At 56.2% G+C, this 56,692-nt stretch carries 58 protein-coding genes, 1 tRNA gene and 1 pseudogene (2 of these 60 cut by a window edge); 20 read left to right on the top strand and 40 right to left on the bottom strand.

The window, feature by feature from the left end; genetic code table 11:
• The 4 genes from BQ8290_RS12670 to greA all read left to right on the top strand — a co-directional run.
• Positions 1 to 215: the end of a hypothetical protein gene (locus BQ8290_RS12670; protein WP_108790863.1), read on the top strand. Its footprint begins 313 nt before the window's first position; 215 of the gene's 528 nt are visible here — the last part of the coding sequence; the start codon falls outside the window, past its left edge; its stop codon occupies positions 213 to 215.
• A gap of 146 nt (positions 216 to 361) precedes the next feature.
• Positions 362 to 772, top strand: a complete 411-nt coding sequence (locus BQ8290_RS12665) for a hypothetical protein (RefSeq protein ID WP_337661396.1) — start codon at positions 362 to 364, stop codon at positions 770 to 772.
• Positions 772 to 4,095, top strand: a complete 3,324-nt coding sequence (gene carB, locus BQ8290_RS12660; RefSeq protein ID WP_108790859.1) for a carbamoyl-phosphate synthase large subunit — start codon at positions 772 to 774, stop codon at positions 4,093 to 4,095. Before BQ8290_RS12665 ends, carB begins: the two co-directional genes overlap by 1 nt.
• Positions 4,096 to 4,175: 80 nt before the next feature.
• The gene (greA, locus tag BQ8290_RS12655; RefSeq protein WP_337661395.1) at positions 4,176 to 4,682 is read left to right on the top strand and encodes a transcription elongation factor GreA; all 507 of its coding nucleotides are present in this window, start codon (positions 4,176 to 4,178) and stop codon (positions 4,680 to 4,682) included.
• A gap of 19 nt (positions 4,683 to 4,701) precedes the next feature.
• Here the strand turns inward: greA and BQ8290_RS12650 are convergent, their stop codons facing one another.
• The 6 genes from BQ8290_RS12650 to BQ8290_RS12625 all read right to left on the bottom strand — a co-directional run bounded on the left by BQ8290_RS12650 (position 4,702) and on the right by BQ8290_RS12625 (position 7,836).
• Positions 4,702 to 5,217 carry a GNAT family N-acetyltransferase gene (locus tag BQ8290_RS12650; RefSeq protein ID WP_108790857.1) on the bottom strand — a complete coding sequence of 172 codons (516 nt, stop codon included), beginning with the start codon at positions 5,215 to 5,217 and terminating at the stop codon, positions 4,702 to 4,704.
• A gap of 31 nt (positions 5,218 to 5,248) precedes the next feature.
• A complete protein-coding gene (locus tag BQ8290_RS12645; protein ID WP_108790855.1) occupies positions 5,249 to 5,479 on the bottom strand; it encodes a DUF4170 domain-containing protein in 231 nt (76 codons plus the stop codon).
• A 150-nt stretch (positions 5,480 to 5,629) separates the two neighbouring features.
• The gene (locus BQ8290_RS12640; protein WP_108790853.1) at positions 5,630 to 6,244 is read right to left on the bottom strand and encodes a hypothetical protein; all 615 of its coding nucleotides are present in this window, start codon (positions 6,242 to 6,244) and stop codon (positions 5,630 to 5,632) included.
• Positions 6,228 to 6,695: a hypothetical protein gene (locus tag BQ8290_RS12635; protein WP_108790851.1), complete on the bottom strand. Its 468-nt coding sequence runs from the start codon at positions 6,693 to 6,695 to the stop codon at positions 6,228 to 6,230. The genes BQ8290_RS12640 and BQ8290_RS12635 overlap by 17 nt, the downstream gene beginning before the upstream one ends.
• Entirely contained in the window at positions 6,692 to 7,129 is a 438-nt protein-coding gene (locus tag BQ8290_RS12630) for a phage holin family protein (protein ID WP_108790849.1), read from the bottom strand. The genes BQ8290_RS12635 and BQ8290_RS12630 overlap by 4 nt, the downstream gene beginning before the upstream one ends.
• Positions 7,130 to 7,161: 32 nt before the next feature.
• Positions 7,162 to 7,836: a hypothetical protein gene (locus BQ8290_RS12625; RefSeq protein WP_337661394.1), complete on the bottom strand. Its 675-nt coding sequence runs from the start codon at positions 7,834 to 7,836 to the stop codon at positions 7,162 to 7,164.
• A 192-nt stretch (positions 7,837 to 8,028) separates the two neighbouring features.
• Here BQ8290_RS12625 and eno point away from each other — a divergent pair, with 192 nt between their 5' ends.
• Positions 8,029 to 9,318, top strand: coding sequence for a phosphopyruvate hydratase (gene eno / locus BQ8290_RS12620; RefSeq protein ID WP_108790845.1), 1,290 nt, complete (start codon positions 8,029 to 8,031; stop codon positions 9,316 to 9,318).
• Between the two features lie 87 nt (positions 9,319 to 9,405).
• On the opposite strand, the gene BQ8290_RS15220 is transcribed toward eno, so the two are convergent.
• The 6 genes from BQ8290_RS15220 to BQ8290_RS12590 form a co-directional block, all read right to left on the bottom strand.
• Positions 9,406 to 10,026: a winged helix DNA-binding protein gene (locus BQ8290_RS15220; protein ID WP_337661393.1), complete on the bottom strand. Its 621-nt coding sequence runs from the start codon at positions 10,024 to 10,026 to the stop codon at positions 9,406 to 9,408.
• 313 nt (positions 10,027 to 10,339) lie between these two features.
• Entirely contained in the window at positions 10,340 to 10,594 is a 255-nt protein-coding gene (locus BQ8290_RS12610; protein ID WP_108790843.1) for a hypothetical protein, read from the bottom strand.
• Between the two features lie 150 nt (positions 10,595 to 10,744).
• Positions 10,745 to 11,167, bottom strand: a complete 423-nt coding sequence (gene ribH, locus BQ8290_RS12605; RefSeq protein ID WP_108790841.1) for a 6,7-dimethyl-8-ribityllumazine synthase — start codon at positions 11,165 to 11,167, stop codon at positions 10,745 to 10,747.
• A gap of 5 nt (positions 11,168 to 11,172) precedes the next feature.
• Positions 11,173 to 12,423 carry a 3,4-dihydroxy-2-butanone-4-phosphate synthase gene (gene ribB, locus BQ8290_RS12600; RefSeq protein WP_108790839.1) on the bottom strand — a complete coding sequence of 417 codons (1,251 nt, stop codon included), beginning with the start codon at positions 12,421 to 12,423 and terminating at the stop codon, positions 11,173 to 11,175.
• A gap of 125 nt (positions 12,424 to 12,548) precedes the next feature.
• Positions 12,549 to 12,624, bottom strand: a tRNA-Lys gene (locus BQ8290_RS12595).
• A gap of 114 nt (positions 12,625 to 12,738) precedes the next feature.
• Positions 12,739 to 13,098 (bottom strand): hypothetical protein, encoded by a 360-nt coding sequence (locus BQ8290_RS12590; RefSeq protein ID WP_337661392.1) that lies wholly within the window; start codon positions 13,096 to 13,098, stop codon positions 12,739 to 12,741.
• Between the two features lie 219 nt (positions 13,099 to 13,317).
• Between BQ8290_RS12590 and BQ8290_RS12585 the strand changes: the two genes are divergently transcribed.
• The gene (locus BQ8290_RS12585) at positions 13,318 to 14,028 is read left to right on the top strand and encodes a helix-turn-helix transcriptional regulator (protein ID WP_337661391.1); all 711 of its coding nucleotides are present in this window, start codon (positions 13,318 to 13,320) and stop codon (positions 14,026 to 14,028) included.
• Positions 14,029 to 14,050: 22 nt separating this feature from the next.
• Here the strand turns inward: BQ8290_RS12585 and rodA are convergent, their stop codons facing one another.
• From rodA to BQ8290_RS12560, 5 genes are all read right to left on the bottom strand, one after another.
• A complete protein-coding gene (rodA, locus tag BQ8290_RS12580; RefSeq protein ID WP_108790833.1) occupies positions 14,051 to 15,181 on the bottom strand; it encodes a rod shape-determining protein RodA in 1,131 nt (376 codons plus the stop codon).
• Entirely contained in the window at positions 15,181 to 17,154 is a 1,974-nt protein-coding gene (mrdA, locus tag BQ8290_RS12575; protein WP_337661512.1) for a penicillin-binding protein 2, read from the bottom strand. Before mrdA ends, rodA begins: the two co-directional genes overlap by 1 nt.
• A gap of 74 nt (positions 17,155 to 17,228) precedes the next feature.
• The gene (locus tag BQ8290_RS12570; protein ID WP_108790829.1) at positions 17,229 to 17,789 is read right to left on the bottom strand and encodes a rod shape-determining protein MreD; all 561 of its coding nucleotides are present in this window, start codon (positions 17,787 to 17,789) and stop codon (positions 17,229 to 17,231) included.
• Complete coding sequence (mreC, locus tag BQ8290_RS12565; RefSeq protein WP_108790827.1) at positions 17,786 to 18,766, bottom strand: rod shape-determining protein MreC; 981 nt, start codon at positions 18,764 to 18,766, stop codon at positions 17,786 to 17,788. Before mreC ends, BQ8290_RS12570 begins: the two co-directional genes overlap by 4 nt.
• Before the next feature lie 58 nt (positions 18,767 to 18,824).
• On the bottom strand, positions 18,825 to 19,868 hold the full coding sequence (locus BQ8290_RS12560; protein WP_108790825.1) for a rod shape-determining protein MreB: 1,044 nt from the start codon (positions 19,866 to 19,868) through the stop codon (positions 18,825 to 18,827).
• Positions 19,869 to 20,069: 201 nt separating this feature from the next.
• Between BQ8290_RS12560 and mutL the strand changes: the two genes are divergently transcribed.
• Positions 20,070 to 21,923: a DNA mismatch repair endonuclease MutL gene (mutL, locus tag BQ8290_RS12555; RefSeq protein WP_108790823.1), complete on the top strand. Its 1,854-nt coding sequence runs from the start codon at positions 20,070 to 20,072 to the stop codon at positions 21,921 to 21,923.
• Between the two features lie 51 nt (positions 21,924 to 21,974).
• On the opposite strand, the gene BQ8290_RS12550 is transcribed toward mutL, so the two are convergent.
• Positions 21,975 to 22,259 (bottom strand): metal-sensing transcriptional repressor, encoded by a 285-nt coding sequence (locus BQ8290_RS12550; protein WP_108790821.1) that lies wholly within the window; start codon positions 22,257 to 22,259, stop codon positions 21,975 to 21,977.
• A 75-nt stretch (positions 22,260 to 22,334) separates the two neighbouring features.
• Here BQ8290_RS12550 and BQ8290_RS12545 point away from each other — a divergent pair, with 75 nt between their 5' ends.
• Positions 22,335 to 24,029, top strand: coding sequence for a copper resistance system multicopper oxidase (locus BQ8290_RS12545; RefSeq protein ID WP_337661390.1), 1,695 nt, complete (start codon positions 22,335 to 22,337; stop codon positions 24,027 to 24,029).
• Positions 24,029 to 25,111: a copper resistance protein B gene (locus BQ8290_RS12540; RefSeq protein WP_108790817.1), complete on the top strand. Its 1,083-nt coding sequence runs from the start codon at positions 24,029 to 24,031 to the stop codon at positions 25,109 to 25,111. Before BQ8290_RS12545 ends, BQ8290_RS12540 begins: the two co-directional genes overlap by 1 nt.
• A 53-nt stretch (positions 25,112 to 25,164) precedes the next feature.
• Here the strand turns inward: BQ8290_RS12540 and ychF are convergent, their stop codons facing one another.
• The 12 genes from ychF to BQ8290_RS12480 all read right to left on the bottom strand — a co-directional run bounded on the left by ychF (position 25,165) and on the right by BQ8290_RS12480 (position 33,692).
• Positions 25,165 to 26,265, bottom strand: coding sequence for a redox-regulated ATPase YchF (gene ychF / locus BQ8290_RS12535; protein ID WP_108790815.1), 1,101 nt, complete (start codon positions 26,263 to 26,265; stop codon positions 25,165 to 25,167).
• A gap of 65 nt (positions 26,266 to 26,330) precedes the next feature.
• Positions 26,331 to 27,323 (bottom strand): SDR family NAD(P)-dependent oxidoreductase, encoded by a 993-nt coding sequence (locus BQ8290_RS12530; protein WP_108790813.1) that lies wholly within the window; start codon positions 27,321 to 27,323, stop codon positions 26,331 to 26,333.
• Positions 27,324 to 27,351: 28 nt separating this feature from the next.
• The gene (pth, locus tag BQ8290_RS12525) at positions 27,352 to 27,924 is read right to left on the bottom strand and encodes an aminoacyl-tRNA hydrolase (RefSeq protein ID WP_108790811.1); all 573 of its coding nucleotides are present in this window, start codon (positions 27,922 to 27,924) and stop codon (positions 27,352 to 27,354) included.
• 209 nt (positions 27,925 to 28,133) lie between these two features.
• Positions 28,134 to 28,799, bottom strand: a complete 666-nt coding sequence (locus tag BQ8290_RS12520; RefSeq protein ID WP_108790809.1) for a 50S ribosomal protein L25/general stress protein Ctc — start codon at positions 28,797 to 28,799, stop codon at positions 28,134 to 28,136.
• A gap of 144 nt (positions 28,800 to 28,943) precedes the next feature.
• Entirely contained in the window at positions 28,944 to 29,846 is a 903-nt protein-coding gene (locus tag BQ8290_RS12515; RefSeq protein ID WP_337661389.1) for a TraB/GumN family protein, read from the bottom strand.
• Between the two features lie 14 nt (positions 29,847 to 29,860).
• A complete protein-coding gene (locus tag BQ8290_RS12510) occupies positions 29,861 to 30,790 on the bottom strand; it encodes a TraB/GumN family protein (RefSeq protein ID WP_108790805.1) in 930 nt (309 codons plus the stop codon).
• Positions 30,791 to 30,861: 71 nt separating this feature from the next.
• Positions 30,862 to 31,509, bottom strand: coding sequence for a hypothetical protein (locus BQ8290_RS12505; protein ID WP_108790803.1), 648 nt, complete (start codon positions 31,507 to 31,509; stop codon positions 30,862 to 30,864).
• Entirely contained in the window at positions 31,506 to 32,168 is a 663-nt protein-coding gene (locus BQ8290_RS12500) for a hypothetical protein (protein ID WP_337661388.1), read from the bottom strand. The genes BQ8290_RS12505 and BQ8290_RS12500 overlap by 4 nt, the downstream gene beginning before the upstream one ends.
• Positions 32,152 to 32,349, bottom strand: coding sequence for a helix-turn-helix domain-containing protein (locus tag BQ8290_RS12495; RefSeq protein ID WP_108790799.1), 198 nt, complete (start codon positions 32,347 to 32,349; stop codon positions 32,152 to 32,154). The genes BQ8290_RS12500 and BQ8290_RS12495 overlap by 17 nt, the downstream gene beginning before the upstream one ends.
• Positions 32,346 to 32,828 (bottom strand): hypothetical protein, encoded by a 483-nt coding sequence (locus BQ8290_RS12490; protein WP_108790797.1) that lies wholly within the window; start codon positions 32,826 to 32,828, stop codon positions 32,346 to 32,348. Before BQ8290_RS12490 ends, BQ8290_RS12495 begins: the two co-directional genes overlap by 4 nt.
• A 3-nt stretch (positions 32,829 to 32,831) precedes the next feature.
• On the bottom strand, positions 32,832 to 33,206 hold the full coding sequence (locus BQ8290_RS12485) for a hypothetical protein (protein ID WP_108790795.1): 375 nt from the start codon (positions 33,204 to 33,206) through the stop codon (positions 32,832 to 32,834).
• Positions 33,207 to 33,335: 129 nt separating this feature from the next.
• The gene (locus BQ8290_RS12480; protein WP_108790793.1) at positions 33,336 to 33,692 is read right to left on the bottom strand and encodes a UrcA family protein; all 357 of its coding nucleotides are present in this window, start codon (positions 33,690 to 33,692) and stop codon (positions 33,336 to 33,338) included.
• A gap of 272 nt (positions 33,693 to 33,964) precedes the next feature.
• On the opposite strand from BQ8290_RS12480, the gene BQ8290_RS12475 reads away from it, so the two are divergent.
• The 3 genes from BQ8290_RS12475 (at position 33,965) to ppdK (ending at position 40,002) form a co-directional block, all read left to right on the top strand.
• Entirely contained in the window at positions 33,965 to 34,876 is a 912-nt protein-coding gene (locus BQ8290_RS12475; RefSeq protein WP_337661387.1) for a glycine--tRNA ligase subunit alpha, read from the top strand.
• On the top strand, positions 34,876 to 37,209 hold the full coding sequence (gene glyS, locus BQ8290_RS12470) for a glycine--tRNA ligase subunit beta (RefSeq protein ID WP_108790791.1): 2,334 nt from the start codon (positions 34,876 to 34,878) through the stop codon (positions 37,207 to 37,209). Before BQ8290_RS12475 ends, glyS begins: the two co-directional genes overlap by 1 nt.
• A 120-nt stretch (positions 37,210 to 37,329) precedes the next feature.
• Positions 37,330 to 40,002 carry a pyruvate, phosphate dikinase gene (ppdK, locus tag BQ8290_RS12465; protein WP_108790789.1) on the top strand — a complete coding sequence of 891 codons (2,673 nt, stop codon included), beginning with the start codon at positions 37,330 to 37,332 and terminating at the stop codon, positions 40,000 to 40,002.
• Here ppdK and BQ8290_RS12460 read toward each other — a convergent pair.
• Positions 39,985 to 40,785, bottom strand: coding sequence for a methyltransferase domain-containing protein (locus tag BQ8290_RS12460; RefSeq protein WP_108790787.1), 801 nt, complete (start codon positions 40,783 to 40,785; stop codon positions 39,985 to 39,987). The genes ppdK and BQ8290_RS12460 overlap by 18 nt on opposite strands.
• Positions 40,786 to 40,841: 56 nt before the next feature.
• Between BQ8290_RS12460 and BQ8290_RS15215 the strand changes: the two are divergent.
• From BQ8290_RS15215 to BQ8290_RS12440, 5 genes and pseudogenes are all read left to right on the top strand, one after another.
• Positions 40,842 to 41,048: pseudogene (locus BQ8290_RS15215) on the top strand (double zinc ribbon domain-containing protein); the annotation flags it as partial.
• 84 nt (positions 41,049 to 41,132) lie between these two features.
• Positions 41,133 to 41,603, top strand: coding sequence for a ComF family protein (locus tag BQ8290_RS15210; RefSeq protein ID WP_337661511.1), 471 nt, complete (start codon positions 41,133 to 41,135; stop codon positions 41,601 to 41,603).
• Between the two features lie 447 nt (positions 41,604 to 42,050).
• Complete coding sequence (gene hisI, locus BQ8290_RS12450) at positions 42,051 to 42,479, top strand: phosphoribosyl-AMP cyclohydrolase (protein ID WP_108790783.1); 429 nt, start codon at positions 42,051 to 42,053, stop codon at positions 42,477 to 42,479.
• Positions 42,480 to 42,511: 32 nt separating this feature from the next.
• Positions 42,512 to 42,982, top strand: coding sequence for a MerR family transcriptional regulator (locus tag BQ8290_RS12445; protein ID WP_337661386.1), 471 nt, complete (start codon positions 42,512 to 42,514; stop codon positions 42,980 to 42,982).
• Between the two features lie 61 nt (positions 42,983 to 43,043).
• Positions 43,044 to 44,849, top strand: a complete 1,806-nt coding sequence (locus BQ8290_RS12440; RefSeq protein WP_108790781.1) for an acyl-CoA dehydrogenase C-terminal domain-containing protein — start codon at positions 43,044 to 43,046, stop codon at positions 44,847 to 44,849.
• An 80-nt stretch (positions 44,850 to 44,929) separates the two neighbouring features.
• On the opposite strand, the gene BQ8290_RS12435 is transcribed toward BQ8290_RS12440, so the two are convergent.
• From BQ8290_RS12435 to tyrS, 5 genes are all read right to left on the bottom strand, one after another.
• On the bottom strand, positions 44,930 to 45,706 hold the full coding sequence (locus BQ8290_RS12435) for an aspartyl/asparaginyl beta-hydroxylase domain-containing protein (protein WP_108790779.1): 777 nt from the start codon (positions 45,704 to 45,706) through the stop codon (positions 44,930 to 44,932).
• 155 nt (positions 45,707 to 45,861) lie between these two features.
• Positions 45,862 to 46,779 carry a cysteine synthase A gene (gene cysK / locus BQ8290_RS12430; protein ID WP_108790777.1) on the bottom strand — a complete coding sequence of 306 codons (918 nt, stop codon included), beginning with the start codon at positions 46,777 to 46,779 and terminating at the stop codon, positions 45,862 to 45,864.
• Between the two features lie 19 nt (positions 46,780 to 46,798).
• Positions 46,799 to 48,073: an MFS transporter gene (locus BQ8290_RS12425; protein ID WP_108790775.1), complete on the bottom strand. Its 1,275-nt coding sequence runs from the start codon at positions 48,071 to 48,073 to the stop codon at positions 46,799 to 46,801.
• A gap of 82 nt (positions 48,074 to 48,155) precedes the next feature.
• On the bottom strand, positions 48,156 to 48,494 hold the full coding sequence (locus tag BQ8290_RS12420) for a PilZ domain-containing protein (RefSeq protein ID WP_337661385.1): 339 nt from the start codon (positions 48,492 to 48,494) through the stop codon (positions 48,156 to 48,158).
• Positions 48,495 to 48,636: 142 nt separating this feature from the next.
• Positions 48,637 to 49,866, bottom strand: a complete 1,230-nt coding sequence (gene tyrS / locus BQ8290_RS12415; RefSeq protein WP_108790771.1) for a tyrosine--tRNA ligase — start codon at positions 49,864 to 49,866, stop codon at positions 48,637 to 48,639.
• A 93-nt stretch (positions 49,867 to 49,959) separates the two neighbouring features.
• On the opposite strand from tyrS, the gene BQ8290_RS12410 reads away from it, so the two are divergent.
• Together BQ8290_RS12410 and BQ8290_RS12405 are read left to right on the top strand one after the other, a co-directional pair.
• On the top strand, positions 49,960 to 50,490 hold the full coding sequence (locus BQ8290_RS12410) for a hypothetical protein (protein ID WP_337661384.1): 531 nt from the start codon (positions 49,960 to 49,962) through the stop codon (positions 50,488 to 50,490).
• Between the two features lie 71 nt (positions 50,491 to 50,561).
• Positions 50,562 to 51,782: an exo-beta-N-acetylmuramidase NamZ domain-containing protein gene (locus BQ8290_RS12405; protein ID WP_108792377.1), complete on the top strand. Its 1,221-nt coding sequence runs from the start codon at positions 50,562 to 50,564 to the stop codon at positions 51,780 to 51,782.
• Here the strand turns inward: BQ8290_RS12405 and BQ8290_RS12400 are convergent.
• From BQ8290_RS12400 to BQ8290_RS12390, 3 genes are read right to left on the bottom strand one after another with little or no spacing between them, the layout of a single operon-like run.
• Complete coding sequence (locus tag BQ8290_RS12400) at positions 51,776 to 52,177, bottom strand: hypothetical protein (protein WP_108790769.1); 402 nt, start codon at positions 52,175 to 52,177, stop codon at positions 51,776 to 51,778. The genes BQ8290_RS12405 and BQ8290_RS12400 overlap by 7 nt on opposite strands.
• Positions 52,177 to 53,430: a lipase family protein gene (locus BQ8290_RS12395; RefSeq protein ID WP_108790767.1), complete on the bottom strand. Its 1,254-nt coding sequence runs from the start codon at positions 53,428 to 53,430 to the stop codon at positions 52,177 to 52,179. The genes BQ8290_RS12400 and BQ8290_RS12395 overlap by 1 nt, the downstream gene beginning before the upstream one ends.
• Positions 53,431 to 53,434: 4 nt before the next feature.
• Positions 53,435 to 54,619 (bottom strand): VWA domain-containing protein, encoded by a 1,185-nt coding sequence (locus BQ8290_RS12390; protein WP_108790765.1) that lies wholly within the window; start codon positions 54,617 to 54,619, stop codon positions 53,435 to 53,437.
• 159 nt (positions 54,620 to 54,778) lie between these two features.
• On the opposite strand from BQ8290_RS12390, the gene BQ8290_RS12385 reads away from it, so the two are divergent.
• Positions 54,779 to 56,176 (top strand): methyl-accepting chemotaxis protein, encoded by a 1,398-nt coding sequence (locus tag BQ8290_RS12385; protein WP_108790763.1) that lies wholly within the window; start codon positions 54,779 to 54,781, stop codon positions 56,174 to 56,176.
• Here the strand turns inward: BQ8290_RS12385 and BQ8290_RS12380 are convergent.
• A protein-coding gene (locus BQ8290_RS12380) for a hypothetical protein (RefSeq protein ID WP_337661383.1) crosses the window boundary here: on the bottom strand, positions 56,173 to 56,692 show its end. Its footprint extends 644 nt past the window's final position; only the last 520 of its 1,164 coding nucleotides appear in the window; its start codon lies off the right edge, out of view; the stop codon is at positions 56,173 to 56,175. The genes BQ8290_RS12385 and BQ8290_RS12380 overlap by 4 nt on opposite strands.

The raw sequence follows: 56,692 nt of genomic DNA, 5'->3' as shown, positions 1-56,692 counted from the left end.
AGCTGCCTGCCACGCCAGAAGGGGCATTCTTCATGGCGACCGATCCCGCGCTTTACCGCGTGTTGGGGGACAACATCCCCGTTAATCAATCGGTGAATGCGGGATGCGAACGGCAATTACCGGGCATGCGTTTGTTATCGGTCGATGGCGTATTTAATGAGACATTCGATCCGCCCGCCGAACCGCCGGCCGATGACAGCGGTGAGGCGATATGATCTTACGATGTTTAGCACTTGGTGCGGCGTCGATCGCGCTTGTCGGCTGTGACAGTTTGCCGACCGATCCGGATTGGCGAGAGGGCGTGGAAACCGTCAATGATTGCCTTGACCGATTGACCAATAGTTCAACAACGCGACCTCGGATGGAATCCGATGAAGGTATATGGATCCCAACTTTCACCTACGACATCACCCATGTTAGCCCGCACGATTTTAGGTCTCTCGCTCGGCTTGAAGAGGGCGAAACACCAGCAACGAGAGTAACGGTCGTACCCGCGGGATCATCCACTCAAAATGCGCGCGACCGGTTTGTCGACACGCCAGCCGTTTTCGAAGGCGCGATGCTATGGGTAGACGACCCGGCGCTCTACAAAGTGCGCGGGGATGCCGATCTCCATCGCAATCTAAAGCGACAAGGATGCGAACGCCAAATCTCGGGAATGCGCCTCATTTCCTATCGGTTTACGTCCGAAGCGTCGCTGGTCGATGGTGAACTGCCGGCCCACTCAATTACGAATGCCCAACAACGGCTTATTTTAGACAAAGGTCTGTAATGCCACAACGCACCGACATATCCTCCATCCTTGTTATTGGCGCAGGTCCGATCATTATCGGTCAGGCGTGCGAGTTCGATTATTCGGGGACTCAGGCGATCAAAGCGCTGAAAGAGGAGGGCTACCGCGTCATCCTCGTCAACAGCAATCCGGCAACGATTATGACCGATCCGGAATTTGCCGATGCGACCTATATCGAACCAATCACGCCCGAAATCGTGGCCAAGATTATCGCCAAGGAAAAGCCGGACGCTCTTCTTCCGACGATGGGTGGCCAAACCGCATTGAATTGCGCGCTTGCTCTGGATGCGGACGGCACTTTAGAAAAATACGGCGTTGAAATGATCGGCGCGAAGGCGGACGCGATCGACAAGGCGGAAAACCGCCAACGGTTCCGCGATGCGATGGATTCGATCGGCCTTGAAAGCGCGCGCAGCGGCGTTGCGAACACAGTCGAAGAAGCGCGCGAAGTGTTGGAACGCACTGGCCTTCCGGCGATTATTCGACCCAGCTTTACCCTGGGCGGCACCGGCGGCGGCATCGCCTACAACAAGGCAGAGTTCGATAAGATCGTCCGTGATGGTTTGGACGCGTCCCCCACGACAGAGGTTCTCATCGAAGAATCGCTGCTGGGGTGGAAAGAGTATGAGATGGAGGTCGTTCGCGATCGGGCGGACAATTGCATCATCATTTGTTCCATCGAAAATGTCGATCCGATGGGGGTGCATACCGGGGATTCGATCACCGTTGCCCCCGCATTGACCCTGACCGACAAAGAATATCAGATCATGCGCACCGCGAGCATCGACGTGCTGCGTGAAATTGGTGTCGAAACCGGCGGTTCTAACGTTCAGTTTGCGGTGAACCCGGCGGATGGACGCCTTATCGTTATCGAAATGAACCCGCGTGTCTCGCGCTCTTCTGCGCTCGCGTCGAAGGCAACTGGATTTCCAATTGCCCGCGTGGCCGCGAAATTGGCGGTAGGGTATACGTTGGACGAGATCACGAACGAGATCACCGGCGCGACTCCGGCCAGTTTTGAACCGACAATCGATTACGTCGTTACCAAGATCCCGCGTTTCGCTTTTGAGAAGTTTAAGGGCGCCGATTCTTCATTGTCGACGGCGATGAAGTCGGTCGGTGAAGTGATGGCGATCGGCCGCAACTTTGCCGAAAGCATGCAAAAAGCGTTGCGCGGCTTGGAAACGGGTCTTGATGGATTCAATCGCGTCACTGAACTCGAAGGGGTTCAACGCGATGTCATCAACGCCGCCATTTCGCGGCGGACACCGGATCGCTTGCTTCAGGTTGCGCAGGCCATGCGTGAAGGGCTGAGTGTCGAAGACATCCAAAACGTGACCGGATACGACCCGTGGTTCCTTCGCCAGATCGAAGCGATCATCGCCGCAGAGAAAGACGTGTCGACCAACGGATTGCCCAACGATGCGGCCGGGTTGCGGCGTCTGAAATCCATGGGTTTCTCCGACAAACGTTTGGCGACATTGGCCGTGCGTTCGGTTGGCGTGGCCGGAGGCATGGCGGAAACTCAGGCGAAGCGATCGGGCCTGTTGCATGATGCGTTGCAAGCGATGGCGGGTGCGACCAGCGAAGAGGAAGTTCGCTCTCTCCGTACAAAACTCGGTGTGCTGCCCGTGTTTAAACGGATCGACAGTTGCGCCGCCGAGTTTGAGGCGATCACGCCTTATATGTATTCGACCTATGAAGCGCCAAGTTTCGGAGAGCCCGAATGCGAGGCGGAGCCCAGCGAACGGCGGAAGATCGTCATTCTTGGCGGTGGTCCAAACCGTATCGGGCAGGGCATCGAATTCGATTATTGCTGCGTGCATGCCTGTTTTGCTTTGGCAGAGCAGGGTTACGAAACGATCATGGTCAACTGCAATCCAGAGACCGTCTCGACCGATTACGACACGTCAGACCGGCTGTATTTTGAGCCTTTGACTGCCGAAGATGTTCTAGAGATCCTGAGGGTTGAACAACAATCCGGCGAACTCGTTGGCGTCATCGTTCAGTTTGGTGGGCAAACTCCATTGAAACTGGCTCAGGCGTTGGAGGATGAGGGCATCCCGATCCTAGGTACGTCGCCCGATGCGATTGATCACGCCGAAGACCGGGAACGGTTCGCCAGATTGGTTGACAAATTGGGATTGAAACAACCCGATAATGGCATCGCCTACACGCGTGACGAAGCCGCCGCCGTTGCGGCGCGGATTGGTTATCCTGTGTTGTTGCGGCCATCGTTCGTCTTGGGTGGTCGGGCGATGGAAATCGTCGATTCCGAAGCGCAGCTGGATGATTACATCAAAACGGCCGTCAATGTGTCGGGCGAAAGCCCGGTTCTGGTCGATCAATATCTGCGCGATGCGATCGAATGCGATGTCGACGCCCTATGTGATGGCGACGAAGTTCGCATCGCCGGTGTGATGCAGCACATCGAAGAGGCTGGCGTCCATTCCGGCGACAGCGCGTGTACGTTGCCTGCCTATTCGCTCGATCAAGACATCATCGCAGAGATGGAGCGTCAGGCAGAAGCCTTGGCCTTTGCATTGGGTGTGCGCGGATTGATGAACGTCCAATTCGCCGTGAAAGATGGCGAGGTGTACCTTATCGAGGTGAACCCACGCGCCAGTCGCACGGTCCCGTTTGTTGCCAAAGCCATCGGTCAACAAGTCGCCAAAATCGCATCGCGCGTAATGGCGGGCGAAAAGCTGGCCGATTTCGAACCGTTTAAACGCAATCTGGATTACATGGCCATCAAAGAGGCGGTTTTCCCATTCGGTCGTTTCCCCGGCTCAGATCCCGTCTTAACGCCCGAAATGAAATCAACCGGCGAAGTGATGGGCATCGATGCAAATTTCGAAGCGGCATTCTTCAAATCGCAACTGGGCGCCGGAATGACTTTGCCGCGCGAAGGAACCGTTTTCGTCTCGGTCAAAAATTCGGATAAACCGGTGATCGTACCGGCTGTGCGCAACTTGATCGATGAAGGCTTCCGCATCATCGCCACATCGGGAACACAGAAATACCTTGTTGAACAAGGGCTTGACGTGGAGCGGGTGAACAAAGTTGCCGAAGGTCAGCCGCACATCGTCGACAAAATCATCGACGGCGAAGTGGCGTTGATCTTCAACTCCACAGAGGGTTGGCAATCGCTATTGGACAGCAAATCTATCCGCGCAACGGCGTTGGAAAAGAAGGTTCCGTATTACACAACCGCGGCGGCATCATGCGCAGCGGCGGCGGCAATTGCGGCAATCACACCAGCCCAGCTTGAAGTCCGGTCATTGCAGGACTATTATAGCTAGGAATTAACGCCGTCCTTCCCGACATTTCTATCGTTTTGGGCCCGCATCTTTAGACGCGGCCAAGGTCGAAATGACTACAAATGCTCGGGCGAGGGCCGAAGAAAACGAAAGAAACGACCATGGATAAGGTTCCGATGCTGGCGGAGGGGTATGAGAGTCTGATGGCAGACCTCAAGGCGCTGCGCGACGAACGCCCACGGATTGTCGATGCGATTGAGGAAGCTCGCGCGCACGGCGATTTGTCAGAAAACGCCGAATACCATGCCGCCAAAGAGCGTCAGGGTCAGGTCGAAGCCATGATTGGCGATATTGAGAGCAAGGTTAGCCGTGCTCAAATCATCGATCCGACAACTTTGACTGGCGATAAAGTCGTGTTCGGCTCGACCGTCACATTGCTGGACGATGATGACAAGCCAATCCGGTATCAGATTGTTGGTGAAACTGAAGCGGATGCCGCCGCAGGTCGCATTTCATTCAGTTCGCCGTTGGCACGCGCCATGATCGGCAAACAGGTCGAAGAAGAAATCGAAGTGACCGTGCCATCGGGCGATAAATTCTATTTGGTAGAGAAAATCGAATTCATCTGAAGAATGGCTGAAAAGTCTTTTAGATAATAAGAGATTTTTCCATCGCGTAATTGTGTATCGGAACCGATCCGCCGGGCCCTTCTATGGTGAAGTCCCGGCGACCGGTTGCCGCGTATCCCGCTTTCTCAAAAGCAGATTTTGCCAATTCGCTGGCCTCGGTGAACAAGCGTTCCACGCCGCTTGATCGAGCTTGTTCTTCTGCTTTGGTCAAAAGCAGGTTTGCAAGGCCGCGCCGCGTGTGGTCGGGATGGCAATAGAGCATGTCGAGATGCCCGCTGCTGACGCCAGATTGTTCAATCGGCGGTTCCAACAATGAATAGGCCACGGCAATGTCGTTTGAATCGGCGGCAACGAAGATGGCATGGCCTATGGCGACGCGTTCCAAGAATCGTTCGGGGCCGGGGTGGTGCGCGGCCCACGCGTCAACCTGCTCGGCGCTATAGCGCGCCGAACCCACCGCGCGGATCGCGGCCAGGGTTAGCGATGCGAGCGATACCGCATCGCCATCACGGAACGGTCGAAGGGTGTATTCCATTGGAACAATGTTGTGTGAGGCCGGGAACCATTTAGCTTTCTGGTGTCAGAAGCTTATGGATGTGCACAATAACATACTTCATTTCGGCATCATCCACGGTCCGCTGTGCCTGCGCGCGCCATGCGTCAACGGCGGCATCGTATGAACTGAACACGCCAACCACATGGACACTCTCAGGATCCTGAAAATCGTGTCCACGAGGGTCTTTGACTTTGCCGCCCATAACAAGGTGCAGGCGTTGTTCTGTGGTGGTTTCTTCCATGTGATCGATCCTTTTGAACGATGTTCCGGGCCTGGGATCCGGTTCTTTGCCCCAGGTATGGGCGATGCGCCCGCAATTATGGGCGCCGTTTAGCGCACCACGCGGTGATAACAAGCCGTGTGTTTACCGCGGGCCCGGCTTAATCGTTGCTCAGTTCGAGACCCGGTCGGTCAAATCACGCACCGCGCGCTCGGCTCTACGCCGGGTGCGCCGGGTTACTGTGCGAGTTTTGTCAGCTGCGGTGCCGGCGGCATAGCTGGCCTCACGGCGCAGTTCGCGCGCCTTTGCGCTTGCGCTGTCGCTGATGTCTTCGGCGGCTTCTTTACCCGATCGCGCGGTGTCCATCGCCTCATCGATCAATTTTATGCCGTAGGCGACAATCGCGTCGGCCAAAAGAGCACCAAAGGCGTTGCCGCGTTTGCGCGCTGCGCTGCCCACGCTTTTTGCCGCGCCGCTTGCCGCTCCGCCAACTGCGTCCGCAGCGCCGCCGACTGCACCCACAGCGCCTGTGGCCGCGTTGCGTGCTGCGCGGCGACCCGGTTTTGTCATCGCGCCGATAAGGATGCCAACGGCAATGGCGCCGCCTAATACCGTAAGAGGGTTTTGTTTTACATAGGATGACGCCGCACCAATTACTTCTTCTGCTTGGTCGGCGAGGGTGCGTTCAGCGATCCGGCGCTCGCTGGCTTCAATCTTTGCGCGCAATTCATCCCGCTTGTCAGAGCGGTTTGCGGAAGGGGTGGGGCTGTCACTGCTCATCATCATCTCCGGATGGCTTTTCTGATACGGGGGTTGGCTGCGGATTTGGTTGCGGTGTTGGCTCGGCGGGGTCTTGGACGTCATCGGCATCGGGTTCGCCAGTTTCGCCATCACCGGTTTCTTCAGGCGTGTCTTCGGATTCGGTTTCCGCAGAGATATCGCTGTCATCATCGAATGCATCATCATTCAACAAGCCTACGATCTCCAAAATCGGCTCTCTCGCCAGCCATAGAAGAAAGGCGCCGATCAAAAGCGCGATGATCCCGCGCTTATCGTCGGAATGGGTTTTGGCGACTTCGAAGACATCCTTCGCCCCATCGCCAATCCGACCACCAACACGGGTCGCGACACCTTTGGCGGAGAAGCTGGTCCGGGCGTATTCGATATCGGCCATGATGACGGCGCGCGCGCTGTTGCGAAGCGCTCGGTCTTGGATGAACTGTTTGTCGAGCTTCATGCTTCACTGTCCGCATGTTTTGTGTCGTCGCTTGATGCAAAGATTGCGGACAGCAACGACACGCGGCGAAATGCAATCCAACCCAGCGCGCCAACAATTAGGAACAGGGCGCCGACCACGATCGCAATGGCCCACCAAATGTTCACGAGCGGTTCGAGCGCGATAACCAATCCAACCGCAAGCGCGAGAAATGCGATGTTGAGCAGGATAAGCGCGAGAATGGCACAAACGACGACAATGCCGACGCTTTTACCCGCCAGTTTTGCGCGGGTCTTTTGAAACGCGGCCTCTGCTTCGAGATAGGTGCGCCCATCATCGATCAACGCCGCCAATTCGTCGGTCAGCGATTCTTCAAAGGCCGGGTGCGCGTCTAGGCCGGGGGCGGATCCGGACACAGATGCATCTGTGTCCGGGTGCCGATCTGTTTCTTCCATTCAACGGCCCCCAAGCCAGACGCGCGTAAGCGTTAGTCGTTTGATCCGCGGAACATGCGTGCAATCAAGAACCCAGCGACCGCCGCAATGCCCAGAGCCACGCCTGGGCTTTTACGGACCATTTCACGGGCATCGTCGCCCAATTCCTCGACGCTTTTCGCTTCGAGCTTGGCCGATGTTTCGGCCAGGCTGCGCGATGCGGTTCGCGCGTAGTCGCCGTATTCTTCGCCGAAACGATCATCAATCTGATCGGCGGTGTCGCTAACCACTTTACCGAGTGTAGAGATGCCATCGGAGACGGCGGTCTTGCCTTCGGTTGCCAATTCACCAGCGCGAGTGCGGGCTTTATCGCCGTATACTTTGGCGTCGTTCATCAAATCATCTCCTCGGCTCTTGGCCTGATCACGGTATTCCTCGGCGCGGCTCTCTGCTTCGGTGCGCAATGCCATGGCGCCTGCTTTGGCTTCTTCCAACGCGGCGTTGAAACGGCTCTTTGCCTCACCACCGGTGGTGTTGGTGTTTGTTTCCGCTGATTTCGCTGTTGCTACGGCTTTTTTCGGCGCAGCCTTCTTCGCAGCGGTTGATTTCGCCGGCGCTTTCGCAGTCGTTTTCGGGGCGGCGCGTTTGGTTGTGCGCTTCGCCGCCGGTTTGGCCGCTGTCTTTGCCGGAGTTTTAGCCGGCGTCTTTGTTGGTTTAGTGTCTGCCATAGTTTCTCTTTGCCCTTCCTTTGCGCGCTTTGCCAGTGCGAAAACGCGCAGGTGTGATATGTAAAAAATACGCAGCTTGCGCCACGCGGTTCCGATGAATAGGGGAGCGGAACATGCGGGGCCGGTTTTGGACCAATTGGTTTCAAACCCGGTGTCTTACTGACATAGCACACTTTCAGGCCGGAGACAAACATGACCGCCATTATTGATATCCATGCACGCGAGATTCTCGACAGTCGGGGCAATCCCACCGTCGAAGTGGACGTTTTGCTCGACGACGGCAGTTTTGGCCGCGCTGCAGTGCCATCTGGCGCGTCTACGGGCGCCCACGAAGCGGTTGAATTGCGCGATGGAGACGCCGATCGTTACAAAGGCAAGGGCGTTCTAAAAGCGGTTGAGGCCGTGAACACGGAAATGCGCGATTTGTTGATCGGGGCGTTCGACGCCGAAGATCAACGCGACATTGACCTTTCGTTGATCGCTTTGGACGGCACCCCGAACAAGGCACGATTGGGCGCAAACGGCATTTTGGGCGTTAGCCTTGCAGTTGCAAAGGCCGCGGCGAATGCGCGGGGTCTTCCGCTCTATTCGTATCTGGGCGGCGTATCCGCGCATGTTCTACCGGTGCCAATGATGAACATCATCAATGGCGGAGAACACGCTGACAATCCGATCGACATCCAAGAATTCATGATCATGCCAGTGGGCGCCCCTGACATCGCCGAAGCGGTTCGTTGGGGCTCAGAAGTGTTCCACACGCTCAAGAAAGGCCTTTCGGACAAAGGATTGGCCACGAGTGTGGGCGATGAAGGCGGGTTTGCGCCTGATCTGGCCAGCACACGTGCGGCGCTCGATTTCATTATGGCGTCGGTGGAACAGGCTGGGTTCAAACCAGGTGAAGACATCGTCCTAGCCCTCGATTGCGCCGCGACGGAATTCTATCGCGACGGCAAATACGAAATCTCGGGCGAGGGGCTTAGCCTCGACGGTGCCGGAATGGCCGAATACCTTGCCAAATTGTGCAATGATTATCCGATCCGCTCGATCGAAGACGGTATGGACGAAGACGATTTCGAAGGCTGGGCCGCCGTCACTCAAATGATTGGCGATCGGGTCCAATTGGTCGGAGATGATCTGTTTGTGACCAATCCGGCGCGGCTGTCCGACGGGATCGACAAAGGATTGGCCAATTCGCTTTTGGTGAAGGTCAATCAGATTGGTACCCTGACCGAGACTTTGGCCGCTGTCGATATGGCCACACGCGCCCGCTACACTTCGGTAATGAGCCACCGTTCGGGTGAGACAGAAGATGCAACGATCGCCGATTTGGCGGTTGCGACCAATTGCGGTCAGATCAAAACCGGTTCGCTTGCGCGGTCGGACAGGTTGGCAAAATACAACCAGTTGATCCGCATCGAAGAGGAATTGGGCGACAGCGCGGTTTATGCCGGGCGTGGCTGTTTCGGCGCTCTATCCGCGTAAGATCCGGGGCTTTGGCAAGGAATAGGCCGAGCCCGATATCACAGGGTGGGTAGGAACAGGCCCGGCCGTCTGGACAAGCGGGAGCGTCTAAATCGACGTTCCCGCGCCAGAGAAGTATTGATCCATCGATGCAATGCCGCGATCGGTTAGCCGGACCAGAACTCGGCGCTGATCCTCGGGGTCGTGTTCGCGCAGGATTAGATCGTTTTCCGCCAACACACCCAACCATCGTAGGCCTGTGGTCGGCGGTGCCGCAGAACCAATGCATGCGCTGGACACAGAGACGGGTTTTTTTTCGGCATGCGCGATATACAGGTCGAGAAGGATGTCCCACGCAGGCTCCCCGAACAACTCTGCATTGCCAAACAACGCGGTGCGCCGACGTCTTTTATCGTACACCTGACGAGCGGCGGCGGCGTAGATTGCCCGCTGTGTTAGAGGATCATGATGACCCAACCGGGTTTCCGATGTTGGATGGGCATGGACGGGATGGGCGTGATCGCTCAAACCGCTGGCCAAGCGAACCGGCTTTATCGGCGCAGTGGGATCTTCTTTTTGCGGTGTGGAATGTTCGCCGCGGCGCAGTTCATTGGCGATCATGGCCAGTTGATCGGCCAAACTGTCGAGGTTTAGACCCGCCTCTTCGGCTTGCTTTGCGTCTTGGATATGCAGATCGGCCAACAAGCGCCCGTCTTTGAGCTCGTTCATGACCGCACCGACGATGCCGAGGTAACGGACTGCGGCGCTGCATCTTCCCTTAGAGGGGCGCGGTTGGTCGCATGGCGATGGGCCGCGCCGAACGGCACGGGGATAGGCCCATTTGAATTGCAGCGCACAAGGATGCTGGCTGACGCCAAGACGGTCTCCACTTGGGGGCAGACACCAAATTGGTCGATCAGATTGATCAGAAATGCCCCTCTCGCCTATTAGGCGAAGGACTTAGGGCTGCACATTACGGAAAAGCGCGTAGGTCACGCGCGTTCGCCATTAACGCTATGAATGTGTTGGCTTTAAAAGTGACCTAGTGCGTCACTCTGGGGATGTCGCCGTTCCCAATGTGATCCCAATTGAAATCATCGCAATGAGATGGTGTCGGGCTTTGCTCCTGACACAATTTGACGATGGCTTCGAGATTGCCGTTCAATTGTTCTATCGCTGCATTGACGTGGATGGCTGCGAGGCCAGCGCCCAAATGGTCAAGCCGATCAAGGGTGCGTTCGAGCGCCCTTCTACAGTCTTGCAGTTCGAGCGTTTCGCCGATTGTCAGGTTGATCACGTTTGTATCCGATCCAGTGCGACCCGGGTTTTTTGGAATTGCTTTGCTTACCGATTGTTAGGCTGCTCTTATGAAGAACTGTATCCGTAGAAACACCTATTTCGGGCCTAAAAACGGCCGATACACGTCTTTTGGGCGCAATTCTCTTACCTAGCGGTCAAATCGTTCTGCCAATTTCAGCAACGCGATTGCCGCTTTTGCCGCTTCGCCGCCTTTGTCCTTCTGCGCTGGATCGGCGCGTACCAAGGCTTGATCGTCGTTCTCTACAGTCAAAATGCCATTGCCGATTGCGATACCATCCATGGTCAATGCCATGATCGCCCGCGCGCTTTCCCCGGCAACAATTTCAAAGTGGTAGGTTTCACCGCGAATGACGACGCCGATCGCGACAAAACCGTCGTATTCGCCACTTTCCGCAGCCAAGGCGATGGCGCCCGGAATTTCTAAGGCACCCGGCACAGTGAGGACTTCTGTTTCGTGTCCCTCCGCTTCGAGAGCGGCCTTTGCCCCGGCGACAAGCATGTCGTTGAGCGCGGCATAGAAACGGGCTTCGACGATTAGGAATTTGGCCATGGGGATTACTCCGGAATAGATTTGTGATCGGTGATCGTGATGCCGTAACCGTCTAGCGCGACAAGGTCAGGTCGGGAATTGGACAAGAGAACCATTTCGTTCACGCCCAGATCGGCCAAAATCTGACTGCCGATGCCAATGTTGCGGATTTCCTCATCCTGAGTCCATTCGCCGCTTGAACCGACACGTTGGGTTAGAATGACAATCACGCCCGATCCGTGATCGCCAATTGCATCCATCGCCCGTTGCAAAGTGCGTTTGCGCGGGCCGGGTGCGCCAAGGATATCGTCGAAGACCGAAATGGGGTGAACCCGGGCAAGGGTAGGCTCATCGGCGGAGACGTGCCCTTTTTGTAGTACATAAGCTTCGCTGTTGGCGACGCGATCGCGATAGGTGATCAAACGCCACTGCCCGCCATAATCGCTTTCAAAATTCCGCTCACCCAAGCGCTCAACCAGATGGTCGTTGCGCATGCGATAGGCGATCAGATCGCGAATGGTGCCAATTTTAAGCCCATGTTTGCGCGCAAAGGTCACGAGATCTTCGAGACGCGCCATCGTCCCATCTTCGTTCATGATCTCACAGATCACGCCGCTGGGGTTCAACCCGGCCAAGCGTGAGATGTCGACCGCCGCCTCTGTGTGACCGGCGCGCACCAAAGTGCCACCGTCGCGTGCGGTTAGAGGGAAGACATGGCCAGGTGTGACGATGTCATCCGGTCCCTTTGTCGCGTCAATCGCTACCGAGATGGTGCGCGCACGGTCCGCTGCGGAAATGCCGGTGGTCACGCCTTCTTTCGCCTCAATCGAGATGGTGAAGGCGGTTTGCATGCTTTCTTTGTTGTTGCGGCTCATCGGTTCCAGCGCGAGTTGATCGACGCGTGCCTTATCCAAAGCGAGACAGATCAGGCCGCGCCCATGCGTCGCCATGAAATTTACGGCCGCCGGCGTTGCCATCTGTGCCGGGATAATAAGGTCGCCCTCATTCTCGCGATCTTCATCGTCGACCAGAATGTACATTCTGCCGTTGCGCGCCTCGTCGATAATCTCTTCGATACCGACAAGAACAGGGCTGTCGTCATTGGCGTCTAAGAACGATTCGAGTTTGGCGAGAGTGTCGGCGGTCGGATTCCAATCCGGCTCCGTCGCCTCGCGCAAAGTGTTTGCATGGAGACCAGCAGCGCGGGCCAAGCCGGCTTTGGTCATCTCGCCGCTGTCAATGAGAGTGCGGACGCGTGTGATGATCGATGTGCTCATTGTGGCTATTTATCACATTATAATGTGATGGCAACCTATCGAATGTGCTATCAGATGTGATCGCGGCGTCACAAAAGACCGTTCTATGCAGGACTGTTGGAAGGGAAAGCCTCTATCGATGATGGTGGTGGACGCAGTAGGGTTCGAACCTACGACCCGCTGATTAAGAGTCAGCTGCTCTACCAACTGAGCTATGCGTCCGTACCGATCCATTCCATCGGTGCCTCATGGGGAAGGGGACTTTGTCATCCCATCCGAATCACGAATGGCGCGTATAACGGTCATACTACAAATGACCACCGTATTCGGCTGCGGTCACGCAGCCACTTTTCCGCCTTTGGTTTGTCCTTGGGTGATCACCGCATCCAGACGCGACTGTGCGTCTGCGTCTACGATCACGACGGATTCAAAGGCATCGCCAATATTGTGGTCGATCGCAATAATCCCGCTGTTTTCGAGTTGCGCAATCACGGTCAAGGCTTTGGGTTGGGACATATCGGAGATTTTGTGCAACTGGCGAAGGGTTGTTTCGTACCCCTCCGAGCGGTGGCGGATCAATACTTTGGCCATGCGTTCCATATCATCGGTGGTCGCATACTGTTCTGGGGTTGGCCTCCGCTGCCAGGCAAGAAGGGTGCGACAGACGCGATTTTTGGCGTTCCGCAAGCGGGTCATGATCAAAACTCTCATCGTTAAAACAGGTGCCTGACGGCAATCAGCGCCATTTGGGGGGTGCGCTTCTGCCGTCAGGACTTAAGCGTTCAACTACGTGCCGATTGTTTCGGTTTTGCGACCCGAACGCCGGGAGCTCCTCAGAGCCTGCGCGGCTTCTGGCCGATGTTTACGTTTACGGAAAGTCGCCCAATTGGGGGACTTATGGTAACAAGATGTATCATGCAGCGGTTTTTCGACCAGATCGAGGCTTTGACCGACATCGGCGCGGTGCTCCGTTTCGCGCGCGATACTTGCTGGGCACAAGGCGTCGTCCGCATGAGTTATCACGTGACACCGTTGTTCGACGAACCGACTTCCCAGACGCCCGCTGTCTACACCGAGGGGTACAGCCCGGAATGGCTTGCGCTTTATCAGGATGAGGAATTCCGGAAGGACGACCCCATTCCGCAACGGGTTTTGCGCCACGGTGGGATGATGACCTGGAAAGATGCCATGGACGCCGGACAGAACAGTCCGGGCAATGACGCATATTTTTCCCAGATGCTGCGCCACGGATTGATCCACGGGTTTGGTGTTCCGTTGTTTGGTCCGGGCGGCCGCGACGCGTATTGCGCGTTTGATTTCGATCGAGCGGTATCAGAGGTGCCCAGCGGTCCAATGGGCATTGTTCGCAGCGTGGCGCAATCGTGCCATCAACGGATCTGTATTCTGCTGGATGAGAGTGCCCAAGTCCCCGCTTTGTCCGAACGAGAAATCGAAGTGTTGACGTGGACCGCTAAGGGAAAATCGGTCAGCGCCATTGCTACGATCCTCGATTTGTCGCCGGACACGGTGAAAACCTATTCCAAAAGGATCTACGTCAAATTGGACGTTAGCGACCGTGTTGGTGCGGTTGTGAAGGCGTTAAGATTGGGCTTGGTTCGGATTTGATCCGAGGGTCTGACGCTCCCGCCTAGCTCGATAAGCCGCCGCGCGGGGCGTTGCGGTTCCACCGATTGACCATCATCATCGCGCCGATACAAATCATGTTGGTCATCATTGATGACCCCCCATGGCTCATAAACGGAAGCGGTATGCCAACGACCGGGGCCATTCCCATGACCATCAACAAATTGACCGCGATGTAGAAGAATATCGTCGCGGCCATGCCGGCAGCGAGCAAGTTGGAGAACCGATCCCTGTTGTCCCGCGCAACGGACAAGCCCCAGCGCAAAATAATGCTGAACACGGCGAGCACAAACAGCCCCCCGACCAAACCCCATTCCTCCGCCATAGTGGCAAAAACGAAATCGGTGTGGGGTTCGGGCAGATATTGCAAATGGCTTTGCGACCCGTTGTTGAACCCTTTGCCAAAGATGCCGCCCGATCCGATCGCAATTTTGGATTGGGCGATGTGATATCCAGCGCCCAGCGCGTCGGCTTCGGGGTCGAACATCGTCATCACCCGGCGCTGTTGATAATCCTGCAAGCCAAAGAAGAACACCAGCGGCGCTGCTGCGATGGCTGCCGCTCCGCCGGTTAAGAACCAACGCATCGGCAATCCTGCCAACAACATGACGACGCCGCCGCCGAACACAATCGCAAGTGATGTTCCCAAATCCGGCTGCAGCAATACCAGACCGACGGGCATGCCGATCAATGCCCCCGGCACGACCAATGCCCGCCAACTGGCTATCATACCGACGGGAAGGCTTGAGAAGTAATGCGCCAACGTCACGACGATCACGGGTTTCATCAATTCGGATGGCTGAAGATCCATAAACCCAAGGTCCAGCCACCGCTGACTGCCGCCGCGCACCTGACCCAAAATTTCAACCGCCAACAACATCAGCAAAACGACGATATAGGCGGGGTAGGTCATGAACCGCACAAAATTGCGGGGTAACGATGCGATCACCGATGCCATCACCAAGAACACGCTGAACCGGATAAGATGCGATGAAGCATAGGGGGTCATTGAACCGCCCGCCGCCGAATACAGAACCGCAGCCCCGAATGCGACCAGCAGAAACAAGGGGATCAACATGCTCCATGGCTGTCGGGCGATGGGTTCGGGGATAATGCCGCCGCGTGCGCTTTGCATCAGTATTGCCCTTCGCGCGGAGCAACAAATTCGTCGGCAATTTTCTCAGATTGCTGCGCGGCAACGCGGGCTTCTGCCTCGACCCTGTCAAAAATCTCTTCGTCGCGACGGGGAGGGGGCGCAACCGTTGCGCCTCTTTCCGCGGCGTATGCTGCGTAATTCTTCTCCAACCGTTCCTGTGCGGTGCCGCCCCATTGTTGTTCGAGCGATCTGAGCGCATCCAACCCTTTTTGCGGGTCAAACAAGAATGTCATCACGTCACGAGCAATGGGATAGGCGGAACCCGAACCACCGCCGTGTTCAATCACAACGGCCCCGGCGTATCGGGGGTTTTCGGTTGGCGCGAAGAATGTGAAGAGGCCGTGATCGCGATATTTCCATGGTCCCGTGCGGCCGTTTGAAACGCTCAATGAAACAACCTGAGCCGTGCCCGTTTTGCCCGCAATCTGTACGTCGGGCAGGGGCAGGCGCGCGCGCCGAGCGGTGCCCGCACCGTTGACGACATTGCTCATGGCCTGACGGATATGGCCGATTTCCTCGCTGTTGAAATTGTAGCTGAGCGGATCTTCTTGCACCCCACCAAGGATCAAACGCGGGTTAAGCCGACGACCCGTGGCAAGACGCGCGCTCATCACCGCCAATTGTAAAGGGCTGGCCAGGTAATACCCTTGCCCGATTGACGCGTTCACTGTGTCAAACGGTTGCCATTCGCGTCCGAACTTATTGAATTTCCAATCCGGTGTCGGGACCGTGCCGTAAAACTGGCTGGTGACGGGCAGCGGAAATTCCTGACCCATGCCCAGGTCCTTGGCCATCGTCGCAACCTGATCAAAGCCAACAGCTTGGGCGAAATGATAGAAATAGCTGTCGCACGATTGGGCAATGGCTTTGTCCATATCGACAACGCCGTGATTGCTGTGACAGTTAAAGAAGCGATTGCCGATCCGCCGCCCACCGCCGCACACAATCGTATCGGTTGGCTTTACCCCTGCCTTCAAGAATGCCATGCAATGCATCGGCTTTACGGTCGATCCCGGTGGATAGAGACCTTTCAAAACCTTGTTGCGCAATGGCACCCGGCGATCTTCGCGCAACATGGAATATTCCACACTCCCGATCCCGTCGGAAAAGCTGTTCGGATCGAAACTGGGCATGGACGCCATGCACAAAAGGTCGCCGGTGAGACAATCCATCACCACGACCGATCCGCTTTCAAGGCCGATCCGGCGCGCGGCGTAATCTTGTAGGGGACCATCAATGGTCAACCGAACCGGATCGCCTTGAATATCGTCGCGCGTTTCCAGATCGCGCACGATCCGTCCGCCGGCGGTGACTTCGACACGGCGAGCACCCGGCACCCCGCGCAAGTCCTGTTCAAACTGTTTCTCCAATCCGTCTTTGCCGATCTTATGGCCCGGCGTGATCAAGATGGGATTGCGGTCTTCTTCGTATTCTTCGGCGTTGGCGGGACCAACATAGCCGATCAGATGGCCCACGCTGGATGCGGTCGGATAGAACCGAGAAAAACCGCGTTGGGGAACCACGCCCTGCATATCGGGGAGACGCACGCTGAGCGCGGCGAATTGTTCATAATCCAATCCGCTGGCGACCTCGATTGGCGCAAACCCACGCGAAGCGGCGACTTCGGTTTTGAGGTCAGTGATGCGATCGGGTTCCAGCCCAAGTAGCCCACCGATTTGATCCAACATTGCGTCGGCATCGGTCAATCGTTCCGGGATGACATCCACGCGGAAATCGGCACGATTGGAGGCGAGCGGGGCGCCATTGCGATCCAGGATCCAACCCCGTCGCGGCGGGATCAAGGTGAGGTTTACCCGATTGCTTTCGGATTCCAGCCGGTATTTTTCATTCTCGGCTATGGCGAGATAGCCCATACGCGCGGCCAACAATATGCCCACGCCGTATTGCAACCCGCCGACAACCACGGCGCGCCGGTCGAATGTATGTTTCAATGTGGATGCGTTGACGAATGATGCGCGTTTGTTTTGCGCCCGTCTTGCGCCGTTTTTGAGACTAAAAAACCGGGTCAACCGATCCTCCTTGATCGGGACAGTCGGAATTTATCCAACCAAGCGATCAACCGCGCAAATAGCGGGTAGAGAAGGACGCAAAATATCATCTGTGGCACCGCGGCCACCACCAAATGTTCAGTCACAGATGCACCAGAAACCACCATAGCTGAGATGACATACAAGATCATGGCTAGACCGGCGGTGAACCAATCCTGCCAAAAACCGCGCCATGGAAACCGTGTTTCGATCAACTCGAGCGCGATCATCGTGATGGACCAAAGAAAAATGGCACTTCCAAACGGTTGCCCGCTGAACAGATCGTCGAACGCGCCCAACGGCACGCCCACCCACAATGGCATCAGCCCCGGCCGCATCACTCGCCAGCACAGGAAAATCATATACCCCAATGGCGGGGCGACGGGCATCACATCGGCCAATATCCATATTGGCAACAGCGATCCCAGCATGATGGAGGCGTATGGCACGGTGTTGGCGCGCCATGGCGATGTAACGCGGTTGATGCCGCCTCTACCATAGGCGCGGCGTTGATGCGGGGTGGCCAGCCGATCGATCACTCACCCGGCTCCGCATCGGACCCGGTGCTTGCTCCGTTATCCGAACCGGCTTCGCCCGATCCGCTATCCGTGGTTGCGGCGGATTCCAGTTCGCTAAGGTCGTCGCGTTCACGCACGCCGGATGCTTCCACAGCCAGCGGTTCGTAAATCGGCTCAACAACGATGTAATTTGTAGCCGAAGGTTCCGCGATCAACCGAGCGATTCCGCCATCTGATGTAATTTCGCTCAACACAGCAACCGCTACACCAGGTCGGTAATATCCTCCGGCGCCGCTCGTCACGAAGACATCGCCGATCTCTAATGGGTTGAGGCCCAGATTGATGAGGCGAATGCGCAGTAAGCCATCACCGCGCCCCTCTGCGAAGGCCACCGTTTGGTCCGATGCCCGCCGCACGGGCAGCACGCTTTCGCTGTCAGTCAAAAGCAGGACACGCGACGAACCGCGCGCCGTTTCCAAAACACGTCCGATAACGCCTCGTTCGGAATGGACCGGCATACCCGTGGCCACGCCGTCGCTTTCACCAACACCAATATAGGCGAACCGCCGCGCGCTCGACGCGCTGGAGCCCACCAAGCGCGCAGACACAATCGGAGTAATTTCCTCGTCTGCGAGACCAAGCAAGGCCTTCAATCGACGATTTTCGGTTTCTACCGCTTCGGCTTCGGCCAATCGGATTCGGGCAATCTCCACCTCCCGGCGCAATTCGGCGTTTTGCCCGCCCGCGTTCCAATAGCCCGATATCGTATCCCACGTGTTGTTACCGCCCGCACGGGCCGTGGCAGTCGCTTGTCCTACGGGAGAGACTGCATCGGTGGCCGCACCGCGCAACGGTTGGAACAAGGATGGTTGCCAAAGAGATATCGCCAGAAGACCCAATCCGACTAAGGCGCCAAGCGTCGCCAACAGATACCCGGTAAAGACCGAATATTGCTGCTTTTTCGAAAAGCCCGATCGACGCGATGTTGGCGGCGCCATGGGTTTGTCCAGTCCCTAGTAGTGTTAACTCCCGCGCGAATTGTGCGTGGAACGAAATTTAGGCTGTCATTAAGACGCCGCGATAAATCGGATCTTCCATGGCCCGACCCGTGCCGATCGCAACACAGGTCAACGGGTCTTCGGCGATGGAAACAGGCAGACCGGTTTCTTCGCGAAGATGTTCGTCCAAACGGCGGATCAATGCCCCGCCGCCGGTCAGAACGATGCCTTGATCCACGATATCGGCGGCCAATTCCGGGGCGGTGTTTTCCAACGCGATCCGAACGCCTTCGACAATCGCACCAATCGGTTCCGAAAGAGCCTCTGCGATGTGTGCCTGGTTGATAGTGATTTCTTTGGGCACGCCGTTCACAAGATCGCGGCCCTTCAACGTGATGCTTTCGCCTGCGCCGTCTTCTGGGATCATGGCGATGCCGTAATCCTTTTTGATGCGTTCCGCCGTCGCGTCGCCGATCAGCAGGTTGTGATGTCGACGGACATAGGAAACGATGGCTTCGTCCATCTTATCGCCGCCTGTGCGTACCGACGTAGTGTATGCCAATCCGCGCAAGGATAGGACCGCAACCTCGGTTGTCCCGCCACCAATATCTACGACCATCGAACCCACCGGTTCAGTAACCGGCATATCGGCGCCAATAGCGGCGGCCATTGGTTCAAGGATAAGGTGCACTTCGGATGCGCCGGCGTTGGACGCCGCGTCGCGGATGGCGCGCTTCTCAACCGATGTAGAGCCCGACGGCACACAAATCACGATTTCGGGATAGCGGAACAGATTGCGTTTGCCGTGCACCTTGCGGATGAAGTGTTTGATCATCTCTTCCGCGATTTCGATGTCGGCGATAACGCCATCACGCAAAGGGCGGATTGCTTCGATGGTGTCCGGGGTCTTGCCCATCATCATCTTCGCATCATCGCCCACCGCTTTGACGCGTTTGATACCGTTGATGGTTTCGATCGCGACAACCGATGGTTCGTCCAAGATGATGCCCTGGTCCTGCACATACACAAGCGTGTTGGCGGTCCCCAAGTCGATGGCCATGTTCTGCGACCCAAATTTGAACAGATTGGCAAAAAAGCTCATTTTTTATTTTTTCCGTAGCGGGATCGTGTTTGCGGTGGTTTCCTCTGAATCAGCCGGGTGCCCGCAATTGATCCCAAAATTGACAAGACCCATGACGCCTAGCGAAACCTTGTCAAAAAGGCTAAAATTATTGTTGACGGGAACGAGTATTTTCCCCCGTAGCCCTCGAATTTGCGGCGTGTGCAGTCTAGATTGCGACAAATGCCCCAAATTCGCCGCCTTCCCAACGCTCTTGTGAACCGAATTGCCGCTGGTGAAGTGGTTGAACGGCCCGCTGCGGCATTAAAGGAGCTGGTCGAGAACGCGATTGATGCCGGTGCGACGCGAATCGGTGTTGCGTTGACAGATGGTGGATTGACCCGTTTGGAAGTGACCGATGACGGGTGTGGGATGGACCCTGACAACATGGCGCTCGCATTGGAACGGCATGCGACTTCGAAGTTGCCGGATGAGGCGATCGAATTGGTGTCTTCCCTCGGATTTCGTGGGGAAGCGTTGCCATCCATTGCCAGTGTCGCGCGGATGACATTGGAAAGCCGTGTGGCAGGCGCAAATGATGGGTGGCGCAAAGTCATCGATCACGGCGAACTAATCGAAGATGGTCCCGCAGCGCTGCCCGTCGGCACCCGAGTTCGGGTCGAGCAAATATTCGCAAAGGTCCCTGCGCGTCGCAAATTCCTACGCACCCCGCGCAGTGAATACATTGCATGCCTCGATATCGTACGGCGGCTTGCGATGGCGCGGCCCGAAATCGCGTTCACTTTGGAAAACGGATCAGAAGGCAAAAGCCGCAAGGCGTTGTCGACCCAAGTTGACGAAGGGTTGGCGACCCGTGTTTCGCAAATTGTTGCGCGGGAACTGAAAGACAACGCGGTTGAAATTGAGTTGGAGCGGGAAACGCCGCACGGGGTGATGCGTTTGACGGGACTGGCCGGATTGCCAACGTACAATCGCGGCGTCGCAGATCATCAATATCTATTTGTGAATGGTCGCCCTGTGAAAGATCGGTTGCTAACGGGGGCGGTGCGGGGCGCCTATTCCGATATGTTGGCACGCGATCGCCATGCGGTTTTAGCGCTTTTCCTCGAAATTCCACCGCAAGATGTGGATGTGAATGTCCATCCCGCCAAGACAGAAGTGCGATTTCGCGATGCTGCCCATGTGCGCGGCTTTATCGTTTCCGGCCTGCGCAAGGCATTGGCCACAGGCGACCGGCGCAGTGCACAGGGCCCGGACCGTGCGGCGATGGAGCGCTGGCAGCAAGAGCCCGAGCAAGCGCCAGCAATGCGTTCCATTTTCGAAGGCCGCGATTGGTCCCAAAACCAGCCATCACCCGGATCGCACGTCGCGGAACCGCGTGTGGATTGGGGAACTGCACCCGCTACCTCACATACAGACACAGCTCTACCGCAAGGTCGCGCCGAAGAAGCGGCACCACTGCCCGAAAATGCCCAACAATATCCGTTGGGGATAGCGCGCGGTCAGGTGGCGAACACGTATATCGTGGCGGAAAGCGCCGATGGGTTGATCCTAGTCGATCAACACGCCGCGCATGAACGGCTCGTGCTAGAGCGGTTGAAGGCGGCAGGCGCAGAAGAGGCGGTGACCCGATCACAGGCCTTGTTGGTGCCTGACGTCGTCGAAATGGACGAGGCAGATTGCGACCGTTTGGAAGACGCAGCGGAGGGGTTAGCGCGCTTTGGCTTGACGGTTGAGCGGTTCGGCCCCGCCGCGATGTTGGTGCGCGCGGTGCCCTCTGCGATTGCGAAAGCGGACAGCGGCAAACTGCTTCAAGACTTAGCCGACGACATCGCCAAACATGGGAAGCAAGAGGACAGCGGATCGCTGCTTCTTTCAGAAAAGCTCGAACTCGTGCTTGCGACAATGGCGTGTCATGGATCGGTGCGGGCAGGGCGGGTGCTCAACGTGACCGAAATGAACGCCCTACTGCGCGAGATGGAAGCAACCCCGCGATCAGGTCAATGCAATCATGGCCGGCCGACTTGGGTGAAGCTGGGTATGGACGATGTTGAGAAGCTGTTTGGACGGCATTGAGCGACATTGTAGAATGTCCGCTTGCGACCCATTTACGGACATTATCACATCCTACTTCCGCGTCCGCTCCAAGAGGTCCACGAGTTCCTCAAACTTCTCGCGTTGCTCACCTTCGTCACCGCTGGTGATGGCCTCTGCAACGCAGCATGCCGCGTGATCCTTGAGAACCTGCGTCTCGACCTTCGCTAGTGCTGATTTGATTGCGGCTATCTGGTGCAGGATGTCCATGCAGTAGCGGTCATCTTCGACCATTTGTGCAACACCGCGCACTTGCCCTTCGATCCGCTTGAGGCGGTTCAGCTTGGCGCTCCTAACATTTTCGGTGCCGTTGGCCATGTCGCGATCCTCATTGAAATACCCTATGGGGGTATATATAGGTTTCTTAATCTTTCAACCGAGATGACCTTCAACATGCCTCAACTTTCTCGCCGTAAACTGATTACCAGCACGGCCGCCCTAGCGGCGGCATCATCGCTTGCAATGCCTGAATGGGCTCGTGGCCAGTCGATGGCGCACGCACGCAAAGGCTTTGGCGAACTGTCAGGTGAAGACATCAACCTTTCAATCGGTGATGCGCATCTCATGACGGGTGGGCGCTCTGGGCATGCCTTTGCAGTGAATGGCACAGTGCCGGGGCCGCTAATCCGTTTGCGCGAGGGGCAGGACATTCGCCTCAATGTCACCAACAATCTGCAAGAAGACAGTTCGATCCACTGGCACGGCCTACTCTTGCCGTTTCAGTTCGATGGAGTGCCGGGTGTCAGTTTTCCCGGTATCAAGCCGGGCGAGACGTTCACCTATGAATTTCCGGTCCGTCAGAATGGCACCTATTGGTGGCACTCGCACTCCGGCCTTCAAGAGCAGGCGGGGCATTACGGCCCGATCATCATTGAGAGCAACGACCCTGACCCACGCTATGACCGCGACTATGTGGTCCTTTTGAGCGAGTTCACCCCGATCCACCCGCACCAGATCATGCGGCTTCTGAAGGTTGGAGAGCACTACTTTCAAAACCAGATGCAGAGCGCGACCGAAGGCGAGATGTCTGGCGAGATGCGGCGCATGTGGGGGCAGATGCGAATGAACCCGCGAGACATCGCGGATGTATCAGGCCAGACCTACACCTACCTTATCAACGGGCATGGGCCTTCCGATGATCTGCAATTGGAGTTCAAACCGGGCGAGCGTGTGCGGCTGCGGGTTATTAATGGCTCTGCCATGACCTTCTTCAATGTGCGCATCCCCGGCGTGCCAATGACAGTCATTCAAACCGATGGGCAGGACGTGGACGAGGTTGAGGTGGACGAGTTCCAAATCGGCGTTGCTGAAACCTATGACGTCATTGTCGCCCCGTCCGATGGCAGCCATGCCATTGTCGCAGAGGCAATGGACCGCAGCGGCATGGGCGTCGCCAGCCTCACCTCGCATCCCGGCCACATCGCTACGCCGCCAGCCCTACGCGAAATACCAACGCTGACGATGACCGATATGGGCATGATGGATCATGCCGCGATGGGACATGATATGGGCAATATGGACCACGATATGCGTGATACCTCGTTGCTGCCCGATGATGTCGAGGCAGGACCCGGCGTCGATATGGTCGCGCCGATGCCGATGGACCGCATGGACTTCCCCGGCCTCGGCCTAGACGATGTGCCACACCGCGTGCTGCGCTACACCGATTTAAAGGCCAAGCGTATGAACCCGCACCGCGAGGTTGAACGGGAGATGGAGATACATCTCACCGGGAACATGGAACGCTATATGTGGTCGTTCGATGGCAAGAAGTTCACTGCCGTAACCGATGAACCGATCCGCTTCGGTTATGACGAGCGTGTCCGCGTCAAGCTGGTCAATCAGACTATGATGGCGCACCCAATCCACCTGCACGGCCATTTTTTCGAGATGGTCAACGGAGCGGATCACATGCACCAACCCTTAAAGCACACGATGGTTGTCCAGCCGGGCGGCACCGCGACCTTTGATCTGACTGCCAATGAACCGGGCGACTGGGCCTTCCACTGCCACCTGCTCTATCACATGCATGCAGGGATGATGCAGGTTGTAACGGTGCGGCCATTCCCCGACGGGGCTTTAGGCTGATGCGCGTTCTTCTGCTTGCTAGTGCGGCACTGATTGCCGTTCCGCTCTGCACGCCATTGGCGGCACAAGATCATTCGTCTCATGGAAGCGGCCTGCAGCTAGAGATGGCCCCCGAAATCGATCATTGCGCGATGGGGCACCTGCCGCCCGAACAGTGCCCGCCGAAAGATGAGCACGAAGGCCATGACGGAATGGACCATGGGTCCATGGACCACTCTGAACATGGCGACAGCGATCAGGACGCCCATACTGACCATTCCACCATGGATCATGGGTCAATAGATCATAGCCAGCACGGTGTGACCACGGACAAGTCTGTCCCCGGCGCAGCGCCGGAAGACGCAGTGCCTGCACGAGCCCTCGATGGCCCTCGCCATGCAGCCGACGCGATCTGGGGTGCCGAGGCCATGGCACCAAGCCGCGAGAGCCTAGCCCGCGAGAACGGCGGGATGCGCACAGGCAGCGTTCTAATCGAGAGACTAGAGGCTCGTATCGCCGTCGATGGTGGCGAGGACGGGTATGTCTGGGACGCGCAGGCCTTCTACGGTGGTGACATTGACCGCTTCGTGATCAAGACCGAGGGTGAAGGCGAGTTTGACGGAGAATTGGAGGACGCAGAGATACAGGCTCTCTACAGCCGTGCCATCGGCCCTTTCTTCGATCTGCAAGCGGGTGTGCGTTTTGATCCAGAGGCGGACACACGCGGGCATCTCGTCATCGGTGTGCAAGGCCTCGCGCCTTACTTGTTCCATGTCGACGGCGCGCTGTTCTTATCGGATCGCGGCGACCTAACGGCGCGCTTGGAGGGCGAGTATGACCAACGGATCACACAGCGGTTAATCATTCAGCCGCGTCTTGAGGTTGAATTGTCAGCACAAGACATTCCCGAGCGCGGCATCGGTGCTGGGATCACCAAAGTCGAGCCGGGTGTGCGGTTGCGCTACGAGATCGAACGCGAGTTCGCGCCCTATATCGGGATCGAATACGAGGCCGCACTCGGAGAAACGGCCAACACAGCTCGTACCGCTGGCGAAGACCCGAATGGGCTGAAGGTGGTAATCGGTTTGAGGGCTTGGTTTTAATCGGAGAAGCAATGTCCGCTATCACCCGCAACAGCGGCCTTATCGCAACCCCATCAAACGTTAAATTTAAACAGCATGATATCGCCGTCTTGGACGTCGTAATCCTTGCCCTCTTGACGCATCTTGCCGGCTTCTTTCGCGCCCGCTTCGCCGTTCAGTTCGATAAAATCATCGTAGGCGATCGTTTCTGCGCGGATGAAGCCTTTTTCGAAGTCCGTGTGGATTTCGCCGGCGGCTTGTGGGGCTTTCGCGCCTGCGGGGAAGGTCCATGCGCGAGATTCTTTGGGCCCTGCGGTGAAGAAAGTCTGCAGGCCCAGCAATGTGTAGCCTGCGCGGATCACACGGGTCAGCCCGCTTTCCGTTAGGCCCAGTTCGGTGAGGTATTCTTCGCGGTCTTCCATCGGCATTTCGACCAATTCGGATTCAATCGCGGCGGACACAACAACCGCCTGCGCACCGTCGGCTTCGGCTTTGGCGAAGACTTTGGCGGTAAGCTCGTTGCCATCTGCTGCGTCTTCTTCTGCGACGTTGCAGACATAAAGGATCGGTTTTGCCGTCAGCAATTGCGCCTGCGCGAACAGGCGTTCTTCTTCGTCGCCTTCTGGAACGGTAAGGCGGGCTGGTTTGCCGTCTTTGAGCAATTCGAGCGCTTGGCCCAACACACTTGCGAGCGCCTTGGCTTCTTTATCGCCGCTTTTGCCGCGTTTTTCTGCGTTTGCGACGCGTTTCTCAAGACTTTCGAGGTCTGAGAGCATCAATTCTGTTTCCACCACTTCGGCGTCCGCAATGGGATCGACATGGTTGGAGACGTGTTGAATATCGTCGTCTTCGAAACACCGCAGAACGTGCACAATTGCATCGACCTCGCGGATATTGCCTAGGAACTGGTTGCCCAAACCTTCGCCCGCGCTGGCGCCTTTCACAAGGCCGGCAATGTCCACAAAGCCAAGCTGTGTTGGGATCACTTTCGCGCTTGTCGCGATTGCGGCGATCTTGTCCAAACGGGGATCGGGCACGGCGACCTGACCGACATTGGGTTCAATCGTGCAAAACGGATAATTCGCAGCCTGAGCGGCCTGCGTCTCTGTCAGAGCGTTGAACAAAGTGGACTTTCCAACATTGGGCAGTCCCACGATTCCACAACGGAAACCCATGGCTGTGTGCTTTCTTTATAAAATTGATTGCGCGCCCTCTAACGCCCGTCGTGCGGATTGACCAGTCAGACGTTGTGAACATCCTTGATCCATGGGCCAAATGGGCTGGCCCCCAGCCAATCGACCTGTACTTGCGCAGTCAGAGTGTTGATCGCGATCTGTGGCTTTCCTCCCGGGTGAACCGGCACGCGAAGGGGGCGTGTGCCCGGCGGTTGAGCGATAATGTCGGCCATGGCGCGCGGCACGTCCATCGGATCGGTCGATCCGCCGCCGGTGCGTTGACCAAGGCGAGAGACGAGCGCGGGATAGCCAGATGTGTGCGTGTCATCGGACCGTTCCAGCAGGGCGACCGAATTTGTGTTCGCGTTGGACCAGATCATCGTGGGGTAACCACCCGGTTCAACGATGGTGACATCGACACCATGCGGCACCAATTCATAGGCGAGCCCTTCGCTCAACGCCTCAAGCGCAAATTTGCTGGGCGAATACATGCCGTAAGACGGCGCGATCACGCGGCCCAATTGCGATGTGATGTTGATGATTAACCCGCTGCGCGCTTCACGCATGCTGGGCAAAACGGCGCGGATCATCCGTTGCGCGCCAAAGACATTGGTGTCGAAGGTGAGTTGGGTTGCCTCGATATCTTGGATTTCGACCGGACCGCCAAACGAAATGCCGGCATTGTTGATCAAAACATCGATTGGCCCGCCATTGATCTCCATCGCTTTTGCTACGCCAGATGAGACTTGATCATCGGAAAGGACATCAATTTCAATCAGATGCAGATCCCAATTTTCAGCGGCGGCCAGAGCAGTCAATTCGGCTCCCTCTGCGCGGGGGAGGTCGCGCATCGTAGCAAAGACGCGCGCGCCTTCGCGGGCGTAATGTTCTGCTGCCAATCGACCAAAGCCCGTGGAGCAACCGGTGATCAGGATGCTTTTGCTTGCAATGTTGGGCCGTACCTCAACCGCGTCTTGAGCGGCGACATGGGCGCCTGCGGTCAGGGCGGTCGTTGCGGCTGCTCCGGCAAGAAGGGTGCGGCGGTTGATCTGTGGCATAGGGTCTCTCTCTAATCGAAAGGTGTGGTTACGCGTCCTGCATACGCAGGGCGAAGGCATTCATAAATCGGGCATCGTCGCCCTTGGCTAGCCATTCCGCCTCGGCGCTGATGGCGCCCAGCATCGCAACGAGGCCGTCTTGTTCGGATTTTGCATAGTTTCCAAGGACGTGGCCGTGGACCCGTTCTTTGTGACCGGGATGTCCAATGCCAAGCCGGATGCGGCGAAAATCCGCACCCAAATGTTTGTCGATGGAACGCAGGCCATTGTGCCCGGCATGCCCACCGCCTTGTTTCACCTTCACCCGAAACGGATCGATGTCCAATTCATCGTGAAAGACGGTGAGGGCGTCTGTGCCCAATTTGTAGAACCGTATCGCTTCACCAACGCTGCGCCCGCTTTCATTCATATACGTTGCGGGTTTGAGCAGTAGGACTTTGGATGAACCAATGCGGCCCTCTTGAACCCAGCCAGAGAACTTCTTCTGAACGGGTTCAAAGTCATGCATGTCGGCGATGACGTCCAACGCCATAAAGCCAACATTGTGCCGGTGCATCGCGTAGCGCGGTCCGGGATTTCCAAGGCCTGTCCAGATTTGCATGGTGCTTAAATAGAGGCTGTGTTGCTGGGGGCAAGCAGGGACGGCTTTGTTTTGCGGGTTGCAGCCAGCGGACCCTTTTCAAAAGGCGCATGGGCAAGGTGCTGGTCGGGTCGCGTAGGCTGTTAGTTTCGATATGCGATCCCGAAACAAAAACGCCGAGCTGGTTTCCCAGCCCGGCGTCTTTGGTGATTGGTTTGAGAAAGGTGGGCTTATTCGCCGCCTTCTTCCTCTGCTTTTTGCGAAGTGGCTTCGACAGCATCCGCTGCGACTTCTTCGCCTTCGGTTTCTTCGTCGTCGCTCTTCTTAAGAGCCGATGGAGCAACCAGCGTGGCAATGGTGAAGTCACGATCGGTGATCGCGCTTTCGCTGCCTTCAGGAAGCTTGATTTCGCTGATGTGCAGCGAATCGCCAACTTCTTTGCCGGTGACGTCGATTTCGATCTCGCCTGGGATCTTGTCGTTATCACAAACCAGTTCAAGTTCGTGACGGACAACGTTAAGAACGCCGCCTTTTTTGAGGCCCGGCGATGCTTCTTCGTTGATGAAGACCACTGGGACGCTCACGTCAATTTTGCCACCTTTTGCGAGGCGGAAGAAATCGGCGTGGGTCGGGCGGTCAGTGACCGGATGCAGAGCGACATCTTTTGGAATGGCGCGGATCGTGTCCTTGCCAAGCTCGATTTGCACGATTGAGTTCATGAAGTGACCGGTCATCAACTGACGGACCAATTCCTTTTCCTCAACGTGGATCGTGATGGGTTCTTCCTTACCGCCGTAAATAACAGCGGGGATCCGACCTTCGCGGCGAAGTGCACGGGAGGCTCCCTTGCCTGCCCGTTCGCGCGTTTCAGCCGGCAGTGTGAGAGCGTCGCTCATAACATTAGCCTTTCGAATACGTGTTTATGTGTTTTACTTATCGAGTCTCCGGCGCGCCGCCTCCAGGGATGACCAGAACGCCGAAGCGCGGGCACATAACGGTTACGGGCGAAAACTCAACTCTAAAGTGAGGGTGGGAGTGACCTAATCGACCCTGCGGACGGTGTATCCCTCTTTTTCCAACATCGCGGTCAAACCATCAGGGCCCACCAAATGAGCGGCTCCGACCGCGATCAACGGCTTTCCGCTGTCTTCTAATTGCGTGAGGATTACGGGAAACCAAGTGTTGTTTCGGGCCACCAACAACGCATCGTGCAGCTCGGGATCGGCCATGATGCCGCTCGTCGTTGCGGCTTCCAGTGCTGCGACATCCCCATCAAGCCATGCGCGGATCAAATGCCCGCGATTGTCGCGAGAAGCGCTCCATTCCTCGATGGTTCCTTCGAGCAACGCGCGCTGATCCTCTTCCGCCAAGCCATCGAAAATACCCAATTGTGTACGAGCCAATTCAAAACCGTATGTCGGCCGGCCTTCAAATCGCGATAGAACGTAGCGATCTACACCGTTGCGCGGTTTGCCCACGGCATCCACGCGGGCCAATAAAAGAGCAGCGCCCCATGTTTCGGTGTTGTTGAATGTATCGTCGGAGACGCCGGACTTCTCCGCCATCGCCATCAATTGCTCGGCAAGCTCGGGGGCCACGCGATCGACCAACGGGCCTATGTCGGGTGTTGTAGAAAGGTCATTGAATATTTCGGCGATGTTCGACCCAGATCCAAGATCGACAACTTCGACAAGCACCCGGTCGGCATCGCGGATCGCACCGTCAATTGGGGCAGTGCGCCAGTGTGTTCCGTCCGGAAGCGCATGGATCGTGCCCAACATCCAGCCCTCAACACGGCCCAACCTGTTGGTGATCTCATAAAATGGCGGATTGGGTTTGCCATCGGCGCTCTGGATGACATCTTCTGAAACGGGTTCACCCCCGCTGCATGCTGCCAAAAACAGAACGCAAACGGAGGCGAATATACCGGCAAACCTTGGCACTGAGTAAGCGTCCCTTATTGAACGCGGGTCGTTTCGATCTCGCGCTCTGCGAGGTAATCTTGAACGCTGCGTTCACCGGCAAGATGCCCGGCGCCAACGGCGATAAAGACCGTGCCCGGTGTTGTTTCAAGGCGGGATTCAATCCATTCCGCCCAATTGGCGTTTCGATTGTAGAGCAACGTTTCGGCGAAGCCTTCATCGTCCATGTTTTCGTTCATAACCGCGGCCAAGCCTTCGGCGTCGCCTTCGATCCATTCTGCAACCATGCTGTCGAGAATCTTGGCGGCTTCATCGATCCCTTCGACGGCGGCCATCATAAATTCGATTTGTTGTTCCTGTGGCAGACCATCGAACAGGCCCAACTGGAATTCGGCTGTTTCCAACGCGTCCTGTGGCGTGTCGCCGGCTTTGGATAGGATGACTTTATCGACGCCCGCCTCAAGATTGTATCCTTGTTGAACCAGCGGAAGAACACCCAAGGTTAGACCGGCCAACCAAGGCTCCAACCCGTCCAAGGCCTCTATCGGAAGGCCCAATTGCACGACAGCGGCTTCGTATGCGGCGGTTTGCTCTTCATCGAGCAGGGACCTCAAATTCGTTCCGTCGGCTGATAGACCTTTTTGCATCGACAATTGTTGCATGGCCGCTTCGCTTGCGGGATCCATCTTGATTTCTGTGACGACCGTATCCGAGGAGTTCAAAGCCGCGTCGATCTCTGCGTCGTACCAAACGATGTCGGAGGGCAGAGCGTGAACCGTACCGAACAGATAGATCGTCGTGTCTTCGTCGGAAACTTTCCAAAGGGCAGGGCCTTCAGGGCCGCTGGGCAATTCCGCCACAACCGGCTGAGCCTCTGTGTGCGCTTCGGCCAAAGTCGGGGTCGCGGCCAATGCGGCAAGCGAAGCGGCAGAAGCGGCGCAAAGGGTTTTGATCGTGTGTGTCATCAAGGATCTCCAAATATTTGGTGTTCGATATAGGGATTAAGGGCGAAAGGTTAAGGTGGGGGCGGGGCCTTCTATGCCCCACGCTTGTATGTCCAAACGGCGGAAAATACGGTCAAAATCAGGATGTACATAATCATCGGATCTTGAGCCGGGATAAGCATCGAGCGTTGCGCCATCCACCATGCCGGCGCTGCGATGGTGTATGTGTAGAATGAAGCATAAAGACCTGCATTGATCGCCGCGCGTTCGTGTTCGTCTGAGCTTTTGTGCCAGTGAAAGCACGCATAGATCATGCCGACAACGTAGAGAGCCGCAGATCCCAGTCCGAGGATAGGCGGAATGGGTGAATTGCTAAACAATGTCACGTTGTCGAAGCTTTCGCCGCTGACCATGATGGAGACGTAGAAAAGGATCGCTATGGCCCCGCCGAAAACCGCCGATAGGATAAAGACCTTGCGGCTTTTTTGGGTGCTGGGCGCGACCGGTTCATCGTCATTAGACGTCAGGTCCAACGCCTTCAGCCAAAGAATGGTGATCGTAATGACTAAGAGGGCCGAACCTAAAATCAGAGCCAGTCTGATCCCTTCGCCTAGGGCATCGAATGTGCCGTTATCTTGGCCGACCATGATAAACAGAGCGGCGAGGTAAATAATTGAACACACGCCGATTTTAATCATCCGGGCGATGTCCGATGGTTGATCTAAGGTTTCGTTGCTCACATCGCTCTCCGAACATAGTTGGTTGTAGCCATGACCACCAGGGTCGCCAAAAATACGATCATGACGTCGGGTTGCGGCAGAAAGCCTCCGCGCCATCCGATCCACCATACGGGTGCAACAACACTAAAGAAGTGGATAGCCATGGATTCGCCAAGCCGCTGATATTCCATATCAACTTCATCGGCATTGCGACGCGCAAAGAAGGTAATCAAAGGTATGCCGATGGCCCACAACAACATTGCAGCAAGGGCGGCATTGGACGACAGCGGTCCGTTGGAGAACAATTGTGTCCTGGCGTTGCCGTCCTCGGGTGAAACGAACATGAGCGAGATTACGCAAGCGATTGCGATCAACGCCATCATGATCAAAGCGACCCGGCGTGTTCTAGGCGTGTCGGGTTCACCGATCCTAAGCGTTGGCCATTTGCGGAATGTGAGAACAATGATCAGCGCGCCGAACGCACTGGTCACGGCACACGCCGCCATTGCTCCGAAAGTCGCGTCATACTTTTGAAGAAAAACCACTCCCGCGCCCATACCACCGAGGAAGAATCCAAGGCCAACTGAGAATATCATGGCCGGGATAAGCACGCGTTTCATACGAGCAAACAGGGCGTTATCGTCATCTTCCATCATCATGTTCTCAGGTATTTTCGTCATGGAAAATCTCCTCAATGGGCATTTCGAACAAACGAGAAATACGAAAGGCAAGCGGAAGCGAGGGGTCGTGTTTGCCCGTTTCAATGGCGTTCACGGCCTGGCGCGAAACATCGAGTTGAAGAGCCAATTCGGCCTGGCTCCAATCGCGTTCAGCGCGGAGCACTTTAAGACGGTTCTTCATGACAGTGCCCGCCACCGATTGAATTGAAAGATGATGACAAAGGCGACCACAAACATGCCCCAGACATTCATTAGGATCTGGATCGGTGACGTGTCGTTGTACAACCAACCCAGCCATACAGGTGGCGTGTCGCCGCCTGCGATTGTGTAGGCGACCCAAACGCCGATGAAGACTGCGAATGGCGAAATCGTGGCGATCCAAACAAGATGCCCGACGGTCTGTTTCCAGATCATTTCGGCATATTCGTCTCGTATCGCGCTTGTCACGATCAAGATCGCCGGAACCCAGCCACCCAGAATGCTGTAGAGGACATTCAGAACACCGACAGTGCCAGGGGACATTTCAAAGGGTCGAAAACCCAAACCCTGATACAGAATGGTACCGGCGAAGGCGACCACAATGACCAGCAAGCTTAGATCCATCAGCCAGAAATAGGAGCGGTATCGGATGCTGCCGTTTTTAAAAATATAGTCCTTCATTACTCAGTATCCTCTGATACGACAGATCGCGAGAACAGAATGGAACGTGGCGGCTATCAGACCTAGTCCGACGACATGATTTGTAACGTACTCTTCGGTGATCGGTGCGATGCTAGCGAACAGCCACAATCCCGCGGCGGCGCAAGCCCAAGAAGCGGATTTGCCGACCATGCGTTGAAAATACTCGTCGTGTTTCCCGACAAAGATTAACCCGATCAGGGTGCCTGAGGTGATCCCTCCGATAAGGGCAATGACAAAATCGTAGATGCCAAACAATTGACCTGCGAGCAATGTGATCGATCCAGGCAGTCCGACCCACATCATGTTGAGGGCAAAAGATCTGTCATCGCCTGTGATCGAATTCGAAGTATAAACCATCAGAAGTCCGAATTGTTGGGGTGTTTGAAAGGTGATCCGCAATCAAATTGGGAAGGGCAATAGGGGGTGCCGCCCTCATGATCGGAACCTATCGGGGAGAAGGTCCAACCATAAGAGCGGCGGATTGCATCAAGCGCCCGGAGTGTCGGCGTTTGTTGCAGTGGTCGCGCTTGCAAAGCGGGGGCGTTCTGCGTGCGCTTGGTTGATGGCAAAGCGGACGGCACCTTGTGCGGAAGCATAGGCGCTTTCTCTGCAGGCGCGTTCCAGTCGGATCGATTGGCTGTCGCGGCCGCCATTGGCGCAGGCCCGACGAATCTCGGTACGGATGCGGTCATCAAGCCGGGCAATGCCGCGCTGGGTCGACAGATCGAGATCGTCGTGTTCGATTGTCTCGTTGAACTCGGTTGCATTGACAGCGGTCGCGGATGCCACGGCGGGGGTCGTGATGGCGGCAGTTGCGGCGGCGATGATCAGAACGGTTTTCATGGCGTAAACTCCTGGGGAGGAAGAGTGGTTTGTCGTAACAACCTTCCTGAATGTCAGGTTGCCTTTACTTTATGTCGCGATTCGCTGACCATGTCAACAACACCTGACATTTCGTCATGATACCCTGACGTAGAATCGCCGAATTGTGCGGGTTTGGGGGCTGTGGATGGGTGACATGCTGCGCTGCGGCATTGACGCTGAATGGGTCATAAGCCATGGCCGCAAGCATGGAATCAGAGGTCAAAAACTCAACGCACGAATCGGATTCGCCCATGGCAACTGTGGGTCGCGATCCGTCCCGTTCCTTTCAGGACATGATCCTGACCCTGCATGATTTTTGGGCGGATGCGGGCTGTGTGATTTTGCAACCTTATGACATGCGTATGGGCGCGGGCACGTTTCACACCGCAACCACATTGCGCGCATTGGGGCCGGAGCCTTGGAACGCGGCGTTTGTTCAACCGTGTCGCCGTCCAACCGATGGTCGTTACGGGGAGAACCCAAACCGGTTGCAACATTACTACCAATATCAGGTGATCCTAAAACCATCGCCGAGCGACATCCAGGACCTGTACCTGAAAAGCTTGGCCGCGATTGGGATCGACCCGCTGAAACACGATATCCGCTTTGTTGAAGATGATTGGGAATCGCCCACGCTCGGCGCTTGGGGCCTAGGATGGGAGGTTTGGTGTGACGGCATGGAGGTCACCCAATTCACATATTTCCAACAAATGGGCGGCTTTGATTGCAAACCGGTGGCGGGTGAATTGACCTACGGGCTAGAACGGTTGGCCATGTATATCCAAGGCGTGGACAGCGTTTACGATCTGGCCTTCAACCAACACGGCGTAAGCTATGGGGATGTGTTTCTCGAAAACGAAAAGCAAATGTCCAAGTGGAATTTTGAGGTCGCCGAGACCGATGCTCTGTTCGACCTGTTCACCAAGGCAGAGGCGGAATGCCGCAACGCATTGGCGCACGACGTTCCGATTGCAGCCTATGAACAAGCGGTGGAGGCCAGCCACATCTTCAACCTGTTGCAAGCCCGCGGCGTGATCAGCGTCCAAGAACGCGCCAGCTATATGGGCCGGGTGCGGGATTTGGCCCGAGGGTCTTGTGAGAAGTACGCAGAATTGAAAGCGCCTGAATGGGCCGAGAAATATCCGGAATGGAGCCTCATCTAATGGCTGATTTCCTGTTTGAATTGCGCTGTGAAGAGATCCCGGCACGTATGCAAAAAGGTGCGCGCGGCGAGCTGGAAAAGCTGTTTCGCCGCGAGATGGATGCGTTTGGCGTTTCCACAGGCGACCTAACCGTGTGGTCCACGCCGCGTCGCTTGGCGATGATCGTACGGGGACTTCCGCTTGAAACCGAGGCAGTTCGCGATGAGGCGAAAGGTCCTCCCGTTGGCGCTCCCGATCAGGCGGTCGATGGCTTCTGCCGCAAAAACGGCGTGGAGCGCGACAGCCTTGAAGTGCGCGAAGTTAAGGGCCGCGAGGTCTATTTTGCCGTTATTGAAAAGCCGGGCCAATCGGTCGCCGATCTGTTGGCCGCTGCGATCCCATCTATCATTCGCGATTTCTCTTGGCCAAAGAGCATGCGTTGGGGCGATGCATCAATCAGCAATGAGAGCCTGAAATGGGTTCGTCCAATGTCCGGCTTGATCGCGCTGCTCGATGGCGAAATTGTCCCATGCGCCGCCGACGGTTTTGAAAGCGGGCGCACGACAGTCGGCCACCGTTTCCATTCCGCTGGCGAGATCACAATCGCGAATGCCGATGAATACGAAAGCAAACTGCGCGATGCCCATGTGATCGTGGATCACGAAGTGCGCGCAGGGATCATTCGCGAAGGCGCCCGCAAAGCCGCGAAGGCCGCTGGATTGACCGTGGTCGAAGACGAAGGTTTGGTGGTCGAGAACGCCGGTCTGACCGAATGGCCGGTGCCGCTGCTAGGGCGGTTTGAGGATGATTTCCTCGACGTGCCGCCAGAGACGATCCAGCTGACCGCGCGGGTGAACCAGAAATACTTCGTGTGCGAACAGCGCGCGCCGGACGGCACGACATCGCTTGCCAACGCATTCATTTGCACCGCCAACATCGCAGCGGATGATCCCGCCGTGGTGGTGGACGGCAACCGAAAAGTTCTGGCCGCACGCCTCGCCGATGCGCGCTTCTTCTGGGAATTGGACCAGAAGAAGACGCTGGCGCAGCACGCGCAGGGGCTGGAGCGGATTACGTTCCATGAAAAGCTGGGAACGGTGGCCGATAAGGTCGACCGGGTGGCGAAATTGGCGCGCTGGCTGTGCGAAGAGGGGATTGTCACGGCGGACCTCCAAGACTGGAGCACGCGCGAAAGTCTGCCTGATCTGGCCGAACAAGCGGCGCGGCTGTGCAAGGCCGATCTTGTTACCGAAATGGTTGGCGAATTTCCTGAGCTGCAGGGCCTGATGGGCGGATATTACGCCGCAAAAGAAGGTCTGCCGGTCGAAGTGTCAGACGCGATCCGCGATCATTATAAGCCGGTGGGGCAGGGCGATGATGTGCCGACCGCTCCGGTTACGGTGGCGGTTTCACTGGCGGATAAGTTGGATACGCTAGTTGGGTTTTTCTTGATCCAAGAGCGACCAACTGGCTCGAAGGACCCATTTGCCCTTCGTCGTGCTTCGATTGCGTCGATAGTCCTGTTTTTGACGCACAAGCTCCGACTGGATTTGGTGCGAACACTGCTAGAAGCGTTTGACAGTTATCTGACTCAATTTGCGCGACAGCTCGGCCGACTTGCGGAGAAGTTTGCCCTACTTAAGAAATTCGACGCGCTTACTTCGCAACTTGATATCAGAGACGATCAGATCCGGGTCAGGTTTTTTGACAATAGAGTGGTAGACCGTTTTGAAGAACTGGAAGTTCAGTGGGAGGTTTTGGATCGTCCGGGAGATAGTGCGGGCTTGGTAGCGTTTCTCCAAGAAATCCTTTTTAAACAGCACAGAGTGTCGAGAGAATTGAGAGACTTCTTTGCAGACCGCCTCAAGGTCCAACAACGTGAAGCGGGCGTTCGCCACGATCTCATCGACGCGGTGTTTGCGCTCGGCGGCGAAGATGATCTTGTCCGCCTCCTCGCCCGCGTAAAAGCCCTCCAAGCCTTCATCGAAACCGACAACGGTACCAACCTGCTCGCAGGCTACAAACGCGCCGCGAACATCCTGAAAAAAGAGAAGTGGGAAGCGCCGGAAAACCCGTCTGGCAAAGACCTTTCCTACTCGCCGGAAAACGCGGAAAAGGCTCTCATTGATGCTCTTGCCGATGCGGCGCCCAAGGCGGAGGCCGCAATATCCGAGGAGCGGTTTAAAGATGCGATGGCCGCGCTTTCTACATTGCGCGGTCCTATCGACGCTTTTTTTGAGGATGTAACGGTCAATGACGATGATCCAGCAAAGCGCGAAGCCCGACTTAACCTCTTGTCCCGCTTCACAAATGCCGTTGATAATGTCGCCGATTTCAGCCGGATCGAAGGCTGATGACGCGGCTGACACTTTGGCGGATATGGCACCGAAACTTTCTCATCTAGGACCGTGTAACATGCGGTCCATGTCTCGAAATACGTCTCCCTCACTCACAGCCTCAAAAGGGCCCTCTCAATGAGCAATACGGTCTACACCTTCGGCGGAAACGCCCCTCACACCGACGCCCGTCAAAAGGACAAGACGGTCACCGGGGGCAAGGGCGCGAACCTTGCGGAAATGGCGAGCATTGGCCTGCCGGTCCCGCCGGGTTTCACCATCACGACCGAGGAAAGCGTGCGATACCTGCGCGAAGGGGCGGACTTCAGTGATGCACTGCGCGCCGATGTCGCGACCGCGTTGACCCATATCGAAGGCGCAGTTGGTAAGAGCCTTGGCGATGCGGCGGATCCATTGTTGGTTTCGGTTCGGTCCGGTGCTCGTGTTTCCATGCCGGGCATGATGGACACGGTCCTCAACCTTGGATTGAACGATGCAACGGTCGAAGGCTTGGCCAAAACCAGCGGCGATGAACGGTTCGCTTGGGACAGCTATCGCCGATTCATTCAAATGTATTCCGACGTTGTCTTGGGTCTCGATCATGGATTGTTCGAAGAAGCTCTTGAGATCGCTAAAGAAGACCAAGGGTTCTACGCCGACACAGAAATGAGCGCGGACGATTGGCGCAAGCTGGTCGCGGAATTCAAAGCCTTGGTGGAACAAGAGCAGGGCAAGCCTTTCCCTCAGGACGTGACCGAACAATTGTGGGGTGCAATCGCGGCGGTCTTTGACAGTTGGGACAGCGACCGGGCGAAAGTGTACCGGCGTTTGAACGATATTCCCGCCGATTGGGGAACCGCTGTCAACGTGCAGGCGATGGTGTTTGGCAATATGGGCGAAACCAGCGCCACTGGCGTCGCGTTTACCCGCGATCCCGCCACGGGTGAACGCGCCTATTACGGCGAGTATCTCATCAATGCGCAGGGTGAGGATGTCGTCGCCGGCATTCGCACGCCGCAATATCTAACTCTGGCCGCACGCGAAGCCGCAGGCGCGAAACCGCTTTCGATGGAAGAGGCGATGCCGGACGCCTATCACGAATTGGCCCGCGTATTTGACCTGTTGGAAGCGCATTATCGCGATATGCAGGACATCGAATTCACCGTGGAACGCGGCAAATTGTGGATGCTGCAAACTCGTTCGGGCAAACGCACTGCCAAAGCCGCTTTGAAAATGGCGGTCGATATGGTCGGCGAAGACTTGATCGACAAACGCGAAGCAGTGCGCAGGGTCGATCCGATGGCACTTGATCAATTGTTGCACCCGACATTGGACCCAACCGCGCCGCGCAATGTGTTGACCACGGGCCTTCCCGCGTCGCCGGGCGCTGCCGCAGGCAAGATCGTTTTGGACGCCGACACCGCCGAACAATGGGCAGGACGCGGCGACAAAGTCGTCCTTGTCCGGGTTGAAACCAGCCCTGAGGACATTCACGGGATGCACGCAGCGCAGGGCATTTTGACTGCGCGCGGCGGAATGACAAGCCACGCGGCCGTGGTTGCGCGCGGCATGGGCCGCCCATGCGTTTCGGGTGCAAACGGCGTTTCGATTGACCGGGATGCGCGCACGCTCCGTATTGGATCGATGGAATTGAAAGAGGGTGATGAGATCACTCTCGACGGCGCAAAAGGCGAAGTGATGTTGGGCATTGTGCCCACCGTTGAACCGGAACTTGTCGGTGATTTTGGAACACTGATGGAATGGGCTGACGATCTGCGTCGGATGCGCGTGCGCACCAATGCGGAAACTCCCGCTGATTGCAAAATGGCCCGGCAGTTTGGCGCCGAGGGCATTGGCCTTTGTCGCACAGAGCACATGTTCTTTGACGCATCACGCATCAGCGCGGTTCGCCAAATGATCCTTGCCGATGATGAAGCGGGACGGCGTAGAGCTTTGGAGCAATTGTTGCCCGAACAACGTGCGGATTTCACTGCCATTTTTGAAGTGATGACGGGCCTGCCTTGCACGATCCGCCTGCTTGATCCGCCGCTACACGAGTTTCTGCCGACGCGTGATGATGAATTTGCCGATCTTGCCGACGCAACGGGATTGGGTGTCGATCATCTCAAACGTCGCGCCGATGAATTGCATGAATTCAACCCGATGTTGGGTCACCGTGGATGCCGTCTCGGTATTACATATCCCGAAATTTACGAGATGCAGGCGCGCGCAATTTTCGAAGCCGCTTGCGATGTTCAAGCCGCTTCCGGCGAAGCGCCGCTGCCTGAAATCATGGTTCCGTTGGTCGCAACGCGCAAGGAATTGGCGATCCTACGCGCATTGGTCGAACGGGTGGCCGATGAAGTGTTCGCAGAAAAAGGCACCAACGTCGCCTATCTCGTGGGCACGATGATCGAATTGCCGCGCGCCGCTTTGATGGCCGGAGAAATTGCCCATGAAGGGGCGTTCTTTAGCTTTGGCACCAATGATCTTACCCAAACAACATTGGGTGTGAGCCGGGATGATTCCGCCCGCTTCCTCGCGCCGTATGTTGATCAAGGGATTTTCCCACGCGATCCTTTCGTAAGCTTGGATGTCGACGGTGTTGGTCAATTGGTCGAGATTGCCGCCGAACGAGGTCGGGCCACACGCGAAGGCATCAAGCTTGGCATTTGCGGAGAACATGGCGGCGATCCCGCCAGCATCGCATTCTGTGAAAAGGTCGGCTTGGACTACGTTAGCGCGTCGCCTTATCGAGTGCCTATTGCTCGCCTAGCAGCGGCGCAGTCGGCGTTAAGTTCCGGCGAGTGATCGTCGGCCCGTAAGGGTAACGATTTCAAAGCTTTCGGCTACTTTCCCATCGGGATCCGCCGCCTCCGAAAACGCGTTTTGGGCGCGGCGCAATCCTGCCTTTCCAATCGCTGGCGGTTGGTCTGCGAGGACACCAGTTAATCCCTGTTCGCGCAAGTCGTGGATCAGCCGGTCCATTGCGGAGTACCGCGCGGTGATTGTGTGAGTGTCCACAACTGGATCATTCCATCCCGCGCGTTGCATCAATTGCGGTGCTGCGCGTGGATCGACCAAGGGGTGTATCCGCGCTGCGGGCCGATCACCATCCGCCGCCAGCATGGCCGCGCGCAATTGGGGTAGGCTGGCCCCACCAACAAAGCTGGCGATCATCAATCCACCCGGTCGCACTGCATTGCGCATATGGATCAATGCACCGGGCAAATCGTTGACCGCGTGCAGGAGCCCGATGACGGCTACAAAATCGAACCCTGTATCGGGATAGGGTTGCTCTGGATCGATCCGTTCACATCCGGGGCGATCGAAAACATCACCTTCGACCACGCTGTCATCGTTGCCTTGGCCAAACGTCCCGCGCAAATGGGGCGCAAGCGTTTGCGTGTATTCGCCCAATATCAAACTGCGCGCCGGTTCATAGCGAACGAAGCTCAACCGTTCGATCACATCTTCAACAGCGTCTTCAACGACGAAGCGCGCGCAATCGCGATTGCGCAGGGCCGCCATCCGACGACGCCTTTGCTCAAGACGGGAAGCGTCAAAAATGCGGGGCACTTGAATGGTAGTCATCGCCAGTCCCACTGCCGCGCTTGCGCGGGGTGCGCAAGGGGTGCACACCAACAAGTATGGGCTGGAGGTCGCATCTTGCCGAGGGTTTGGCGCCAGTTATCGATCTGGTTTACCCGCCGCGCTGTCCACTGTGCGGCGACGCTTTGTTGCAACAAGGCGGGTTGTGCGCAGACTGCTGGAGCAAGTTGGAGGTGCCCGGGGATCCATCCTGCTCATCATGCCAACGGCCCATGGGCACGGTTGCCATTAGCCGGTCCGATCAATGTTTCGAATGCACAAATGATCCACCGCGCCATAGCGGAGTGATTGCCGCCACAATCTACAACGATGCCTCGAGAAAATTGATTTTGACGTTCAAACATGGCGGCAAAATTGCGTTGGCGCCGCTGTTGGGTCAATTGCTCGCGACGCGCATGCCTATTGATCCCGATTGCGATCCGCCTTTGCTAATCCCGGTGCCGTTGCATCGGTGGCGCATTTGGAAGCGTGGTTTCAACCAAGCGGCATTGTTGGCGAATGATCTCGCAAAGCGTGGGAAGGGCGACGTATTGGTAGATGGTCTGGTGCGGCGCAAACAAACACCAAGTCTGGGTGGATTGAGTCAGGAAGAGCGGAATAAAGCGTTGGAAGGAGCGATTGCCGTCCGTCGCGGAGCGCGGGCGCAGATCGCCGGACGCGCCATTATCTTGGTCGATGATGTTTTGACGAGCGGCGCGACCAGCTCTGCGTGTGTCGGCGCGCTGTTGGATGCCGGCGCCGCGAATGTCACCATTGCGTGTTTCGCTCGCGTCGCAAGCGGCTCAACCAGCAGCGATTGATAAACGGACCGCGCACAAAGCAGGTGAAGTGAAACAGGTCATTTGGAAGCGGGCGACCCAAAAAGTGAAACGCCCGAGGCCATTACAGCCCCGGGCGCCACGTGACGAATTGGTTTGGAACCGCTCTTAAAGAGCTCAGATGGCGACCCCCTAACTTCGCCATCAGGATCCGATCCCGTATCGTTCAACTGATCACTCCAACACCCCGCTGTTGGCTCTGATCAATCACCCCCTGAACCTGGCATCTTAGTGATACCTTTGTCTGGTGGTTGAGCATTTGCACACTCAATAACGCCGTTGTTTCATTCCTCTTACCGATGGTGAAGTGGAAAGGCGTTCTTGTTGAGATTTTGACGTGCATCTGTTGTTATCCTGCAACAAACCACCGCAAAGGATGAACCACCCACCGCTGAAAAGTGCTAGGGAAGGGCATCTAGGAGTGCTTCATTGTCCGATTCTCAACCATCTTCCTCCGCCACGTCACGTTCGCTGCTTTCATCACAAGAGATTGAGCAGGGAACACATTTTGCGCCCAAGTATGATTCTGCGGGATTGCTGAGCGCCGTCGTCGTCGATGCTGTGTCTTCAGAAGTCTTGGTTTTGGCCTTCATGAACGAAGAGGCACTGCGCAAAACACGCGAGACTGGCAACGTCCATTTTTGGTCCCGTTCAAGACAATCGCTCTGGTTGAAGGGAGAGACATCGGGAAACTTCCTGAAAGTGGAAGAGATATTGGTCGATTGTGATCAGGATGCTTTGGTCATTCGTGCACGCCCTGCGGGACCGACATGCCACACTGGGGCGGTGAGCTGCTTCTACCGAAGGTTAGAGCCAGGTGCAGATGACGCTGCCGCTCTCGTAAAGGTCAAGACTTGACGCTCACGTAAAGGTAAGGTAGTTCGTGATGCATGGCTACTGCATCTGATCACACATCCAACGAAACCGGGACTAGGGAAAAAGGCGTGCAGCGTCGCAACGGCGCGCATCTGGAACGCCCTGATAAATTGAGCCGAGAGCAATATTCGATCTCTGATTTGACATCGGAATTCGAATGCACGGCGCGCGCTTTGCGTTTTTACGAAGACGAAGGCTTGATCAGCCCGGCACGTATCGGCCTTACGCGAGTGTATTCCAAACGGGATCGCACACGGCTTGCGTGGATTATGCGCGCGAAGAATGTTGGGTTTAGCCTGACAGAAATTCGCGAGATGATCGATTTGTACGATCTGGATGATGGCCGTGTTGAACAACGCCGGGTCACCGTCGAAAAGTGCAAAGAACACATCGCAAAACTTAAGGCGCAACGCGCCGACATCGATTCGTCGATCAAGGAATTGACCGGTTTCGTCACCGAAATCGAAGAGCTCGATCTGGGCTAGTCCGTTCCAACACCTATAAATTTTCACGTTTTTCATTTCACGCTCAGAAGGGAATGCCCTGATGCCAACTTACACCGCTCCCACCCGCGACACGCGTTTTGTCGTCAATGAAATGCTAGATCTGGCCAGTTACGGAAATCTTCCTGGTTTTGAAAACGCCACGCCAGACATGATCGAAACAGTCGTGAACGAAGCGGGCAAATTCTGTTCAGAAGTGCTCGCCCCGATCAACCAAATCGGTGATGAGCAGGGCTGCACCCGTCACGAAGACGGATCGGTCACAACCCCCGATGGCTTTAAAGAAGCATACGAAGCCTATGTAGAAAGCGGTTGGGGCACGTTGGCCAAGTCGGAAGAATTCGGCGGGCAGGGCCTCCCTCACGTTTTGGGTTTCGTGGTTGAAGAGTTCACCGCCACCGCAAACCAAGCGTTCGGTATGTATCCCGGCCTAACCAATGGCGCTTCGGCCGCTATCGAAGCCGCCGGTTCGCAAGAGCAAAAAGAAACATACTTGCCCAAGATGATTTCGGGCGAATGGTCGGGCACGATGAACCTGACAGAGCCGCATTGCGGTACCGATTTGGGCTTGATCCGCACGAAAGCGGAACCCAATGCCGACGGATCGTACGCTATCACGGGCACCAAGATTTTCATCTCCGCCGGTGAACACGACCTCACCAGCAACATCATCCACCTTGTTCTGGCCAAGACACCGGGTGCTCCGGACAGTTCAAAAGGCATCTCTCTTTTCATCGTGCCGAAATTCATCCTCGATGAAAACGGTGAGCCGGGTGAGCGCAACGGCGTGTCATGCGGTTCGATCGAAAAGAAGATGGGCATCCATGGCAACGCAACCTGCGTCCTCAATTATGATGGCGCCACCGGTTTCATGGTTGGCGAAGAGAACAAAGGCCTCGCCGCGATGTTCGTTATGATGAACGCGGCCCGATTGGGCGTCGGTATGCAGGGCCTCGCGCAAGCGGAAGTTTCGTATCAGAACGCTGTGACCTACGCGATTGACCGTCGTCAGGGCCGCGCATTGACCGGCCCGGCCGAAGCGGAAGAGAAAGCGGATCCGATCTTTGTTCACCCCGATGTGCGCCGGATGTTGATGGATGCCAAAGTCTTCAACGAAGGGATGCGCGCATTGTGCCTTTGGGGTGCTTTGCAAGTTGATCTGACGCACAAAGCCCAAACCGAAGAAGAGCGCCAAATGGCCGACGATCTGATTGGGTTGATGACACCGGTGATCAAGGGTTACGGCACCGACAAAGGCTATGACATCGCCAACAACATGCAACAGGTTTACGGCGGCCATGGCTATGTAAGCGAATGGGGCATGGAGCAGTTTGTCCGCGATAGCCGGATCGCCATGATCTACGAAGGCACCAACGGCGTACAAGCCATGGATCTTTGCGGACGTAAGCTCGCCAGCAAAGGCGGTCGCGCTGTTCAAGCGTTCTTCAAAATGATCGACGATGAAATCGCGTCTGCGAAAGCGGATGAGGCCTTGGCTCCGCTTGCTGATAAGCTTGATAAAGCACTGGGTGAGCAGAAAGCCGCGACGATGTGGTTCATGCAAAACGCCATGGCCAACCCGAACCATCTCGGTGCGGGTGCACATCATTACATGCACATCATGGGCATCGTGACGCTCGGCTTCTTCTGGCTGAAAATGGCCAAGGTCGCAGCGGCCGCTTTGGCCGAAGGCACCACGGATAATGCGTTCTATGAAGCAAAAATGACGTCTGCGTCCTATTATGCAGAACGCTTTTTGCCCGATGCAGGGGCTCTGCGGCGCAAGCTGGAAGCAGGCAGCGACCAGATGATGGCGCTTCCTAAAGAAGCTTTCGCAACCGCAGCCTGACGGGTACCCGGTTCGTCATGTAGAAGAGGCCCGGTTCTGGGGGGAACCGGGCCTCTTTTTATGTGCACCGAACATACGGTCTAAAGTTCTCCGCGCTCCGATTTGGCGTAAACCTCTTCCCAATCCCTCAGATTTCTTTTTGCGTCCGTCACGAATTGGCTGCGCCGAACATACGCCAACGAGCCAGCGGCGATCCATTTGCCCGGAGGGGCCAAGGGGCGCTCCACCTGACACAGTAGAACAATCCGGGTTTCATCGGTGTCGTTGCGCACTTCGTGTTCATATGTGTCGTCAAAGACGGTCCACTTGCCTTCGTCCCAATGCAGACGTTGGTTATCGACCCGCATCCAGCAGTTTTCCCGATCACGCGGTACGGAGAGGCCAAGATGCGCGGTGATGATCGCTTTGGTCACACCGCGATGGGGTACAATCACCGCCCCCGGCGCCAAGATAGAGAAAAACGCGGAATTGAGGCCCGGAATGGTTTCGATCAACGCGGCAGTTTTGGGGGCTCGGGCAAGATTGCCTTCTTCGCGGTGCCCGTATCCGATGAGGAAAAAGCTGCGCCAAGAATCGTTTTTCATAATTCGCCGGTGGTCCGGCGAAATTTCCCTTAGCGGAGGAATGGCGTCCCGGTGTTTAAACACGGCGAGGGCTTCCGCCCGAATGTCATGCCATTTAGCCGTAAGGGCGTTGGTCCAACTGAATTGAGAAGGATCCAGAACAGGATCGTTGGAAATGAGAGAGCTGCGCGCGATCAAACGGTTTGCCGTGTGCCGCTGCTTCTTGGCAAATCGGTAATGCAATGGACGACTTCGATCTTTCGAAATCAGCCCAAACGCATTCGACCAGCCCATCACTGCCTCCGTTCAATTGCATCCAATGATGCCTGAAAACCGGGCAGCCTCCTTGCACAAATTGGACAAATTGGGGGAGGGTGGGAATGGCATTGTGCCCTGCCGATTTGGCCATTGCGGACCGCATCGGCAGGGCACAGTGCCAAGTTGGATCATTACACCGGCAAGAAGTCGGGCACCGACAAATACCGTTCGCCGGTGTCGTAGTTAAAGCCCAAGACCCGGCTGCCTGCGGGCAATTCGGGCAATTTCTTGGCGATAGCGGCTAACGTTGCTCCGCTAGAAATGCCGACCAACATACCTTCTTCCGCGGCGGCCCGGCGGGCCATATCTTTGGCCGCTTCGGCGGCAACGGCGATGGCACCGTCGATCGCACTCGTATGCAAGTTGCCGGGAATGAAGCCTGCGCCAATCCCTTGGATTGGGTGCGGGCCTGGTTCGCCGCCATTGATTACTGGCGATGCTTCGGGTTCCACCGCATAGGCTTTGAACCCGCTCCAATGTTCCTTCAACGCCTCGGCGCAACCGGTTAGGTGACCGCCGGTTCCAACGCCCGTGATCATCGCATCAATCGGCGTGTCGGCGAAATCGGTTAGGATCTCTTGCGCAGTCGTGCGCGCGTGCACAGCGGGGTTGGCACCGTTGTCGAACTGACTGGGCATCCATGCACCGTCGGTTGTTTCGACGATCTCCGTCGCGCGACCAATCGCCCCCTTCATCCCTTTTTCTTTCGGGGTCAGATCGAATGTAGCGCCATAGGCCAACATCAATCGGCGCCGTTCAATCGACATCGATTCCGGCATGACTAAGATCAATTTGTACCCTTTGACCGCGGCGACCATCGCCAATCCGATGCCGGTGTTGCCGCTGGTGGGTTCAACGATCGTTCCGCCGGGTTTCAAATCGCCTTTCGCTTCGGCGTCTTCAACCATGGCCAAAGCGATGCGGTCTTTGATCGAGCCACCGGGGTTTGATCGCTCCGATTTCAACCACACTTCGTGGTCAGGAAACAAACGTGACAACCGAATGTGGGCGGTGTTGCCAATCGTCTCGAGAATGTTTGCAGCTTTCATTTCAGGCCTCCTGAGATTTTCATTCTGATTGTCGTTCTATCAGATGTTCTGGCGGATCGAAGCTCTTCGTTGTCCGCAACACTGGGAATATTCGGCTCCAGACCAAAACGGTTACAAGCGCGCCGGCACCGCCCGCGACAATCGCCCCGACCGGACCGATAATATAGGCAAGGCTGCCCGAAAATGCATCGCCGCCTTCATTCGAAGCGCTAATTGTCATCATGCTAACCGATGACACCCGCCCGCGTTTGTCATCGGGGGTGTGCAATTGGATCAGCGATTGTCGGACATAGACGCTGAACATATCCGCTGCGCCGATGATGAACAGCATGGCGAGGCTCAAGGTAAGGCTGGTCGAAAGACCAAATAGGATCGTGGCCACGCCGAACACGCCGACCGCACCCAACATTTTGGGCCCGACCTGCGTTTTGAGGGGACGGAATGAGAAAAAGATCGCCGTCACCAACGCACCCGCCGGAGTGGCCGCCGCCAGCATTGCGAGCCCGTTTTCGCCAACTACCAAAATGTCGCGCGCGAACACCGGGATCAACGAATTGGCACCGGCTAGAAAAACCGCAAACAGATCAAGGGTGATCGCGCTCAAGACCATTTTGTTGCGAATGACATAGCGCAACCCATCGATGATTGCACCGATAGGACGTTGATCCGCGCGCATCGCGGGCTGGGGCACTTTGCCCACCAACGCCAAGGCAATTCCCGCGATCACAAACAACCCAGCGGCAACGATATAGGGTAGGGCGGGCTCTTGCGCGTACAACAACGCTCCGATCGCCGGACCAACCAACATGCCAACCTGCCATGAGATTGATGACAGCGCGATGGCGGTCGGCAAGATCGCCTTTGGCACCAGATTAGGGGAGAGCGCCGATAAAGCAGGGCCAGCAAATCCGCGCGCAACGCCCAGAACAATGGCGATCCCAAACAGAATGGGGAGGGTGACCATGCCTGTCATGCTGAAATAAGCAAGGATGACGGCGCAAGCCAACTGCATCGCAATTGTGATCAGCCCCAACATCCGCCGGTCAAACTTGTCGGCAGCAAGACCGGTAAACGGTGTAAGAATGAACAAGGGCAGAAATTGGAGCAGGCCAATGATCGCGAGGGTCCCGGACCCTTCTGCGACGTTCATGCCACTGTCGCGCGCAAGATTGTAGGCCTGCCATTGGATCACAATCAGCATGGCGTATTGCGCCAATGTCACCGCCAAACGACACACCCAATAGGCGCGGAAATTGTGGAATTGAAATGGATGGGTGGGTTCTAAATCGCTCACCCAAACGCCATGACAGGTGCGATGCACACTGCCAAGCTTTCACCCCATCAGATTGGTTCAGATCTTTTAGAAGGTCGTCAGATTACCGATCGCGGCGAAGGCGCGGGTTCGGTTGCAATGTGTCGATAATCGCCACAAAATCATCAAGTCGGATGATCCGTTCAAATTGAAATCCAGCACGCGCATCGCGGGTCCAGATGACATAGGCTTCAATTCGGCCAACAACCGGCAAACGAATTATGACTCGATCGCCGCGATCAAGTTTACCTGCATCATCAACCATAAAGCCATGTGCAGAAATATTGCAGACATGGAGGTTCAAATCACCATGGGCGAAATGTTCAACGATCACCGGAAAATCCACCGGATGACGCGCCGCGCGACGCATATCAGTTACGCTAAGACTTGCTCCAGCAGACACAGTCCACACCCCTTCTTGGTTTGACCCTACCCAAACTTACGCTGGGTACCTGTCACTAATGCGGGGTAAAGGCTGATAATTCGTAAAGTTTTGTCTCAATCCTAACCGGGATCTCGAACATCAAACGCAAGCGCAGCACGTATCAACGCGTAATTAGGCCGTGTTTCTTTTTGCCCAGGCTGAGTTTTAGGCTGGCTCCGGCATGTGCAACCACGACGTATCCAGCGTCTAGGATGGTGTCGCCATCGATCTTTACCGCGCCCTCGGCAATCTTGCGCTTTGCCTCCTTATTGGATGCCGTAAAGCCAATATCCGTCAACACTGCGCCCAACCGCATTCCGGATTCGCCGACGGCTAAGGTCGGTAGATCATCACCCGCTCCGCCTTCTGTAAATGTATCGCGCGCGGTGATCTCTGCGCCCTCTGCTGCGTCCTCACCGCGAACCATCTTCGTCACTTCATTGGCAAGAATGACTTTGGCGTCGTTGATTTCCGCGCCTTCCAACGCTTCCAATCGAGTAATTTCATCCAATGGTAAATCGGTAAACAGGCGCAGGAACCGTCCAACATCACGGTCATCGGTGTTGCGCCAATATTGCCAGAAATCATACGCCGGCAATTGCTCTTCGTTTAGCCAGATGGCGCCATCGACGGATTTGCCCATCTTTGCCCCATCGGCGCGAGTGATGAGCGGCGCGGTAAAACCATAGACTTCGCGGCCGTCAATGCGGCGGTTCAACTCGATCCCGTTGACGATGTTGCCCCATTGATCACTGCCGCCCAATTGCAATTGGCAATCATAGTCGCGCGCCAAAACGAGGTAATCGTAAGCTTGCATGATCATGTAATTGAATTCGAGGAAGCTCAGCGGCTGTTCCCGATCCAAACGGGTTTTCACCGAATCAAAACTCAACATCCGGTTGATAGTGAAATGCGGGCCGACATCGCGCAGCAATTCAATATAGCCCAGCTTGCTCAGCCAATCATCGTTGTTGATTAGGATCGCACCGCTTTCACTTTCATCAAAGCGCAGAACGCGTTCAAAGCTACCCTTGATAGACGCGATGTTCCCCGCAAGCCGTTCGTCGGTCATCATTTGGCGCGTTTCATCTTTGCCCGATGGATCGCCGACTTTGGCGGTGCCGCCGCCCATGATTACGATCGGGCGATGGCCGGATTGCTGCAACCGGCGCAGCAACATGATCGACGCAAGGTTGCCGATATGGAGCGAAGGGGCCGTAGGATCGAAGCCGACATAGCCGGTGATAACCTTGCGTTTGGCAAGCGCATCAAGCGCCGCAGCATCGGTTATCTGGTGCAGGTGGCCGCGCGCTTCCAAAAGGCGCAGCAGATCGGATTCGTATTTGCTCATAGCCTAACCGCTTAACAGTGTGCGTTGACCGCTTCTAGTGGCTTACGCACCCGATGCTTGCTCAACGTGTCTTGCTGCGCAATAGATGCCGATATGCAACCGCTTATGCTTCACAAATCCTGCGATCTCGGCCCCATCAAAGCTGTAACCGCACGCGTTCATTCCACCCCCACCGGGTGTCAGGCCGAATTTCGCCTCGATGGGGCAGTGGATGCAATCACCCTGCCTCCTGAAGGGCCCTCGCTGCGCACCGATGACCTATGGAAAACCACCTGTTTTGAGATTTTTTGGCAGCCGATCGGCGGCACTTGGTACCGGGAATTCAACCTGTCGCCGTCGGGTCGGTGGGCAGCGTATGATTTTGATGCGTTCCGCAAGGGTATGCGTGATGCCCCGGTTGACGCCATTTCATTGAGTTGCGGTAAATCGGTGACGAATGGTCAGGGTGAGTTGGTTTTGAAAGCGAACATTTCCGCAGAATTGCCCGTTCCTGCTCAGGTTGCTCTCAACGCTATTGTCGAACACGCCGATGGCGGTCTTCAATTTTGGGCTCTTGCCTTTGGCCCTGGCAAAGCGGAATTTCATTCCGAAGCATGCCGCCAGATCATCGTTGAGCGTGACTAAACCGTCGACAGGCGCAAAAGCAATTGCGTTTGGCGCTGGGCTGTTCCACTTCGCTTTCTATGACTTCTTCTGTGAAATTCGGAATCGACCGGCTCCTCGCTGATCCTGCTCTGCTTAAACAATTGGAGGGGCGTCGCGTCGGCCTCGTCGCGCATCCGGCGAGTGTGACGGAGGATCTAACGCATTCGCTGGACGCGTTGATCGCGGCCGGTGTCAATGTGACCAGCGCCTTTGGGCCGCAGCACGGTCTTAAAGGCGATAAGCAAGACAATATGGTTGAAACCTCTGACGAGGTGGACGCGCAATATGGTATTCCGATCTTTTCGCTATACGGGGAAGTGCGCCGCCCAACCGGGCAAATGATGTCGAGCGCGGATGTCTTCCTCTTCGACCTTCAGGATCTGGGATGTCGCATCTACACCTTTGTTACCACCTTGCTCTATCTGCTTGAAGAAGCAGAGAAAGTTGGAAAGGAAGTGTGGGTCCTTGATCGACCAAACCCAGCAGGGCGGATAGTCGAAGGTACAATGCTTGTTCCAGGACATGAAAGCTTCGTGGGAGCAGCCCCGATGCCAATGCGGCATGGCCTGACATTGGGTGAAATGGGCCATTGGTTCGTCGAACATTTCGACTTGGATGTTTCTTACAAAGTGGTGCCGATGGAAGGGTGGCGTCCTGCCTCCGGGAATAAGACGGTCGGGTCCGGCTATGGCTGGCCCGCCGATCGGGTTTGGATCAACCCTTCGCCCAACGCCGCCAGCGTCAATATGGCGCGGTGTTACGCCGGGACCGTGATGATCGAAGGCGCCAGCGTGTCAGAGGGCCGCGGGACCACGCGGCCATTGGAGGTCCTGTTCGGCGCTCCTGACATCGACGCCAAAGCGGTGATGGCGGAGATGAAGTCCTTTGCGCCGGAATGGTGCGCCGGTGTGCGCGTTCGCGATTGCTGGTTCGAACCGACTTTCCACAAACACGCAGGAAAGCTCTGCAATGCTTTGATGTTGCACGCAGAAGGGCCGGATTATCGCCACGATCAGTTCCAACCGTGGCGGTTGCAGGCGCTCGCGTTCAAGGCGATCCGGCGGCTTTATCCCGATTATGATCTGTGGCGGGGGAAAGACTTCAAATATGAATACACCAATGATGTGCTTGCGATTGATGTGATCAATGGTGGCCCGTCACTGCGCGAATGGGTTGATGATGCCGATGCGGGGCCGGACGCGCTAGACGCGCTGGCATCGCACGATGAGGCGACATGGGCGCAGGCCGTGCGGGAACATGTGATTTATTGATCCACAGCGGCGAGAGGAGCATCTCTCAATGCGGTCCATGATCCCAACGCAAAGGCGGCAAAGCCAACGAGGTTGATGGCAATCGCAAGGACCCAAGCGAGCTGCGAGGCGTAGTCGGTCGGACCGGCAATCACATGTTTGAGAACGCCGCCAAGCAACAACAGCACTGTGACTGTTGGCGCGAGAAAACGGTATGCCAAAAGCCAACCTTTCAAGCCGATCAACGTCACCGTGGTGAATGCGATGACGGCCCCCATGGCCGAAAGGGTGGTGGCCTGATCGCCGGCATATCCGGTCTGAGAGTGGGTCAAAGAAAACAGGCTAAGGCAATTGTAAATTGTCGCCATCGCAAACCACGCCAGCTGGCCGTATAGTGCTTTATTGAATAATGGCATTATTGCTCACAGGTGTTCGCTACCTTGCCGTCGGATAATACCAGCCTAGCAAAATCTTGAGCGCCTTGCGTGGATTTCAATAATCCTTGATTGTGGTTGGCGCCCTCGTAGGTCACAGCATTGATCGTCGCTCCAGCGGCGCATGCGTCGGCAAGAAACTCCTGTTGCATGAAGAAGGGCGTGATTTTGTCGGCCGTGCCCGATCCTGCAAAAACCGGCGTGTCAAAATCAAGGTTATACAAATTCGCGCGCGAAAACACTTGCATAAGTGGGACTTCGACCCGGGATACGAAAGTAGTGCTATTGGAAAGCTCGGCTTCCTGCGTGTTGGCAACAAAGTCGAACACGCAGGTTTGACCGATCTGCTCCACGACCGGCCTTGCTTGATCAGTAAGCACCGGGTCCAGCTTAAAATCGGGATCCAACATTTCAGCAAAGGTTAGCATATACAAAGATAAACTGAGCGATGCGGAGGCTTCGTCGCGGTCAGAATTGGCGACCAGCTCCCAGATGACTGGCGCTGAAAAATGTGGAATGCCTGTGGCTATAATGCCTGCAAGATCAACGTCGGGCGCGTAGGAATTGGCATAGCTTGCGCTCGCGATTGCACCGGTCGCCCCTTGGGATTGCCCTGCAATCACTAAGCGAGCCGACAATGGCACATCGCTCGCCTGAAGGGCCCTCGCCAAATCCAGATTATTATACGCCATTGTGCGCGCATCCATGTATGGGTGCGTTCCCGGTGTGCCGAGGCCCTGATAATCAGACGCCGCAATCGCAAACCCCTGTTCAAGCCAAGGGTTGAGGTAGATCGGATCACGCTCACCCCGACCAGCATAGGAAGGCGCGCAGACATCGCCGATGCCAACGGTGCCATGCGACCAAATCATCAGCGGCCACCCCCCTTCAGGCGGTTCGCCTTCGGGCAGATATAGTGCGCCAGAGACGGGCGTGATCGCTTCGGCCCCAAGTCCATCGGTCGAACTGTATAGAAGGCGAATGTTTGCACCCGCGCTTTCTAGGATGGAATTGCCACTGAGATCTTCTTGCCGGATCATCACGCCCGGTTCAGCGGGCATGCGTTCGGGTGGCGCATAAAACCCTGACAAGACAGTGTCGCCGCGCGACGGCGCTTGAGAGGGTGGCAAGACAGTAGGCAAGTGAACTGCGGTCCACAGCCAAATGGCAAAAAATAGCAAGAGAGTTACGAGCAGCCCAAGAATAACCAGGCCGCCTTTGAGGGCAATTTTCACCTGATCAATGCCCCTGCTTGCGGCTCAGCTCCCGCATTGCATCGTCCAAGCCATCGAGTGTCAGGCCGTACATCCGGTCGTTCACCAGCTCTTTCATCATCTTGGTAGATTGCGAATAGCCCCATTGCTTTTCGGGCACGGGGTTTAGCCATACGGTCGCGGGGTAGGTGTCGGTGACGCGTTTCATCCACGCGACGCCGGCCTCTTCGTTCATATGTTCGACACTGCCGCCGGCATGGGTGATTTCATAGGGGCTCATCGCAGCATCGCCCACAAAGATCACTTTGTAATCATGGCCGTATTTGTGCAGCACGTCCCATGTTTTGGTGCGTTCTTGCCAGCGGCGTTTGTTGTCTTTCCACACGCCTTCGTAGAGGCAGTTGTGGAAGTAGAAGAATTCAAGGTTTTTGAATTCTGCCGTTGCCGCGCTGAACAGTTCTTCGACCAGTTTGATGAAGGGGTCCATGGATCCGCCAACATCAAGGAACAACAGCAATTTTACCGCATTGCGGCGTTCGGCGCGCATGTGAATGTCGAGCCAACCTTGCTTTGCTGTGCCATCAATCGTCGCATCCAGATCAAGCTGGTCCTGAGCCCCTTCGCGGGCAAAACGACGCAAACGGCGCAGGGCCATCTTGATGTTGCGCGTGCCCAGCTCTTTGGTGTTGTCGAGGTTCTTAAACTCGCGCTTTTCCCACACTTTGATCGCGCGCTTGTGCTTGCTTTCGCCGCCAATGCGCACGCCTTCGGGATTGTAGCCGGAATTACCGAACGGGGATTTGCCCCCAGTGCCGATCCATTTGCTGCCGCCTTCGTGGCGCTTTTCTTGTTCGGCGAGACGTTCTTTCAACGTCTCCATAATCTTGTCCCAATCGCCAAGAGATTCAATCTCGGCCATTTCCTCTTCGGTGAGGAATTTCTCGGCGACGGCTTTCAACCAATCTTCGGGAATATCGACCGGGTTTTGACCGTAATCGGTCATGATCCCTTTGAACACTTTGTGGAACACTTGATCGAACTTATCGAGCATCCCTTCGTCTTTCACAAAGGTAGCGCGGCTGAGGTAATAAAATGCCTCAGGCGTTTGTTCGATGACGTCTCTATCGAGCGCCTCAAGCAGCGTCAGATGTTCTTTGAAGCTCGCGCCAATGCCGGATTCGCGCAGCTCGTCCATAAAGTTGAAAAACATACCTTGTTTCTAACCGCGATTGTCGCCTCTTACCACCCCTTTCGCCCTGCCTGTTCGCTGCATGGAAAGGCATCAAAGTAAGGCATCCGTGGGATCGCTTAAAGGTTCGCTAACCATATCTGAGCTAGGCCCACGCTACACAGGGGAACGAGCCAGATAATGAAGCCTATAACCATAGACACAGCCAACGCATCGGCGCTGGACCAAATTCCGGAAAAATGCGGGGCCGTTACGGTCGGCTGTTCCGACGTGGCCGGCGTGGTTGAGGCCGTGATCCAATCGTCCGAAGCGTTGCGCGAAGAACACGAAGCGTTGCGCGGCACAGTGACCGCATTGGAAGCCGATCAAACCAAAGTTTCCGAAGCCAGCGACGAAGCGCGATTGTTGTCCGAGCGAGCGATTGAACGGTTGGGTGAGGGCACCTCCTTGATCCAATCGTCATTGGGGCAGATCGGATCCTTGCTCGAAATGGTCGACACATTGGGTCAACACGTGACCAGCTTTTCCGCCGCCATGGAACAAGTCCGCCGCAGCGCCAAAGACATTGAAGACATTGCCGAAACCACCAACATATTGGCGCTGAACGCTACAATTGAGGCGATGCGCGCAGGCGATGCAGGTCGTACGTTTGCTGTTGTTGCAAGCGAAGTGAAGAGCCTCGCCAATGACACCCGCCAAGCGACGATCGAAATCGCTTCAACGATCGATGCGTTGGGCGATGAAGCCAGCACCGTTATTGGTCGGATCGAAGATGGATCAGAAGCAAGCGGCGCCGCCAAAGAGTCCGTGGCGCGCATCGAAAGCACGATTTCCAGCGTTGGCGAATTGGTCGAAGAAGTCGACAAACAGAACGATGTTATCGCCCGTTCCACCGGCACGATCAGCGGCCACGTGGATGCCGTACAAAAAGTGCTCACCAGTTTTGACGAAGCCGCGCGCACCAATGAAGACAAACTGCAGGGCGCGCACAGTCGCATGGAAGAACTGGATCTAACCGCCAGCGAAATGTTCGATTCCCTCGTGCAGGCCGGTTTGTGCCCGCAAGACAGCGTGATGGTCGAACGCGCTCAGGGGTTGGCGCAAGAAGTTGCGAAGATCGCAGAAGAAGCAATCGCCAAGGGTGAAATCACGCAAAGCGAATTTTTCGACGACAATTACACGCCGATTAAGGGTAGCAATCCGCCGCGCTTTTTCACCGCTCTGAACGATTGGGCCGATCGCAATTGGCAACCTTTGTTCGATGCTGCAACAAACACCGGCAAAGACATTTTGGCGGCGGCATGCACCGATATGAAAGGCTTTCTACCGACCCATCTCAGCGCGATGTCCCAAGAGCCAACAGGCGACATTGCGCATGACACGAAATATTGCCGCAACGGCCGTATTTTGATGGAGCCAATCGACAAACGCGCCAAGAAAAGCGCCGCCCCATATATGATGGCTGTGTACCGGCAAGAGGGCGACGGCCAACATTATGTGGTCGTGCGCAACGTCTATATTCCGTTGTTCATCAACGGACGGCGTTGGGGTGATTTTGAATTCGCCTACAGCGCTTAATCGTCACTGCTTTCAGATTCTGAAGAGGCGTCGGATTCGGCCGTCGAGGTGCCGGACGACACACTTATGGATTGTCCTTCATCGCCCAACGTTCGATTGATCGTTGCGATAACGCGCCCGTTGTTCACGGCCTGTATGGTTTGATCAAGGTTGGGTATCGCATCAAAGACACCAAGGATTTGAGTGATTAATCCCGATGAAGTGGACACCGTGATGCGATGAACCTTCGCCTCGTCCCCGGTCAAGAGACCCAACAATGGATCGGGCGCAACCATTACGCCAAAGCCGGAATCGCCCGTTGCCACATAATATTGGTTAGCGGTTTCGTCTGGACGGTAGACATTGAAACTGGGCTCGCGTTCGCCGACCCGGCAATATTGACGAGGACTTTGCCCATTAGGCGCACCGTTTGGGTCCGCCAATTGGTCTTGAACCTCGGTTTCGTTGCCAGTCACAAAACTCAATCCAAGCGCAACCGACATCCCAGAATCTGCCTCAATTTCGGCCGCGGATTTG

The sequence above is a fragment of the Erythrobacter sp. Alg231-14 genome (assembly GCF_900149685.1).
Classification (GTDB): Bacteria; Pseudomonadota; Alphaproteobacteria; order Sphingomonadales; family Sphingomonadaceae; genus Erythrobacter.
This window is presented reverse-complemented; position numbering and strand designations above follow the sequence as displayed.

Bases quoted from the DNA above. Each gene is read 5' to 3' on its own strand.
- BQ8290_RS12665 (WP_337661396.1), top strand. From the start codon at position 362: ATGGAATCCGATGAAGGTATATGGATCCCAACTTTCACCTACGACATC.
- carB (WP_108790859.1), top strand. From the start codon at position 772: ATGCCACAACGCACCGACATATCCTCCATCCTTGTTATTGGCGCAGGT.
- greA (WP_337661395.1), top strand. From the start codon at position 4,176: ATGCTCGGGCGAGGGCCGAAGAAAACGAAAGAAACGACCATGGATAAG.
- BQ8290_RS12650 (WP_108790857.1), bottom strand. From the start codon at position 5,217: ATGGAATACACCCTTCGACCGTTCCGTGATGGCGATGCGGTATCGCTC.
- BQ8290_RS12645 (WP_108790855.1), bottom strand. From the start codon at position 5,479: ATGGAAGAAACCACCACAGAACAACGCCTGCACCTTGTTATGGGCGGC.
- BQ8290_RS12640 (WP_108790853.1), bottom strand. From the start codon at position 6,244: ATGATGATGAGCAGTGACAGCCCCACCCCTTCCGCAAACCGCTCTGAC.
- BQ8290_RS12635 (WP_108790851.1), bottom strand. From the start codon at position 6,695: ATGAAGCTCGACAAACAGTTCATCCAAGACCGAGCGCTTCGCAACAGC.
- BQ8290_RS12630 (WP_108790849.1), bottom strand. From the start codon at position 7,129: ATGGAAGAAACAGATCGGCACCCGGACACAGATGCATCTGTGTCCGGA.
- BQ8290_RS12625 (WP_337661394.1), bottom strand. From the start codon at position 7,836: ATGGCAGACACTAAACCAACAAAGACGCCGGCTAAAACTCCGGCAAAG.
- eno (WP_108790845.1), top strand. From the start codon at position 8,029: ATGACCGCCATTATTGATATCCATGCACGCGAGATTCTCGACAGTCGG.
- BQ8290_RS15220 (WP_337661393.1), bottom strand. From the start codon at position 10,026: ATGAACGAGCTCAAAGACGGGCGCTTGTTGGCCGATCTGCATATCCAA.
- ribH (WP_108790841.1), bottom strand. From the start codon at position 11,167: ATGGCCAAATTCCTAATCGTCGAAGCCCGTTTCTATGCCGCGCTCAAC.
- ribB (WP_108790839.1), bottom strand. From the start codon at position 12,423: ATGAGCACATCGATCATCACACGCGTCCGCACTCTCATTGACAGCGGC.
- BQ8290_RS12590 (WP_337661392.1), bottom strand. From the start codon at position 13,098: ATGACCCGCTTGCGGAACGCCAAAAATCGCGTCTGTCGCACCCTTCTT.
- BQ8290_RS12585 (WP_337661391.1), top strand. From the start codon at position 13,318: ATGCAGCGGTTTTTCGACCAGATCGAGGCTTTGACCGACATCGGCGCG.
- rodA (WP_108790833.1), bottom strand. From the start codon at position 15,181: ATGCAAAGCGCACGCGGCGGCATTATCCCCGAACCCATCGCCCGACAG.
- mreC (WP_108790827.1), bottom strand. From the start codon at position 18,766: ATGGCGCCGCCAACATCGCGTCGATCGGGCTTTTCGAAAAAGCAGCAA.
- BQ8290_RS12560 (WP_108790825.1), bottom strand. From the start codon at position 19,868: ATGAGCTTTTTTGCCAATCTGTTCAAATTTGGGTCGCAGAACATGGCC.
- mutL (WP_108790823.1), top strand. From the start codon at position 20,070: ATGCCCCAAATTCGCCGCCTTCCCAACGCTCTTGTGAACCGAATTGCC.
- BQ8290_RS12550 (WP_108790821.1), bottom strand. From the start codon at position 22,259: ATGGCCAACGGCACCGAAAATGTTAGGAGCGCCAAGCTGAACCGCCTC.
- BQ8290_RS12545 (WP_337661390.1), top strand. From the start codon at position 22,335: ATGCCTCAACTTTCTCGCCGTAAACTGATTACCAGCACGGCCGCCCTA.
- BQ8290_RS12540 (WP_108790817.1), top strand. From the start codon at position 24,029: ATGCGCGTTCTTCTGCTTGCTAGTGCGGCACTGATTGCCGTTCCGCTC.
- ychF (WP_108790815.1), bottom strand. From the start codon at position 26,265: ATGGGTTTCCGTTGTGGAATCGTGGGACTGCCCAATGTTGGAAAGTCC.
- BQ8290_RS12530 (WP_108790813.1), bottom strand. From the start codon at position 27,323: ATGCCACAGATCAACCGCCGCACCCTTCTTGCCGGAGCAGCCGCAACG.
- pth (WP_108790811.1), bottom strand. From the start codon at position 27,924: ATGCAAATCTGGACAGGCCTTGGAAATCCCGGACCGCGCTACGCGATG.
- BQ8290_RS12520 (WP_108790809.1), bottom strand. From the start codon at position 28,799: ATGAGCGACGCTCTCACACTGCCGGCTGAAACGCGCGAACGGGCAGGC.
- BQ8290_RS12510 (WP_108790805.1), bottom strand. From the start codon at position 30,790: ATGACACACACGATCAAAACCCTTTGCGCCGCTTCTGCCGCTTCGCTT.
- BQ8290_RS12500 (WP_337661388.1), bottom strand. From the start codon at position 32,168: ATGACGAAAATACCTGAGAACATGATGATGGAAGATGACGATAACGCC.
- BQ8290_RS12495 (WP_108790799.1), bottom strand. From the start codon at position 32,349: ATGAAGAACCGTCTTAAAGTGCTCCGCGCTGAACGCGATTGGAGCCAG.
- BQ8290_RS12490 (WP_108790797.1), bottom strand. From the start codon at position 32,828: ATGAAGGACTATATTTTTAAAAACGGCAGCATCCGATACCGCTCCTAT.
- BQ8290_RS12485 (WP_108790795.1), bottom strand. From the start codon at position 33,206: ATGGTTTATACTTCGAATTCGATCACAGGCGATGACAGATCTTTTGCC.
- BQ8290_RS12480 (WP_108790793.1), bottom strand. From the start codon at position 33,692: ATGAAAACCGTTCTGATCATCGCCGCCGCAACTGCCGCCATCACGACC.
- BQ8290_RS12475 (WP_337661387.1), top strand. From the start codon at position 33,965: ATGGCAACTGTGGGTCGCGATCCGTCCCGTTCCTTTCAGGACATGATC.
- glyS (WP_108790791.1), top strand. From the start codon at position 34,876: ATGGCTGATTTCCTGTTTGAATTGCGCTGTGAAGAGATCCCGGCACGT.
- ppdK (WP_108790789.1), top strand. From the start codon at position 37,330: ATGAGCAATACGGTCTACACCTTCGGCGGAAACGCCCCTCACACCGAC.
- BQ8290_RS12460 (WP_108790787.1), bottom strand. From the start codon at position 40,785: ATGACTACCATTCAAGTGCCCCGCATTTTTGACGCTTCCCGTCTTGAG.
- BQ8290_RS12445 (WP_337661386.1), top strand. From the start codon at position 42,512: ATGGCTACTGCATCTGATCACACATCCAACGAAACCGGGACTAGGGAA.
- BQ8290_RS12440 (WP_108790781.1), top strand. From the start codon at position 43,044: ATGCCAACTTACACCGCTCCCACCCGCGACACGCGTTTTGTCGTCAAT.
- BQ8290_RS12435 (WP_108790779.1), bottom strand. From the start codon at position 45,706: ATGGGCTGGTCGAATGCGTTTGGGCTGATTTCGAAAGATCGAAGTCGT.
- cysK (WP_108790777.1), bottom strand. From the start codon at position 46,779: ATGAAAGCTGCAAACATTCTCGAGACGATTGGCAACACCGCCCACATT.
- tyrS (WP_108790771.1), bottom strand. From the start codon at position 49,866: ATGAGCAAATACGAATCCGATCTGCTGCGCCTTTTGGAAGCGCGCGGC.
- BQ8290_RS12410 (WP_337661384.1), top strand. From the start codon at position 49,960: ATGCAACCGCTTATGCTTCACAAATCCTGCGATCTCGGCCCCATCAAA.
- BQ8290_RS12400 (WP_108790769.1), bottom strand. From the start codon at position 52,177: ATGCCATTATTCAATAAAGCACTATACGGCCAGCTGGCGTGGTTTGCG.
- BQ8290_RS12390 (WP_108790765.1), bottom strand. From the start codon at position 54,619: ATGTTTTTCAACTTTATGGACGAGCTGCGCGAATCCGGCATTGGCGCG.
- BQ8290_RS12385 (WP_108790763.1), top strand. From the start codon at position 54,779: ATGAAGCCTATAACCATAGACACAGCCAACGCATCGGCGCTGGACCAA.